Below are 56,248 nucleotides of genomic sequence, written 5' to 3'. Positions count from 1 at the left end.
GCAGTCACCGCAGTGCCGCTGATCGGCTTCGCCTACGGTGTGAAACGCATTCCGCTGTCGCTGGTCGGCATCCTGCAGTACATCGCGCCGAGCCTGCAGCTGCTGCTGGGTGTGTTCTTCTTCCACGAAGCGTTCGACACCGCCAAGGCGATCGGCTTTGCCGCGATCTGGGCCGGCCTGGTGCTGTTCGTCGGCGACAACATCCGCACGATGCGCGCCAAGCGCTAGCGCCGCGCCCGCTCGGCTGACACGTGTGCACAAAAAAGAGCGGCGCCCCGAGGGGCGCCGCTCTGCTTCCATCCACAGCCAGGAGAGAGATGGCTGTGGCGGGAACGCGGTTGCAGGCTTAGAAGCGCTGCTGATACTTCATGTACATGAAGCGGCCGATGTCGAAGCCACCGTAGTAGGTGAAGCTGCTGTTCGGCTGGCTGTACATGATCGGACCCTGGTGGTTGAACACGTTGTTCACGCCCAGCGACACGGTGCCATCCCACGGCAGGCTGTAGCGCACCTGCAGGTCGTGGAAGGTGTTGGAGCCCACCTTGTTGGTCGGCGATGCACTGGTGTACGACGAACTGAAGCCCGGCAGGTTGCACTCGTCCATGTACGAGCACTTCTCCTTCATGCTGGAGTAGTAGCGCGCGGTCCAGCCGATGCCGAGGTCGCCGTACTGCCAATCCAGGTTGAAGGTCGAGCGGACGCGGAAGTCGCCGCCCCAGCTGGTGCGCTGCTCCACCGGCGTGGTCGCGGCGTTGTCGTTGCGCTGCTTCAGGTAGTCGGTGTAGGTGGTGTTCCAGTTGACGGCGAACTGGCCGAACGTGGTTTCCGGCAGACGGTAACGCACGTTGATGTCATAGCCGGCGGTTTCGCGGAAACCGGCATTGACCAGCGAGCGGTCCAGGCTGTTGACCTGGCCGTTGCTGCCACGGGTGAAGCGGCCACAGGCGGCGTCCGAACCCTGCACATAGCACTGCTCGAGAATGCTGTTGGCGGTCTCGGAGACGATGGCGTTGTTGATGCGGATCTTCCACCAGTCGAGGCTGACATCCAGGCCGGCCACGAAGTCCGGGCTGTACACCAGGCCCACGGTCCAGGTCTTGGCGGTTTCCGGCTTCAGCGCTGCGTTGGAACCCGAGTTGAAGTCGACGGTCGACTGCTGGCCCGGCTTGGTGGCAACGGTGCCATCGCTGTTGAGCTGGCGGAAGTTGGCCGGCACCTTCAGCGCCTGGCAACGGGCAGCAACGGTCGGGCTGGTGGCCGCGGTACCGAACGAGGTATCGCACGGATCGGTGAACGAATCGCGGGTACTGACGGTGCCACCGTACAGGTCATCCACGGTGGGCGCACGGAAGCCGGTGCCGTAGGTGGCGCGTACCAGCAGGCTGTCGATCGGCTTCCACTTCAGGCCGAACTTGCTGTTGGTGGTCGAGCCGAAGTTGTTGTAATCCGAGTAGCGACCGGCCACGTCCAGCGACAGTTCGCGCGCGAACGGCAGATCGGCCAGCAGTGGCACCTGCAGCTCCAGGTAGACCTCGTTGAGCGAGTAGTCGCCACGCGTCGGCTGGCCGGTGGTGCCGGTAATCTCGCCCTTCTGCACCCGCATGTCCGGGGTGTAGCTGGCCTCTTCGCTGCGGTGCTCGAAGCCCATCGCGCCCATGATGTCGCCGGCCGGCAGGGTGAACAGCGAACCGGAGATGTTGGCGCTGGCCACCTTGGTGGTGCTCTTCATCTTGTCGACGAAGCGGGCGAACAGGTAGTCCTGTACGTCCTGGTTGCTCAGCGAGCCAGGGCCGGTATAACCCATCGGCGCAGCCGGGTTCCACGGCACGCAGCCGGCGATCACCGCACCCGGTGCGCCGCAGCGGGCCACGTTGCCATCCATGAAGGACGGGCCGACGGCCTGGTTGACGTGCGGCTGGTACATGCTGCCGGTACCGATGCGCTCGCCTTCATTGCGGTTGTACATGTAGCTGACGTTCCAGTCCCAGTACCGCGAACCGGTTTCGAAGCTGCCTTCCAGGCCGATGCTGGCGCGCTTGGTCTCCAGATTGTTCTCGGTGCCGCGCGGCAGCTCCTCGGAGCGGTGCGCGAACAGCACATCCTGGCCCCACAGGTTGAACGTGCTGTCCTTGGACAGGGCGGCACGGCTGCCGTTGCGCGCCTGGGCGGCGCTGACCGAGTACGGGTAGCCGGCCAGCTGCTTGGTCGATTCGCGCTTGCTGTACAGCGCGTCGGCGACGATGCGCAGGTCGTCGGTGATCGAGAAGCCGCCGTTGGCGAACACCGAGGTGCGCTCCAGGCCGGTCAGCAGGCTCATGTTGGTCTTGCTGTTGGCACCATCGGCCGGATCCGGCGCGTGGAAGTTGCCCTTCTGGCTCGGATCGCCGCCCGGGCCCACGGTCAGGTTCTTGCCACCGACGGTGACGTAGCCCCACGGGGTGTTGCCGTTCAGGTTGTCGGTCGGGTGGCGCGGGCCGTTGGGATAGCGGCTGAACTCGCGATCCTTGCCCAGCACTTCGTCTTCCTTGGTGCGCTCAGCACCCACGGTGAACCAGCCGCGGTCGAAGGTCTTGCCGAAGGTGGCGCTGTAGGAGCGCTTCTGGCCGTCACCCTGGCCGTACTGGCCGACATAGACGCTGGCTTGGCCACCGTCGAAGTTCTTGCGGGTAATGATGTTGACCACGCCGGCGATGGCGTCCGAGCCGTACAGCGCGGACGCGCCATCGGTCAGCACTTCCACGCGCTCGACGATGGCCGACGGAATCGAGGCCAGGTCGGAGTAGCCGCCGGCGCTGACGCCCATGCGGCGGCCGTCGATCAGCACCAGGCTGCGTTCCGGGCCGAGGTTGCGCAGGCTGACGTACATGCCGCCGAAGTCGCGCGAGGAGGTCAGCGAAGACGCGCGGCCCATGCTCGGCGAACCTGCGGCGGGAATGTCCTGCAGGATGTCGGCGACGTTGACGTAGCCCTTCTTCTCGATCTCGGCGCGGTTGAGCGCGATCACCGGCTGTGCGGTCTCGACACTGGCCTGACGGATGCGCGAGCCTGTGATTTCGATGCGGTCGAGAGTGGTGGTGGCGTCGCCGGTGCTCTGTGCGAAGGCGGGGGTGGTGCAGCTGGCGGCCAGCGCGATGACGATCGCGTTGCGCAGCGGAGTGGTTTTCAGGGACATCCGTGAAATCTCGTGTTTCAGGAAAAACATGCGCCCGTTCTATGGGCGCGTGGGGTGCTGCAAACCAACGTGGGGGGCGCGATTCTAGAATGTTTCCATTCGTAACTGTTTATCGCTGTGCTGCAGATGTGCGCGAAAATGAATCGCAACCAACAATCCACAGATGTGATGTGCGCAACGTCACGTGCGTTGCGTTGGCGATGGGCAGAGGCATCGATAGCGGCGGATTTCCCGCAATCTGTAGCAGTGCGTGTGTGCAGGCATCCATCCACGCATGGCGTGGATCTACTGGACGTACTGGTTCATCACCCGGCCTGGATGCATCGCCCTCGGTAGATCCACGCCATTCGCGGATGACGCGCAAGAAAAAGGGACGGAGCGTTCGCTCCGTCCCCTGCGCAATGCGCGTTGTATCGCTGCGTGATGCTCAGGTTTCGCGCAACGCCGTGGTGATGGGCAACCGCGCCGCGCGCAGCGCCGGGAACAGGCCGCCGACCAGGCCGATGCCCAGCGCCCATTTCAGGCCGGTCCACAGCAGTTCCGGCGACACATGGAACTTGAACACCACTGCGCTGAAGTTGCTGCCGATGGTGGACACGCTGTAGCCATTGAACAGCAGCCATGCCACCGCACACCCCAGCAGGCCGCCGAGCAGTGCCAGCAGCATCGTCTCCAGCATCACCGCCGTCACCACCGGCAGGCCGCGGAAGCCGATCGCGCGCATGGTGGCGATCTCGCGCGCACGCGTGGCGACCGCCGCGTACATGGTGTTGAGCGCGCCGAACACCGCACCGACCGCCATGATGGTGCCGATCACCTTGCCGAGGATGTCGATCAGCTTGGTCAGCCCACCGCCCTGCTTGCTGTAGTAGACGCGGGTGGTTTCCACGTCCAGTTTCAGGCGCGGGTCGGCGGCGACGGCGGCCTTGAACTGCTCGAAGCCGGCCTTGCCATCGGTGCGCACGCTGATCGACTGCCACGCACTGCGCTGGTAGGTGGTGGCCAGCGTATCGGCGTCGGTCCACAGTTCCGAATCATGCGCGTCGCCGGTGGCGAACACACCCACCACGGTCCAGGTCTGGTTGCCCAGGGTCAGCGTCTTGCCAACGTCCAGATCGCGGAACTGGCCCTTGGCGCCCTGGCCGACCACGATCTCGCGCAGGCCGGTGGCGAACGTGCGGCCTTCGACGATCTTGACCTTGTCATGCACCGCCCACGCCTGCGGGCCGACGCCGCGGAACTGCGCGTTGACGTCGGTGCCGTCGGACTTCGATACCAGGTTGACCACCTGCGACAGCTCCGGCGACAGCAGCGGCCGGCCTTCGGCATCGCGAGTGATGCCGGGCAGAGTGGACAGCGTCGGCACCTGTTCGCGGGTGATGACCGAGTTGGTTTCGGCCTGCGAGCCGCCGCGCAGCACGATGGCAGTGGTGTCATCGCCGGTGTTGTTGAGCGTGGCCTGGAAGCCTTCGCCCATCGCCAGCATCGCCACCAGCACGCCGACCACGCCAGCGATGCCGACCACGATCACCGAGGACGCGCCCCAGCGCTGCGGCAGGCTGGCCACGCCGATGCGGGTGGCGGCCAATGCCAGTCGCCCACCGCGGGTCAGCAGCAGCCACAGTGCCACCAGCACGGCCACGGCCAGCACGCCGATCCACGGCAGGCTGATCCACAGCACCAGGCCGATCACCAGCAGCAGCACCGTCACGCCGTTGCCCAGCCACTTCTTGAGTTTGCTCTTGAACATGTCTGCGTTCTCCTCAGCGGCCGGCCAGTGCGTCGACGATCTTCAGGCGCTTGGCACGAAGCGCGGGCAGCAGGCCGACAATGGTGCCGATCAGCAGCACCAGGGCGACGCCCAGCAGCCAAGTATTCCACGGCACATGCGCGGGCAGCACGCCGCCGAAGTTCGCGGCCACCACCGGCAGCACCAGCGAGGCCAGCACCATGCCGAGCAGGCCGCCAAGGCCCACCAGCAGCACCGACTCGATCATCACCAGCGACAGCACGGTGCCATCCTTGAAGCCCAGCGTCTTCAGCGTGGCCAGTTCGGGCACGCGCTCGCGCACCGCCTGCGCCATGGTGTTGCCGGTCAACAGCAGCAGGGTGAAGAACACCGCACCCATGATCGACGTAACGATCATGCCGATGTCCGCGAACTGCTTGACGAAGGCCTGCTGGAACGCCGATTCGGTCTGTGTCTTGGTCTCGTGGTCGGAGTTGGCAGAGATCGCATCGATGGCCTGCGCCACCCGCGAGGACTGGTCAGGGTTGTCCAGCGTCACCGTGTACCAGCTCACCTGGTTCTTGATGTAGTCGTTGGATTCGTCGAAGTACTTCCAGTTCATCATCAACTGGCGTTCTTCGTTGCCCGCCTGTGTGCGGTCCTTCGAGCGGAAGATGCCCTTCAGTTCCAACGGCCAGTCATTGCTGCCGCCACGCGGGAAGATGGTTGCCTGCAGCGGGATGGTGTCGCCGATCTTCCAGCCGAACTGCTTGGCCAGCGTTTCGCCGACGATGGCGCCGGTGCGGGTCTGCTTCCAGTCTTCCAGCTGCGCCGGATCGATCTGCAGTTCACGGTAGACGTCGAAGTAGTTGGGTGACACCGAGAAGTTGGGGAAGAAGTTCTTCGGGTCCTGGTAGATGCCGCCGAACCACATGCCGTAGGCCACGTCGCGCACGCCGGCCACCTGCCGCACCTGCGCTTCCAGGCGGATCGGCAGCGATTGGGTGATCGACAGTCGTGAGGCCACCACCAGCCGATTGGCGCCCTCCACGCTGCCGCCGGAATTGAACGCCACGCGTACCGAATCGAGCATGCCGAACAGCAGAAAGGCGACCACCACCGAAAGCAGGGTCAACAACGTGCGGGTACGGCTGCGGAACAGCTGCGCCCATACCAACGAGAAATATTTCATCGCCGTGGCCTCCGTCAGTGGGCCAGCGGCGCGTCGGCCAGCTCGCCCTTGTCCAGGTGCACCGTGTGCGTGGCGTACTCGGCGGCCTTCGGGTCATGGGTGACCATGATGATGGTCTTGCCGTGCTCGCGGTTGAGCTGCTGCAGCAGGCCGAGGATTTCCTCGGCAGACTGGCGGTCGAGGTCGCCGGTCGGTTCGTCGCAGATCAGGAAGGTCGGGTCGGAGACGATCGCGCGCGCGATCGCCACGCGCTGCTGCTGGCCGCCGGACAGTTCATTCGGGCGGTGGCTGCGGCGGTCGGCCAGGCCGACCAGGGTCAGCGCGATCTCGGCGTTGCGCTTGCGCTGCGCCGCATTGAGATGGGTCAGCAGCAGTGGCAGTTCCACGTTCTTCTGCGCGGTCAGCATCGGCATCAGGTTGTAGAACTGGAACACGAAGCCGACGTGGTGGCTGCGCCAGGTCGACAGCTGGCCGCCGCTCATCTGGTCGATGCGCTCGCCTTCGATGCTGATCTCGCCGCCGCTGGGGTTGTCCAGGCCGCCGATCAGGTTGAGCAGGGTGGTCTTGCCCGAGCCGGACGGGCCCATCAGCGCGACGAAGTCGCCGCTGGCGATGTCCAGGTCGATGCCGTGCAGCACCTGCACCTTTTCGGGGCCGCGCTGGTAGGTCTTGGTGATGTTGCGCAATGAAACCAGGGTCGACATGGGTGGTTCTCCACGGAAGGCGGGAAACGGGGAAGCGCACCTGCGGTGGCCGCAGGCGTGCGTCGAGCGGTGTTGCCGGCGGCGCCCGCAGGCGCCAGGCCGCTACTGCGCTTGTTTCTGTTGCACCTTGGCGCCATCGCGCAGGGTGTCGGGCGGGTTGACCACCACCGATTCACCTGCGCTCACGCCCTTGAGGATCTGGCGGTCCTTGCCCATCGCCTGGCCAGCCTCGACCGTGCGCTGCTGCACGCGGCTCTCGTCACCCAGCACGAAGGCCACCGAGGCGCTCTCGCGCTGCACCACGGCGCCCGCCGGCACGCGCACGCCCTGCGGCTTGGCGGCCGCCTGCGGCTGCGCCTGCTCCAGGAAGCTGACGCGCACGCCCATCTCCGGCACGATGCGCGGGTCTTTCACCTTCAGCGCCACGCGCACCTTCACCGTGGCCTTGCCGCGGTCGGCGGTGGGGATGATGGCGATCACCTCGCCGGGAATCTTCCATTCCGGGTAGGCATTGAGCGTGGCTTCCACCGGCATCTTCGGTTGCACGCGGCCGATGAAGGCTTCGCCGACCTCGACTTCGATCTCCAGCGAGTCCATGTCGACGATGGTGCCGATGCCGGTGCGGGTGAAGCCGCCGCCGGCCGACAGCGGCGAAACGATTTCGCCGGGCTGCGCAGCCTTGGCGGTGACCACGCCGGAGAACGGCGCGCGCACGATGTTGTTGTCCACGCCCAGGTCGGCGATGGCCAACTGGTCGTTGGCGACCTTGACGTTGCGTTGCGCGGTGTCCAGCTGTGCACGCAGGCTGTCGCGCTGGGCCACGGCCTGGTCGTACTGCGAGCGCGACACCAGCTGCTGGCCGACCAGTGCCTGCAGGCGGCTGGCTTCAGCGGCGGCCTGCTTCCGCTGTGCTTCCAGCCCGGCCACCTGGCTGCGTGCGGCCTGCAGCTGCGAGGCATACAGGCTGCGCTGCGCGTCGGCATCGATCGGGTCCAGCGTGGCCATGATCTGGCCCTGTTCCACGCGCATGCCTTCCTCGATCATCACCTCGCGCACCTTGCCGGTGATCTTGGCCGAGACCGTGGCCATGCGCCGGGCGACCACGTAGCCGCTGGCGTCGAGCACCGAACTGCTGGCGCTGCCCTGCTGGATGGCCACGGCGGGGGCGGTTTCCACGTCCACCGCCGGCGCGCGGCCGAACAGGGCGAAGGCGACAGCAGCCAGCAGCAACACGACCACGATGATCGCGATCCACAGCCAACGGCGGCCACCGCCACTGCCACCGGAGGCGGGCGGCGGCGATTTGCGGTCGATACGGAGTTCCTTCAACAGCTCGGCAGAAGCGTTCATTCGTTCCATCACAGGCGTTCGGGCGGGTGTGGCCGGAAGAGCGGACGGCGGCGGTTCCGGCGGTGGAGCGTGCGGCACAGCATGAAGGCAGGCACAGCGATGACGGCAGTGACAGCTGTCACCCGATGACATTGACGGCGGCAACTGCGAAACGTGACCACGGCGGCACAGGATGGCAACGTCCCCGCTACCGGTACCGCCCATGGATCCGATCGCCCCGTCGCTGGCCCGCCTGCAGCAGGTGCAGGTGCGCTACCGCGACCATACCGCCCTGCATGGCATCGACCTGCAGGTCCGCGCTGGCCAGGTGCTGGCATTGCTGGGCCGCAACGGTGCCGGCAAGAGTACCGCGATCAGCGTGCTGTTGGGCCTGCGCCGGGCCGACGCCGGCCAGGTCGAACTGCTCGGCGGCGACCCGCAGCAGCGCGCCAGCCGTATCGGCCTGGGCGTGATGCTGCAGAGCACCAGCCTGCCGCCGATGCTGCAGGTGGACGAACTGGTGGCGCAGGCCAGCGCCTGCTATCCCGACCCGATGCCGCTGCAGGAGGTACTGCAGCGCGCCGGCCTGCAGGCGCTTGCAGGCCGCCGCTATGGCCAGCTGTCCGGCGGCCAGCAGCGTGCCGTGCAGTTCGCCATCGCCCTGTGTGGCCGCCCGCGCGTGCTGTTCCTGGACGAGCCCACCACTGGCCTGGACATCCAGGCGCGGCAGGCGATGTGGCAGGCGATCCGGCAGCTGGTGGCCGAAGGCTGCGGCGTGCTGCTGACCACCCACTACCTGGAGGAGGCCGAAGCGCTGGCGCAGCAGGTAGTGGTACTGGAGCAGGGCCGGGTATTGGCCGATGCACCGCTGAGCGAGCTGCGCCTGGCCGACCGGCCGCGTCGGATTCGTTGCCGCAGCGGGTTGCCCATTGCGGACGTGCAGCAGTGGCCGGGCGTGCAGGAGGTGCAGCGCGACGGCGAGCACCTGCAGCTGCTGGCGAGCCCGGCCGAGCCTGTGGTGGCGCGCCTGCTGGCCGCCGATGCGCAGCTGCGCGAACTGGAAGTACAGGGCGCGGCGCTGGCCGACGCCTTCCTCGACATGACCCGGGAGGCCGCATGAACACCCTGATCCGTACCGCCAGCGCGCCAGCAGCCTCATGGCGCCGCGTACTGCGCCCCTACCGCGCCGAACTGCTGGCCGAACTGCGCCGCGCCTGGCGCACGCCGGCGTTCGCGGTGCCCTCGCTGCTGTTCCCGGTGCTGTTCTACCTGCTGTTCGGCGTGCTGCTGGGGCGCGGTCATGCACCGCTGTACCTGCTGGCCACCTACTGCGTGTTCGGTGCGATGGCCCCGGCCCTGTTCGGCTTCGGCGTGCAGCTGGCGCTGGACCGGGAAGGCGGCCTGCTGACCCTCAAGCGCGCGCTGCCGATGCCGGCGGCGGCACCGCTGCTGGCACGGCTGGCGATGGCGGTGATGTTCGCGCTGCTGGTGGCGTTGCTGCTGATCGGCGTCGCGCGCGTGCTCGGTGGCGTGCAGCTGCACGCCCTGCAGGTGCTGCAGCTGCTGGCGGTGGCGGGCCTGGCGGCGCTGCCGCTGGGGGCGATCGGCCTGCTGATCGGCAGCCATGTCAGTGCCAGCGCGGCACCGGCGATGGTCAATCTGGTCTACCTGCCGCTGGCCCTGCTGTCGGGCCTGTGGCTGCCGCTGTCGGCGCTGCCCACGCTGTTCTCGACGATGGCCCCACTGTGGCCGACCTGGCATCTGGCGCAGCTGGCGCTGCCGGTGGTCGGGCTGCCGTCGGTGGGCAGCCTCGCCGGCCACCTGCTGGTGCTGCTGGCGGTCACGGTGGTGGCGCTGCTGCTGGCGCGCCGTCGCCTGCGCCGGATCGGCTGAACTGGCATGATCGGCAGCGATCGTCCCCGCCTGGATTCTCCCGTGTCGTCGAGCTGGCTTGCGTCCCTGCTGCGCCCTGCGCCGGATTCGGCCGTGGCCGAACTGCTGCGACGTGGCAAGTCGCCCTGGAGCGGAGCGATCCACCTGCTGTGGTCGGTATGGATCTTCCTCACCCCGGTGCTGGGCAATGGCTTCACGCTGCGCTGGCTGCTGCTGACCCTGCTCAGCTATCCGTTGTTCCTGCTGCTCTATGCCAGGGTGATGCTGTCGCCACGGCACCATGGGTGGCGCTATGCGCTGGGCATGATCGTGCTGGCGCTGGTACTGCTGCCCTGGTACCCCTCGGGACTGAGCTACTTCGTGTTCGGCTGCGTGATGATCCGCATGAGCGGGCGCAGCAGCTGGTGGGCGTACCTGCTGCAGCTGACCGCGCTGAACCTGCTGTTCTGCGGCACCGCGCTGTACTTCGGCTATCCGTGGCAGGCCATGGTGTGGATGCCGGCGGTGTCGTTCATCGTCGGGCTGGTGGTGAACGTGGAGGCCCTGAGCCAGCAGCGCGACGTTGCCCTGCAGCTGTCGCAGGACGAGGTGCGGCGACTGGCCACCACCGCCGAGCGCGAGCGTATCGGCCGCGACCTGCATGATCTGCTGGGGCACACGCTGTCGCTGATCACGCTGAAGCTGGAGCTGGCACGCAAGCTTTACGATCGCGATGACGCGCGTGCACGGCAGGAGATCGGCGAGGCCGAGGACATTGCACGCGAAGCGCTGGCACAGGTGCGCAGTGCAGTGACCGGCATCCGCGCCAGTGATCTGGCGGGGGAACTGGCGTCGGCGCGTCTGCTGCTGGAATGCCAGCAGGTGCACCTGCAGTACACGGCGCCGCCAGCGATGCCGGTGGAGGTGGAACGCGGGCTGGCGCTGGTGTTGCGCGAGGCCGCCACCAACATCGTGCGCCATGCGCAGGCGACCCGGGTGCAGGTGGATTTCATGCTTGAGGACCGACAGTTGGCGATGCAGATACGCGATGACGGCCGTGGCGGCGTGCAGGCCGAGGGCAATGGGTTGAGTGGCATGCGTGAGCGGGCCGCAGCACTGGGTGGCCAGTTGACGCTGCAGTCGCCGCGCGGGGCGGGCACCGTGCTGACGGTACGCGTGCCGTTGATGGCCGCGACCACGCCGCTGTCGCCCACGTCGTTGGCGCAGGACGGTGCCGCATGATCCGCATCCTGCTGGCCGAAGACCAGGCCATGGTGCGCGGCGCACTGTCGGCGCTGCTGGGCCTGGAGCCGGACATCGAAGTGCTGGGCAGTGCTGCCGATGGCGAGGCCGCCTGGCGGATGTTGCAGCAGCTGCAGCCGGACATCCTCGTGACCGACATCGAGATGCCGGGCCTGAGCGGGCTGGAGCTGGCGCAACGCATCGCCCGCCACGAACTGCCGATCAAGGTGGTGATCGTGACCACCTTCGCCCGTGCCGGTTTCCTGCGCCGCGCGCTGGAAGCTGGCGTGCTGGGCTACCTGCTGAAGGACGCACCGGCCGAGAACCTGGCCGATGCCCTGCGCAAGGTGAACCAGGGCATCCGCGCGATCGACCCGCAGCTGGCGCTGGATGCGTGGTCGCAGGCCGACCCGCTGACCGACCGCGAACGCCGCGTGCTGCGGCTCGCGGGCGAGGGCCGCACCGCCAGCGAGATCGCCGAGCAGTTGGGGTTGTCGCACGGTACGGTGCGCAACTACCTGTCCGAGTGCATCGGCAAGCTGGGTGTGGCCAATCGGATCGAGGCGTACCGGCTGGCGCGGCAGAAGGGGTGGTTGTAGGGGCGTGCGCCGCCGCGCTGGTAGCGCCGGGCGCTGCCCGGCGGATTGTTTCCGCGACCGCGGAGGGGGTGTCACTTTCTTTGCTCGTGCAAAGAAAGTAACCAAAGAAACACGCCGCCAGAGCGCGAGCCGGTGCTACGCACCGGTGCCCTGCGCTTCTCGGGGGATCAGGGGACGGCGCCGAACTCGCTTCGCTCAGACACCGGCGCCTCTACGCCCCTGATTCCCCTGCGATGCTCGGCTCGCTAGAAGGCGGACCCAACGTCAAAAGCCACAGCTGCACCCAGTAGATCCACGCCATGCGTGGATGCTGTTGCTCTTGATCTTGACCTTCCAGTCCGCCTTCAAGCGAGCCGAGCACCGGAGGTCCGGCGAGGGCGAAGAGGTGCGGGTGTCTGAGCGCAGCGAGTTCCCGCGCCGTCCCTCGACGGACCGAGGAGCGCAGGGCACCGGCGTGCGAAGCACGCCGGCTCGCGGCCGGCGGAGCGTTTCTTTGGTTACTTTCTTTGCGCGCAAAGAAAGTGACACCCCCCGCGGTCGCGGAAACAATCCGCCGGGAACGCCCGGCGAACCCTTTCAATCCTTCCCGCGCGCCATCGCCTGGAACACGCCATCCCGCCGCACCCACAAATGGAACAGCGCCGCCCCCACATGCATCAGCACCGTGGCGAACAACACATACGCCAACAAGCTGTGCGCATTGCGCAGCGCGGCATACAGCGCCGGGGTGTGCGGCACGATCGGCGGCAGGTGCAGGCCGCCCCACAGCACGATCGGATAACCGCCGGCCGACAGCATCGCCCAGCCGATCAGCGGCATCGCCAGCATCAGTGCATACAGCATCCAGTGCGAGGCCTTGGCCGCCATCGCCTGCCATACGGGAAGATCCGCCGGCAACGGCGGCGGGCGATGGCGCAGCCGGTTGTACAGGCGCAGCAGCACCAGTACGCCGATGGCGATGCCCAACGGGCGATGCAGATCGATCAGCATCGGCCGCAAGTGCAGCGAGGCGACCATGGTCACGCCGATGAACAGCATGGCGATGATCATCAGTGCCATGGACCAGTGCAGCACGCGCGCGAGCAGGTTGAAGTGGCCGTTGCCGGTGCTCATCGTGCGGCCTCCTTCGGTTGCTCGACGTTGCCGGTTGCGCGCTCGCGTTCGCGGCGGTTGAAGGACTGCGAATACACCGCCGAGCGGGCGGCCAGGATCGGATCGTCACTGCCACGCACGCCACTGGGCAGGATCAGCGGATCGAAGTTGATCTGGCCGCACGAGCCCTGTTCCTGCGACTGCATGCGGTCCAGGCTGAGCACGCCGGCCACCACCTGATCACGCGACTCGGGCCACGGCACCGACGGATCATCGATGGCATCGCCGGGCTCGGCGGTGGTCACAACCAGGTTCCAGCGCACCGGGCCGCCGGCCAGGCGCTGCTGCAGTTCCTGGCTGAGGAAATCGACGCTGGCGTTCTTGCGCGTTTCCGCATCCATCTCGACCACCGGCGCCTGCGGCTGCCAGCGCCAGCGCACCGCGCGTTTCTGGCCCTGCGCGTTGGTGAACCAGAAGCTGTTGACGCTGTTGAAGGTGGTGTCAGCCCAGCTGCTGGTCCACGGCGCGGTCTTGGCCCACTGCTGGAACGCTTGTGCACTGGGGTATTTCGCCAGCACTGCGGCCATTTTCTGCGGGTCGGGCTTGCCGGTGGCCGGGTCCGGGATGGAGGCGCGCGTCTGCGCGTAGAACGCCTCGGCGTTGGGTACGGCGAAGAACGGGAAGCTGTTCATCGCCATGCGCCATTCCTGGCCATCATCGCTGACCATCTGCACCGCGAGGCTGCGTACGCGCGCGGTGTTGTCGGCGCCGTACGGGTCGCCGCCGCCGATCGACAGGCGGCCCATCACCGGCACGCGGCGCTGCGAGAATACTCGTGCGCTGGACAGAGTGGGGGCCTGCGCACTGGGTTCGAACCAACCGCTTACACACACGCCCTTGCTGTGCGCGCGGCGGAAGCCCGGATGGGCCGGGCCGGTGGCCTCGATGGTATCGGTGAAGCGCTGCGCGGTCAGGCGGCCGCCAATCCAGCCGGCCAACCAGGCGAAGGCCAGCGCCACCGCACCCAGAATGAGTGCGATCAGTGCGATCCAGAGCAGGGGGGAATGCTTGCGCGGCGCGCCCGGTGTCTGGCCGGCGCGGGTGTAGCGGAAGAGCGACATGGTCGGAGTCCTGCCTTCACGGAGCGTGTGGGTGGTCGACCCACACATCCTCGCAGAACCCTTCCAGGCCCGGTATTCAATTTTTCGTCAAGTTTGCCGGGGACGGCGTGCCGACCAAGGTCGGCACCCACCCGATCAGCTGTAGCGCTGCTTCAGCATCGCCCACGCCGAACGCAGCGCCAGTGCTTCACCGCCAGCCGGCCGGCCCGGGCGTTCGCCGTCGTTCCAGGCATACACGTCCAGATGCGCCCAGCGCTGGCCGTCTTCCAGGAAGCGTTCCAGGTACAGCGCGGCGGTGACCGAGCCGGCCATGCGCGAACCGGCGTTGGCCAGGTCGGCGATGCCGCTGCTCAGGTAACGCAGGTAGGGGCGCCACAGCGGCATGCGCCAGACCGGGTCGCGGGTCGCGTCGCCGGCCTGCAGCCACTGCTGCGCCACGCTGTCGTCGTTGCTGAAGAGCGCCGGCAGGTCCGGGCCCAGCGCGATGCGTGCGGCGCCGGTGAGGGTGGCGAAGTCCAGCACCAGGTCCGGTTTCTGTTCGCTGGCGAAGGTCAGCGCATCGCACAGGATCACGCGGCCTTCGGCGTCGGTGTTGTCGATCTCCACGCTCAGGCCCTTGCGGGTGGCGATCACTTCGCCCGGGCGGAAGGCATCGGGGCCGATCGCGTTTTCCACCGCCGGCACCAGCAGGGTCAGGCGCACCGGCAGGCCGCGCGCCATCACCAGGCCTGCCAGGGCCAGTGCATGCGCGGCACCGCCCATGTCCTTCTTCATGTTGCGCATGCCGTCGGCCGGTTTGATGTCCAGGCCGCCGGTATCGAAGCACACGCCCTTGCCGACCAGCACCAGTGCCGGATCGGTGTCCTTGCCCCAGCGCAGCACGACCAGGCGCGGTGCGCGGTGCGAGGCGCGGCCGACGGCATGGACGGCCGGGAAGTTCTGCTTCAGCAGTTCATCGCCGGTGATCGCCTCGACCTGCGCACCGTGCGCATCGGCCAGCGCGCGCGCGGCGTCTTCCAGCTGCTGCGGACCCATGTCTTCGGTCGGGGTGTTGACCCAGTCGCGCACGCGCAGGCTGGCGGCGATCAGGTCGGCCACTTCGCCGGTCGGCTCAGCTACCAGGCGTGCCGGTGCACGGTGGCGCTTGCGGTAGCGATCGAAGCGGTAGCTGCCCAGGCCCCAGCCCAGCTGCAGCAGCGCCAGTTCGGCGGCCGGCAGTTCGCTGGCCAGCTGCCACACGCTGCCTTCCGGCAGCGCGTGCGGGGCATGCGAGTAGCTGTAGGCATCGGCGCGATCACCCACGCCGATCACCGCACCGGCCAGGCCATCGGCGCCCGGCAGCAACGCCGTGGTGAAGGCACCGGCGGTGAAGCCCTGCGACGCCAGCCATGCCTGGGTGGCGGCCGGCTGGCCGTCCTTCCAGGACGCGAACTGCTCGCGGTCCAGCACGTACAGCGGCAGTGCTGCGGCGGTGTCGGCAGTGAAACCAGTGATCTCGCTCATGCGTCAGGTACTCCGGGGTGCGGCAGCGTCGAGGTTGGCATCCAACCAGTCGGCCAGGCCGGTGAGGGTGTCGAACTGCAGGTCCGGCTGCAGCTGCGGATGGGTCCAGGTGGCTGCTTCGCGGTTGATCCAGCAGCCGCGCAGGCCGGCGGCGATCGCCCCGGCCACGTCCATTTCGGCGTGGTCGCCGACGTGCAGTACCTGTGCCGGCGCAACACCCAGGCGGGTGCAGGCGGCGTGGAAGATGCTCGCCTCCGGCTTGGCCGCGCCGTGTTCGCGCGCGCCCAGCTGGAAGGCGAAATGATGGGCCAGGCCGATCCGCTCCAGATCGGCATTGCCGTTGCTCAGCGCCGCCACCGGCACCCTCGCGGCAATCCGCGCCAGTGCGTCGATCGCATCGGGGTAGCACTCGACCTGGTTGCGCGCGGCGAAGAACACGTCATACGCCGGCTCCAGCAGATCCAGGCTGGCACCACTGGTGTGCAGCGCTTCGTGCAGGGTCAGCCGGCGCAGTGCGCTCAGGTCGTGATGGAGGTGCGGATGGGCGTGGTACAGGCGCTCGCGCAGTTCGCGCATCGCCGCCACCGGATACATCTCGGCCGTGGCGGGGCTGTGCTCACGCATCCACGCGTGCAGGACCAGGTCGATGCGGGCGCCGATCGGAGCGAACGGCCACAGCGTGTCGTCAAGGTCGAGGGTGATGGCTTGGACGGGGAAATTCACCCCGCCATTCTACCCCTGCCCGCGCGGGCTTTCATTCCAGCAGACGCGCCCAGCCCTGCATCCCGTCCAACCGCGCCAGCACCAGCTTGATGCAGACCAGCAGCGGCACCGCCAGCAGCAGCCCGATCATGCCCCAGGCCCAGCCGAACACCATCAGCGCAAGGATCAGCACCAGTGGAGACAGTTTCATGCGACGGCCCAGCACGATCGGGGTCACCATCTGCCCTTCCAGGGTGTGCAGGCCCAGGTAGGCGGCGGCCGGCAGCAGGGCCTGCAGCGGGTCGCGGAATTCCACGAAGCCCATCAGCAGCATCAGCGCCACGCCGATCAACGGACCCACATACGGAGCGAAATTCAGCAGTGCGGCCACCGTGCCCCACAGCAACGCTTCCTGCAGGCCGATGCCGAGCAGCATCAGTACGCCGGCGAACACCAGCCCGACCAGGGTGTTGATCACGCTGATGGTCAGCACGTAGCGCGATACCTCGCGCTCGATCGAACGCAGGATGTCACTGGTGAAGCGCTGCTGCTGACGGTTCGGGAACAGGGCGATCGCCGCGCGTTGCAGGCTCTGCCCGTAGATCATGAAGAACAGGGTCAGCAGCACCACCGCCAGCACCGAGGCGGCCAGCCGCGGCGCACGGGTCAACATGCGGTACGGGTCATCGAGCTGGGCGCGGATCACCTGCACCTTGCGGTTGCTGTCGCCACCGGCAACACGGGCGAAGTTCTCCGCGGCCTGGTTGGCCTGCTGCACCGGCTTGGTCAGGTCCTGCACCTGGCGGGCGATCTTGCGCAGCTGCTGCGGTGCTTCCTGTGCCCATTCCATTGCCGGGCCGATCAACTGCACCGCCAGCGAACCGGTCACGCCGAGGCCCGCGCCGAGGATCAGCAGCGCGCCCAGCGCACGCGGAATCCACAGCTTCTGCAGCAGGCGCAGGATCGGATTGCCGACCAGTGCGAAGAACATCGCCAGCAGCACTGGCAGGATGATGTCCTGTGCCGCCCACAGCGTGTAGCCCACCGCCAGGGTCGCCAGCACCACCAGCGACATCGGTCCGCGCGGACGCGACGGTGGCGGCAACGGGGCGTCGGGCTGTTCGGGGCCGGCCGGTGACGGGGACAGGAGGGACTCGCTCATCGACGCACCAACCGGGAAGGGGAGCGCATTATCCGCCGGCCGCGATCAGCGCGGCGGATTCCATGGATCAACGTTCGGACAGCTCGGTGGCCGCTTCGGCCGGACGCGGTCCGCGCGGGTCTGGTTCCGGTTCTGGCTCCGGCACGGAACGTGGAGCCGGTGCCGGCCGTGGCTCGGCAGCGGAGGCCGCCGCCTGTGCCTGTTCGCTGGCTTCGTCGGCTTCCTCAGCCGCGTCGTCGGCAGTGGCTGCGGCCTGCGCCGCCATCGCCGTGGCGAACGCCGCCTGTGCACTGGCGAACAGGTTCGAGACCGAACCCACCATCTGCAGCCAGCGGGCACCGTTGACCTTGCCCGGCACTTCCAGCTTGCCGGCGATGAAGCCACCGGCCAGGCCGACCACCACGATGCGCAGCGGCGACCAGCCCTTTCGCCAGACGTCGCTGAGCGTGGACCAGTGGTCCTGGGTTTCGCCCAGGCGCACGGTCACCACCTGTTCGCAGCGTTTCACCCGCCGTTGCAGCGCGCCGAACTTCATGGCTTGCCCTCGGGCAGCTGTACCTCGGCATCGGGATCGTCTTCGCTGGGTTCGTCGAACAGGCCCAGGCGTGACAGCTGGCGCCGGGTAGCGTGCATGCCGGTGTGGTGGAAGAAGTAGGACACCCGCCAGATCGCATAACCGGTGACGGCCAGGCTCAGCAGCGAGGTGATCAGCAGCGCCTGCAGCCAGCTCAGGCCCCAGCTCTGCAGCAGGGCGATGAGGGTGGCGGCCATCAGCAGCCAGGCCGAGGCACCGAACACGATCGCCACGCCGGCCCAGGCCAGCGCGCGACCGAATGCACTACGCGCCAGCGCGAAGTCGGCCGAGGCCAACCGGCGCAGCGAGCGCAGCGTATGCTTGGCAGAATCGGCAGCGGCACGACCGGCCGCGCCGACCTGGCGGATGCTCTCATCCAGCGGCGGGGTAGCCGCCGGATCAGGCGCTTGCGCGTTGTCTTCGCTCACGCCGCGGCTTACTTGTCGCTGCTGCCGCGGGCCAGCTTGGCGATGATCCAGCCGGCAGCGAAGGCGACACCGAACGAGGCCAGCGGACGTTCACGGATCAGCTCAGCGGCGCTGTCGATCAGGTCCTTGCCCTTGTCCATCAGCGCGTCGACCTGTTCCTTGGCGGCTGCACCACCAAACTCGGCGGCGGCCAGGCCGGACAGCGCGCTGTCGGACAGTTCAGCCTTGACGTTGGCCTTGCCGATGCGCAGTTCGTCGCCGGCTGCGCCGGTTGCACCCTTGATCGCACCGCCGGCGGCCGACGCGGCCTGCTTCAGGTGGGAACCGGCTTCACCCAGGTGTTCCTTCAGGTTCTCGGTATTGGTGGGGCTCATCGAATCACTCCTGTTGCGATGGGGGAACGGGAGTCGGCGGTGCCGACCTGGACTGACAGCAATAGCATTGCCGGGGTATAGGGGGTGTTACGGCAGGGCGATCAGCGCATCACGAGCTGGCCCTGCTGCTGGCCATTGTTGCGCAGCACGCGTATCACCAGGGTCGGCGGGCGCTGCTGGAAGTTGGCGCGCCAGCTGGCCAGGTCGGCGAATTCGCCCACGGTGGCATCGGTGATGATGTCGCCCTGCTGCAGGCCGTTGGTGGCCGCGCGGCTGCCGCGCTTGACCTCGCTGACCAGCACGCCACCGACACCGGACTGGCGCAGCGACTCGGGCAGGTCGACGAAGGTGGCCCCGGTCAGGCGCGGGTCCAGGCTCTCGCCGGTGACCGCGCGCGCCTGTTCCTTCAAGGTTGCCTTGATCTGCAGCGGCTTGCCCTCGCGGCGCACGTCCAGCGTCAGCGTGCTGCCGACCGCCGCCAGGCCTTCCACGTTGTGCAGGGCTTCGGCGCTGTCCACGCGCTGGCCGTTGGCCGAGACCACCACGTCGCCCGGCTTCAGGCCGGCGGTCGCAGCGGCCGAACCGGCCAGCACGCGGGTGATCAGCGCACCCCGCGTTTCGCCCAGGCCCAGCCCCTGCGCGATCTGCGCGGTCAGGTTCTGGCTCTCCACGCCCAGCGTGCCGCGCACCACTACGCCGTGCTTGACCAGCTGGTCGACCACGCTGCGCGCCAGGTTGGAGGGGATCGCCAGGCCCAGGCCGATGTTGCCGGCCATGCTGCCCTGCGGGTTGAAGCTGGCGGTATTGATGCCGACCAGCTGGCCCTGCAGGTCGACCAGTGCGCCACCGGAGTTGCCCGGGTTGATCGACGCATCGGTCTGGATGAAGTTCTGGTAGCCCAGCCCGCGGATGCCGCTGCGGCCCACCGCCGAGACGATGCCGGAGGTGACCGTCTGGCTGAAACCGAACGGGTTGCCGATGGCCACCACGAAGTCACCGACCCGAAGCTGGTCGCTGTTGCCGAGCTTGATGTCGGTCAGGTTCTGCGCCGGGATGCGGATCAGCGCGATGTCGGTATCGCGGTCCGAACCGAGGAACTCGGCCTTGACCGTGCGCCCGTCGGCCAGTGTCACCTGCACGTCATCGGCGTTGTCGATGACGTGGTGGTTGGTCAGCACCAGGCCCTCCTTGGCGTCGATGATCACGCCCGAGCCCAGCGATTCGTTGATGCGTTCCTGCGGGATGTCCGGGAACAGGCGGCGGAAGAACGGGTCGTTGAAGAAGGGGTTGCGCACGCGTACCACCTGCTTGGTGTTGACGCTGACCACGGCCGGCATCGCCTTCTCCAGCATCGGTGCCAGCGACGGCACCGCCTGTCCGGCCACCGAGGCCGGCAATGCCGCCGTGGTCGGCAGTACCGCAGGCAGCGGCGCGGCGTCGGCGCGGTTGTCCAGGTGGGCATTGATGCCGGTGGCAACGAAGCCACCGAAGGCGGCGGCGATTGCGAGCGTGAGCAGGGTGGGAAGCGGTCGCATGGGAGTCGGTTCGCTGGCGTGGGTGGGGGCGGTTCGGCCCTACGGTAAAACAAGCTGAATGAGTGTGTCGCGATCTGGATAAATGCGCCATGAAAACCGGGCGCCCGGAACGCGGGTCGGCGTCGCCATCTGTGGGGCGGTGGCGACAACGTCGGGCGTGCTTCGCAATGTGCCGACGTCTGCCGAAGCGCGTGTGGATACAGGCCGATACTTGCGCAGTTCTGCGCATCCTGGTGCCGCGATGCGCCATATCGCATGCCTTTCGCAGCACTCGGGCAGGTGCGCGCAGGCAGCACCTGCCGCTACCCGCACCGTGCGGCGCAGCACTGAAAAAAAGGGGTTTCCTGTCAACCCACTGTGCTCCAGAGGGTGCTGGGCTACACCATTGCCGTCGCAGCAGATGCGATTGCGGGCGCACGCCCCGTTCCACGATCGTCAATGTCGGTATAGCATCGCCCCGTTTTGATACTTAAGGCCCGCAGGAGGGCAACATGAGCAACGGTAATGGTGTGTCGGTCGTGACCGACGCCGTCGAGAACGTCAAAGAAACCGCCACCAACGTTGGCGAGACCATCGCCCACGCTGCCGAAGACGCAGTGAAGTCGGTCAAGAAGACCGTCAAGCGCGCCACCAAGGCTGCCGGCACCCGCGTTGCCAAGGCCAAGAAGGCCGTGGCCAAGGTCGAGAAGACCGTTGCCAAGAAGGCCGAGAAGGCTGCCAAGTCGGTCGGCAAGACTGTTGCCAACGCCAAGAAGAAGCTGGAAGCCGCCAAGAAGAACGCCAAGGCCGAAGCCGCTGCCCTGAAGAAGGAAGTGGCCAAGAAGAAGGCGGCTGCAGGCAAGGCTGTGACCAAGAAGGCCGCCGCTGCCAAGAAGACCACCAAGGCTGCCACCAAGGCTGCTGGCAAGAAGGTCGCTACCGTGAAGAAGGCTGCCACCAAGAAGGCCGCCGTCGCGAAGAAGACCGTTGCCAAGAAGACCGCGGCCGCCAAGAAGGTTGTCGGCAAGAAGGTCGCCACCGCCAAGAAGGCCGTGGCCAAGAAGACCGTCGCGGCCAAGAAGGTCGCTGGCAAGAAGGCCGTGGCTGCGAAGAAGGTTGTCGGCAAGAAGGTTGCCGCTACCAAGAAGGTCGCCACCAGGAAGACCGCGGCCGCCAAGAAGGTTGTCGGCAAGAAGGCTGCTGTCGCCAAGAAGGCCGTCGGCAAGAAGACCGCTGCTGCCAAGAAGGTTGTCGGCAAGAAGACCGCCGTTGCCAAGAAGGCGGTGGGCAAGAAGGTTGCCGCCACCCGCAAGACGGTCGCCAAGAAGGCTGCGCCGCTGAAGAAGGTCGCCGCCAAGAAGGCTCCGGCCAAGAAGGCCGTGCGCAAGGTCGCCAAGCGCAAGTAATCGCGCCGTGACCGAAGGCCCTGCCACCCAACGGGTGGTGGGGCCTTTCGCGTTTCTGGGGCACGGTCTGGGGCAAGATGCAGGTTCTTCCTGCAGGAGCCCCGGGCATGCGTGGTATCGACTTCAGTTCCTGGCAGGGCGTGCTGTCCACGTTGGCCGGCCTGGTCCTGATCACCCTGCTGGGCGTGGGCATCCGCCTGCTGGTGATGCAGACCCTGCAACAGCGCCGCGAGCGCGAGAACCGGCAGATCAACGAACGGCTGCGCACGCTGATGGCGGCCTACAAGACCCTGGGCGGGTCGTTCACTGGCGAACTGGGTGTGGATCCCAGCCATCGCCGCGACCTGCGCCAGCGCGAAAATGCCGAAGGCATCGCCGAACCCCGCTCGGATCGCGCGCGCCGCATCCGCGATGCGGTTGAAGCGGCACTGTCGGACATCCTGTTGCTGGGCACCGACGAGCAGGTGCGGCTGGCCGCGCGTGCGGCCAACGAACTGGCACAGGGGCGGCCGGTGCACCTCCACGAGCTGGTGGTCTCGCTGCGCGACTTCGTGCGCGAAGCGCTGGATCTGGCCCCCATCCCGACCGACCTGCAGATTCCACCGCAGGGCCCGACCCGGCCCGCTGCCAGTGGCGGTGGCAAGGGCCGCAACGATGGCGATGCCAAGGGCGGTCGTGCGGGTGGTGGCGGTGGCGGCGGCGGTGGCGGAATGGGGGCCGGAATGGGCGGCATGGGCCTCGGCGCCGGTGCCGCACTGGGCGCCGGCCATGCCTCCGCCAGCGATGAGACGGACGCGCGCTGAGCACGTCCGCCCGGTTCAGCGCGTCAGCTCGTAGATCGGCACGAACCCACCGTAGATCATCCGCGCGCCGTCGAACGGCATCGGATTCGTCGCCGGATCAAACCGCGGGTCTTCCATCATCTTCTTCATGCCGGCGTCGCGGGTCGGCTTGTCCGGCCATTCGATCCAGGAAAACACGACCGTCTCATCTGGCGTGGCTTTCACCGCGCCGAAGAAGTCGGTGGTTTTGCCGTGCGGTACGTCGTCACCCCAGCACTCGACCACGCGCAGCGCGCCGTACTCGATGAAAACGGGATCCCCTGTGCGTGCATGGGCGAGGAACTTCTCCTTGTTGGCGGTGGGCACCGCCAGGACGAAACCATCGATGTAGCTCATTGCCTGCCTCCGGATGGACCGTGCCGCATGCACGGCCTTCAAGTACCCGACGAACCAGGGCGCCGTGGATCGACATCCTGTGTGCGCCCGTTCAGCCCGGGCCACCGGGCAGCGGCGCCAGCACCGTCTCCGGTGGCTGCTGGCCGGCCAGGTGGCGCACGAAGTAGTCCCACATGCGGTGCGTGTAGGTGGCGTCGTTGCGGAACAGTTCGTGGTCCTGCCGGGCCAGGTACAGCAGGTCGTAGCTGCGCTGGGCCTTGTTCAGGGCGGCGGCCAGTTGCAGGGTCAGCGCCGGCGGCGCGTTCTCGTCCAGTTCGCCATAGACCAGCATCAGATGCCCACGCAGGTTGCCGGCCAACGCTGCATTGTCGAGCCCGGCAAACGGCGCCGGCACGCCATCGGCCAGGGGTGTTGGCGGCAGCACGCCACCGAACAGCCGGTCCATGCCGTGCAATGCACCGCCGTACATGCCCTGGAAATTGTGGCTGCCGGCCGAGGCCACGCCCACCTTGTAGAACGCCGGATAGCGCAGCAGGGCGCGCGCTGCACTGTAACCACCGAACGAATGCCCGTAGATGCCGACCCGCTGCAGGTCGATGCCCCGGTAGCGTTCGCCCAGCTGGCGCAGCGCAGCCACATGGTCATCCAGCTGCACATCTGCCCCGTGCAGGAAGCTGCTGTCATGGAACGCCTTGTCGCGGCCACCGGTGCCGCGCGCGTCGATGCTGACCACCACGAAGCCCAGTTCGGCCAGGCTGGCGCGTGACACCGGATTCAAGGCGGACACCGCCTCGGCGTAGGTCACCGGCGCATTGCTGACGAAGGAGCCACCGTACATCGCGTCGATCACCGGAAAGCGGCCGTCGTCGCGATAGTCGCGGGGCAGGTAGACGGTGGCGAAGATCGGCGTTCGCCCATCGGCGGCCAGCAGCCGTTCGCGCCGTGGTGGGCGCCAGCCGGCAGCAATGATCGCGCCGTCATCCGCTGTTTCCAGCACCATCACTTCACGGCCGTCATCGCTGGCCCGCAGCACGGTGCGTGGTGGCTGGTCGAGACGGGAAACGGTATCCACCAGATAGCCACCGCCAGGCGACAGCGCCTGGGGGGCGCGCCCGCCGAACAACGCGCCGGTGCCGGCATCGGCCAGATGGTCGTTGCCATCGGCGGCCAGGCGCTGGACCGGTCCCCCCTGCAGCGATACACGGTACAGGCCGCGTACGTAGGGGTCGCCACCGTCGACGCCGCCGGCGCTGAAGTACGCCCAGCCACCCGCAGCGTCCACGCCCAGCAGGTCGCGCACCGCCCATTGGCCGCGGGTGAGCTGGCGCAGCACCTTGCCGTCGGACAGGCGGACCCGGTACAGATGGCCCCAGCCATCGCGCTGCGAGAACCACACCGCCGTGTCCTGGCCGGGCAGGATGGCCACCGCTGGCCGGTTGTAGGAATACACGTTGAGCTGCAGGCGGGTGTCGCTGGCTTCTTCCAGAACCGTGCGCAACGCACCGCTGTTGGCATCGATCTCCACCAGGCGCAGCCTGCGCGGTGCGCCGAAGTGCGCGATCACGGCATACAACCGGTCGCCGTCCCAGCCGAGTACGCCGGCTTCGCTGAGGGTGTTCCAGCCTTCCGGCAAGGCGATGTCATGCTGCTGGCCATTGCGGGTGTCGACCACATACAGGCTGTCGCGCACCTGCCGGGTGTCACCCAGCAGCCCCAGCTTCACCGTATGCACGCGCGGCCGCGCGCTGTTGGCCGGGCTGCTTTCCAGATAGGGGTAGTCCTGCAGCGCGCGTTCGTCGTAGCGGATGCCGGCCACGTAGCGGCCATCCGGTGACCAGCCGACCGCGAACGGCCGCGTCGGCATCCGGCCCTGGCGGCGTGGAATGCCGCGCAGGGTGAAGTCCGGCAGCACGCCAAAGCCATGATTGGGTTCACCGCCGCTGGTCAGCGCTCGTGCTGCCATTCCGGGCGACTGCAGCCACAGGTTGTGATCGCGTACCTGCAGCCAGGCATCACCGCCGGGCGATGGCAGTGCATCGGTCGCTGGCGCTGCATCCTGCGAACGCACGCACTGCAGGCGTGGCCATTGACAGCTGATCGCCGCCTCGCCGTTGAACTGCAGGCGCAGGCCTTCATCCAGTACCTGCACGCTGCTCAAGCGCAGGCGTGGTCCGCTGGCACCGAGAGGTGCAACCGCAGCGTCCAGCGCATCGGGTTCGAACAGGATCTGGCGTGTGGCCTGGACTGGATCGACCAGTACCGCCTGGCGCCGGCCCTGCGTGGTTTCGCGTTCGTACCAGAAGCGCCCATCGGCCAGCCAGTGGGGCAGCACCGAAGCATTGCGCAGCGCACCGCGAAGGTGACTGTCATGCACGCGTTCGGCGCGCTGGTAGTCAGCGGCCTGCAGTGCGTGCGCAGCGTGGATCGGGAACAGGGCCGCGCATGCCAGGAGCGCGGCGCGAACAGGCATCAGCGGCGGATCGGAAACGTACAAGGCAACCTCCTGTTGCAATCGACGACGAATCACAAATGCACGCGCGCCGCGCGCGTATGCCAGAGACAGCCTGAATCAAGGCAAAAAATTCAGCAATGCGAAGACCGCTGTTTTCAGGGAGCGTTGTGGCGAATAACGGAGAATTTACATTCCCGATGCGATGGCGCCCTGGCGCTGCTGCACACCATAAGAAAGTAAAGGTGTACCCCCATGAAGAATTCGCTGATTGCTCTGGCCCTGGCCGCTGCCCTGCCGTTCACCGCCTCGGCTGCTGAGAACCTGTCGTACAACTACGCCGAAGCCGACTACGCCAAGACCGACATCGACGCGTTCAAGGCCGACGGCTGGGGCGTGAAGGGTTCGTACGGCTTCCTGCCGAACTTCCACGCTTTCGGTGAGTACAGCCGCCAGGAAATCGACCACACCAACATCAAGCTGGACCAGTGGAAGATCGGCGCCGGCTACAACGTTGAAATCGCCCCGACCACCGACTTCGTTGCCCGCGTTGCTTACCAGAAGCGCGACCAGAAGCACGGCCTGGACTTCAATGGCTACAGCGCTGAAGCCGGTATCCGCACCGCCTTCGGTGCCCACGCCGAAGTCTACGGCATGGTCGGCTACGAAGACTTCTCGAAGAAGCACGGCATCAATCCGGAAGGCCAGTGGTACGGCCGCCTGGGTGGTCAGGTCAAGCTGAACCAGAACTGGGGCCTGAACGGCGAGCTGAAGATGAACCGCGACGGCGACAAGGAATACACCGTCGGCCCGCGCTTCAGCTGGTAATTGCTTCCTCGGCGCGCCTGCGCGCCGAAGATGCCTCGACAGGCCCGGCCCATGCCGGGCCTGTTGCGTTTCCGGCTGGGCAAACGCTACCTGACCGTGTCGCGGCGGAAGGGCGGCATTGCAACGAATTGGATTCCGCAGGCGTCGGCTGCGCCCTAGGGTGAGTGGCCTGTTCTGCAGGAATGCAACGATGCCCACGTTTCCGTCGCCCCGCGATTCTCCCTGCCGCCTCTTGCTGCTGGATCCACACCCGCTGTTGCGGCATGGCGTGCAGGAAGTCCTGGCCCGGCAGGCGGGCCTGCAGGTGGATGGAAGCTACGGCCGCAGCGGTGATCTGCTGCAGCGCCTGCAGCAGCAGGCGGCCGCGATCGATCTGCTGCTGGTCGACGCCTTGCCGATCGGTGACAGCGGCGAAGGCCTGGAACTGCTGCGGCACCTATCACGCCACTGGCCGGCAGTGCCGATCCTGGTGCTGTCCGCACACTGCAACGCGGGTGTCGTGTCCTTGGCCCTGCAGGCCGGAGCGCGCGGATTCTTGTCCAAGGCCTGCGCGCCGCAGATGCTGCTGCGGGCAGTGAGCGTGGTTGCCCGTGGCGGGCGCTTCGTGCCGCCGGAGCTGCGTGCACAGTTGAACCAGTCCCGTCGGCAGCGCCAGCAGTCCATGCGTTCACCACGGTTGAGTACCCGCGAGCGCACCGTCCTGCAGTGGGTGCTGCGTGGTTGCAGCACCGGCGAGATGGCACGCCGCAGTGGGCGTGCAGCCAGCACCATCAGCACGCAGAAGCGAGCGGCGTACCGCAAGCTGGGCATCCGCAACGATGGCGAGCTGTTCCGCTTCCGCCATCTGATCGACGCTGATTGAGGTGGCGTTACTCGCCCTGGTACTGCTTTTCTTCCACCAGGGCCGAACCGGCCACGCGGTTGATCTCGTTCTTCACCTGCACGCGCTCGCCATTGGTGCCATAGACACCACGCGCCAACTGGATGAAGGCATCGTCGAACACCTGGGCCGCTTCCTTGTCGCGCAGCTGGTCCTGGATGTCCCACATGCGCTCGTTGATCGCCTTCAGCTGCTGCTTCAGCACGGCCAGCGCCGGCTGAGCCTGCAGCTGCAGCTGCAGCAACGGCAGCAGGCCGTCCAGCTCGGTGCGCACGTTGCTCAGCTTGGCGGCATCGTCGATGCGCTCGGCCTTGATCTCGAGAATGGTGATCTTGTCGATCAGCTCGCCGATCGATACCGGAGTCAGGATGGCGTCCACGCGGTTGGTTCCTGGAAACAGGGCGCCATGATACCGCGCTGCTGGCATGTGGCCCCGGTCCGCGGGATTTACGCCGAATTTGCGCCACGGGCCCGGCAGCACCCTCGATCCGTTACGGCCACCGCCTCGACACTGCGGTCCCGGCGGCGTGACCGCCTTCGACGAGGAACACAGTGCAGTGAACAGCAAGGGGATGATGGCGGCAGTGGTGGTCGCCCTGGCAGGGCTGCTCGGCATCGGCACCGCCCAGGCGCAGGTGCAGGTGAGTGGCAGTGCCGCATTGACCAGCGATTACGTGTGGCGCGGCAGCTCGCAGAGCGACGGCGACCCGGCGGTGCAGGCCGGCGCGAAGGTCTCGATCCCATCGGGCTGGTACGCCAGCGCGTGGGGGTCCAACGTATCGTTCAAGCCGGACAACGGCGCGCGCAGCGAGTTTGACCTGGTGGCCGGTTGGAGTGGTGCACTGGCACCGGACTGGGCACTGGATGCCAACCTGACCCGCTACGTGTACCCGGGCACCGGCCGCGCGCTGGACTGGACCGAGCTCAATACCACCGTGACCTGGAAGCAGCGCGCCTGGCTGCAGCTGGCGCATTCCAACGACGCGCTGGCGGGCGGCCGTCGCGGCACCTACGCCCAGCTGGGTGTGCGGGTGCCGTTGCACGAACGGTTCCGCCTCGAAGCGGCGGTGGGCCAGTACTGGCTGGCCACCGCACAGGGGCCTGATTACCTGAATGGCCAGCTCAGTGCCATCGCCTCGCTGACCCCGGCATGGGAACTGCGCGCCACCGTGCATGACACCGACAACGCAGCGAAGCGGCTGTTTCCGGGCAATGCCGGCGGACGCTGGGAGCTGGCGCTGCAGGGCAGCTTCTAGTCAGTCACCGAAGCCTGGCGCGCGCGCAGCGCGCCGGGCAGCCACAGCAGCAGGGCCAGCATGGCCACCGCAGCACCGGCCACGCAGACGCCGGTCCAGCCGAAGCGCTGGTAGACCTGCGCCGACAGCAGCGAACCCAGCGAACCGCCGATGAAGTAGCCGGTCATGTAGCCGGCATTGAGGCGGTTGCGCGCTGCCGGTTGCAGTGCATAGATCAGGTTCTGGTTACTCACGTGCAGCAGCTGCGCGGCCAGGTCCAGCACCACCACGCCGACCAGCAGCGCCAGCAGCGAGTGTGCCGACAGCCCCAACGGCAGCCACGAGAGCAGCAACAGCATCAGTGCGATGGCAGTGGCACGTCCGGTCTGGCCACGATCGGACATGCGCCCGGCCAGGCCGGCCGCCAGCGTACCGGCGGCGCCGACCAGCCCGAACAGGCCGATGGTGGCATCGCTGTAGGCGTAGGGCGGTTGTGCCAGCAGGAACGCCAGCGGCGTCCAGAAGATCGCGAACATGGCGAAGCTGCAGGCGCCCAGCAGGGTGCGCTGGCGCAGCACCGGCTCCTGCACGAACAGCACGCCGATCGAGCGCAGCAATGCGAAATAGCCGAGGCCGGCGCTGTGGTGGAATCGCGGCAGGCCGCGCTGCAGCGCCAGTGCGGTCAGCACCAGGGTGCCGGCGGCGATCGCATACACCAGGCGCCAGTCGCCCAGGCTGGAAAGCAGGCCGGCCACGGTGCGCGCCAGCAGGATGCCCAGCAGCAGCCCGCTCATCAGCGTGCCGACCACGCGGCCACGATGCTCGGGTGCGGCCAGCGTCGCCGCGAACGGCACCAGCACCTGCGCCACCACCGAGAACAGGCCGGTGATCGCGGTGCCGACCAGCAACCAGGCCAGCGATGGTGCACAGGCACTGATCACCAGCCCGCCTGCCGACAACAGGCTCATCACCACGATCAGGCGGCGGCGTTCGAACAGGTCTCCCAGCGGCACCAGCAGGATCAGTCCGGCGGCATAGCTCAGCTGTGCGGCAGTGACCACCATGCCGACCTGGCCGAACGGCACACCGAAGGCATCGGCAATGGTGTGCAGCAGTGGCTGCGCATAGTAGTTGCTGGCCACGGCCACGCCGGTAGCCACCGACATCAGCAGCACCTGCCAGCGGTGCAGAGGGGGGAGGGACGGACTCACGTGGTATTCCACAAAGCGGGATGCACAGTGTCCGCCTGCTGCGGCCATGATGGAAATGAATCATCATCATCCATGCCATCTGGAAACGAGATAGTTGGATGAATCTCAAACAGCTCGAGTTTGCCGTCGCCCTGGCCGAAGAGGGCAATTTCACCCGCGCCGCAGAACGCTGCCATGTGGTGCAGTCCGCGTTGAGCCACCAGATTGCCTACCTGGAGCAGGAACTGGGCACGCCCCTGTTCGAGCGCCTGCCGCGGCAGGTGCGGGCCACCGCCGCCGGCGAGGCGCTGCTGGTGCATGCACGCCAGGTGCTGGCCAGCCTGCGCCACCTGCGCGCCGACGTGGCCGCCGTCACTGGCGAGGTGCGTGGCCTGCTGGCGATCGGGCAGATCTCCTCGCTGACCGACATCGATGTGGTGGCGATGCTGGCGGCCTTCCAGCAGGCGCACCCGCAGGTGGAGTTCCAGCTGCGGGTCGACAAGAGCGAGGACCTGATCGCGCAGGTGCAGTCGCGAGAGCTGGACGTGGCGCTGGTCGGATTGGCGCCGTCGGCAGGGCTGGACGGGGTCTGCCACCAGATGCTGCAGGAAGAAGACCTGGTGGCGGTGCTGGCGCCGTCACACCGCTTGGCCCGCCGCAAGCGGCTGCCATTGACCGAACTGCAGGACGAGGCGCTGGTCGACTTTCCGCGCGGCACCGGTGCGCGGCGGCAGACCGACGATGCCTTCGCTGCCGCTGGCCTGCCGCACACGGTGCGCTTCGAGGTCAATCTGATGGAACTGATCGAGCGCTTCGTCCGCCATGGGCTGGCGGTTGGCATCGTGCCAGCGTTGATCGCCGACGGGTTCCAGGGGGTGGTACAGATTCCGCTGCAGCCGACCCCGACCCGCCGCGTGCACCTGGTCTGGCAGCGACTGCCGACACCGGCGGCGCGGGCGTTCGTCAAGGCCGTGCTCAGCCGCGCAGGCGCAGGCTCAGGCCCTTGAGGAAATTGCGCAGCATCTGGTCCAGGCAGCGCCGGTAGTTGGTGTGCCCGGGCTGGCGGAACAATGCGCCCACTTCCGACTTGGAGACGTTGAAACCGGCGCTGGCGAAGATCTCCATCAGATCGACGTCGCGCAGCTGGAAGGCCACGCGCAGCTTCTTCAGCACCAGGTTGTTGTCGATGCGGGTTTCCACCGCACGCTGCGGCTGGCTTTCGTCGCGACCGCGCAGGTGCACGATCAGGCCGTCGAGGAAGTGCGCCAGCGCGCTGTCGCTCATCGCCTCGAAACCGGCTTCGTCCTCGCGGCGCAGCCAGGCCTTCACCTGTTCGGGATCCACGGCGAAGGCCGGGTCGGCCATCTGGCACAGGGTCACCACGTGGTGGTCGCCCAGGTCCAGGGAGTAGCGCACGCTGCGCAGGACATCGTTGTTGATCATGGCCCCAATTGTACCGGTCACCCCGACAGGTGGGGCCGGATCTGGCCGATCAGGCAACGCAACCCCCGGCCGACGGTGCCAGAATGGGGGTCTGGTTTTTCCCCCTGGAGTTGCCTGATGACCCGCACTGTCCTGATTACCGGCGCCACGTCCGGCTTCGGCGCCGCCGCCGTCCACCGCTTCGCCCAGGCGGGCTGGAAGGTGATCGCCACCGGCCGCCGCGCTGAACGCCTGCAGCCGCTGGTCGAGCGCTACGGCAAGGACGTGGTGCATGCCGCCGCCTTCGACATCCGCGATCCGGTGGCGATGGAAGCGGCGCTGCTGGCACTGCCGCCGGCCTTCGGCGAGATCGATCTGCTGGTCAACAACGCCGGCCTGGCGCAGGGCACCGCGCCGGCACAGAGCGCCAAGCTGTCGGACTGGACCACGATGATCGACACCAACATCACCGCGCTGGTGACCCTGACCCACCGCCTGCTGCCGCAGCTGGTGGAGCGCAAGGGCGCAATCATCAACATTTCGTCGGTGGCCGGCGTCTACCCGTACCCGGGCGGCAATGCCTACGGTGGCACCAAGGCTTTCGTCAGCCAGTTCTCGCTCGGCCTGCGTTCGGACCTGCACGGCACCGGCGTGCGCGTGACCACGATCGAGCCGGGCATGGCCGAAACCGAGTTCACCGTGGTGCGTACCCATGGCGACCAGGCGGCGTCGGACAAGCTCTACACCGGCGCCAACCCGATGACCGCCGAAGACATCGCCGAACAGATCTTCTGGGTGGCCAGCCTGCCGCCGCACCTGAACATCAATCGCCTGGAACTGATGCCGGTCAGCCAGTCCTTCGCCGGTTTCCAGGTCGCCCGCGAAGTCTGACGTTCATTTGTAGAGTCGAGCCATGCTCGACTGCTTTCAACAGAAGCCGAGCATAGGCTCGACTCTACACAGACAAAAAAAAGCCGGGCTGTGCCCGGCTTTTTCATTCACTTCGGCAGACTCACTGTGCCTTGATCGCCATCGCCTGCAGGCCGGTGCCATCCAGCTTCTGCTTGGCTTCAGACAGTTCACCTGCACTGCCATACGGCCCCATGCGCACGCGGTACACGGTCTTGCCGTTGATCTGCGCCGATTCGACGCGTGCCGCCAGGCCCATCATCGCCAGCTTGGCCTTGGTCGCTTCGGCATCGCCGGAGGCACCGAACGCACCCGCCTGCAGGATGTAGCGGGCATTGTCGGCGGCAGCCGGTGCCGCAGCGGCGGGGGTAGTGGCCGCGGTCGGCGCGGTTTCCGCACGCGCTGCCGGAGTGGCGGCGGCGGTGCTGGTCGACGCCGTCGGCGTGCTGGCCGGAGGCGTTGCCGCAGCCGGTCGTTCGCTCAGCGGTGCCGGCAGCGGACGGCTGGTGGCGGTCACCGGTGCGGTGCTGGCCACGCTGGCGGTTGCCGTCGGTGCGGGCGCGGTAGCCGCTGGCGGCGGAACCGGCTTGCCTTCCAGTGCCGCCTGCGCGCGCTGCGCTTCAGCCTTGGCCCGGCGCTGGTCTTCAGCACGCGCGCTGGCAGCCAGCTCGGCGTCGGACATTTCAACTTCCTTGCCCGGCAGCAGGGTGTAGAAGTCGTACTGGGTGGCGGCCGGCTTTTCCGGTTCGGCCGGCTTCGGCGTGGCCGGCTGCGCGGCCGGCTGGGTGCCGACATCGCTGTCGGCATCAGCGACCGGGGCAGGCTGCGCGTTCGGGTTCGGCTGCGGACCGGCGCGCAGGAAGCCATCGCCTTCGCCCTTGAACAGGTTCGGCGCCGCCAGGAACACCACGGCCGCAATCGCCACGCCAGCGACCAGCCACACCCATCCGGGTGTGCCCTGGCTGCTGCTGTTGCGTCGTGCCTGGTTTTTGCCGCGTCGTGCTGCCATGTGTACTGCGTCTCCTGATGCTTACATTTTTTCCGGGGCGCTGACGCCCAGGAGTTCGAGGCCGTTGGCCAGCACCTGGCGCGCGGCGCAGGCCAGGGTCAGCTTGGCGTTGCGATCCGCAGCGTCTTCCACCAGCACCGGCGTCCCGTGATACCACGTGTGGAACGCGTGCGCCAATTCACGCAGGTACTGCGCCACCAGATGCGGTTCCAGCGCCACGCCGGCCGCCTCCACCACTTCCGGGTACCGCGAGATCTCGTTCATCAGCAGCAGCGAGGCGTCGTCGGCCAGGCGGCCGAGGTTGGCCAGGCCATTGCCCTGTTCGTACACCAGGCCCTTCTCCTGTGCCTGGCGCAGCAGGCTGCAGACGCGGGCGTGCGCGTACTGCACGTAGAACACCGGGTTGTCGTTGCTCTGCTGGCGGGCCAGGTCGATGTCGAAGGTCAGCTGCGAATCGGGCTTGCGCGCGATCAGGAACCAGCGGGTGGCATCGCGGCCGGCCTCCTCGATCAGGTCGCGCAGGGTGAAGTAGCTGCCGGCACGCTTGGACAGCTTCACTTCCTCGCCGCCACGCATGACGGTGACCATCTGGTGCAGCACGTACTCCGGCCAGCCCTGCGGGATGCCCACTTCCATCGCCTGCAGGCCGGCGCGCACGCGTGCCAGCGAACCATGGTGATCGGCGCCGAGCTCGGTGATCGCGCGCTCGTAGCCGCGCTGCCACTTGGACAGGTGGTAGGCCACGTCCGGCACGAAGTAGGTGAAGGTGCCGTCGGACTTGCGCATCACGCGGTCCTTGTCGTCACCGAAGTCGGTGCTGCGCAGCCACAGCGCGCCACCTTCTTCATAGGTATGACCCGAGGCCTGCAGCTTGGCGACCGCTTCGGCGACTTTGCCGTCGGCGTACAGCGAGCTTTCCAGGAAATAGATGTCGAAGTCGACGCCGAACGCGGCCAGGTCCAGATTCTGCTCGTTGCGCAGGTAGGCCACAGCGAAGCGGCGGATCGCCTGCATGTCGTCCGGGTCCTTGGCACCGACCACGGTGCTGCCTTCCAGATCGACGCTGGCGCCGGCCATGTAGGCGCGGGCGACGTCGGCGATGTATTCACCGCGGTAGCCACCTTCCGGCCAGCCATCCTGGTCCGGCGCGATGCCCTTGATCCGCGCCTGGGTGGACAGCGCCAGGTTCTCGATCTGCACGCCGGCGTCGTTGTAGTAGAACTCACGCTTGGCGTTCCAGCCGTTGGCGTCGAGCACGCGCGCCACGCAGTCGCCGATCGCCGCCGCGCGGCCATGGCCGACATGCAGCGGGCCGGTCGGGTTGGCCGACACGTACTCCACGCCCACCGTGCGGCCATTGCCGGACAGGTTGCGGCCGTAGTCGTGGGCTTCCTTGATGACCGACGCGGCTTCACGCTGGTACGCGGCCGGCGCCAGGTGGAAATTGATGAAGCCGGGGCCGGCGATCTCGACCTTGCTGACGTCCTCGCTGCGCGGCAGTGCCTCGACCAGCGCCTGTGCCAGTGCACGCGGATTGCTGCGCGCGGCCTTGGCCAGCAGCATCGCGGCGTTGGTGGCGAAGTCGCCGTGGTCGCGGGTCTTCGGGCGCTCGACCACGAAGTCCGGCGGCAGGGAGTCGGCGGGCAGGGTGCCATTGGCGCGCAAGGCTTCGATGCCTTGGCTGATCAGGGCGCGGAGGAGATTTTTCACGAGGCCTGCTGTGAGAATGAGCGGCGGAATCGCCCATTTTAGCGCAGATACCAGCGGCCACGCTGACCGAAACCTGCCTGTGGGGGCGACCGATGGCGCCTGGAGGGCGGGCGCTCAGCCGAACAGGCGGGGCTGGGGCGGCGACAGCAGGCCTCGTTCAGCAAACGAAACGGGGCGGCCCTCACCGACCACGAAGTGGTCCAGCAGGCGCACGTCCACCATCGCCAGTGCCTGCTGCAGTTCGTCGGTGATGCGGGTATCGGCGCTGGAGGGTTCCGGGTCGCCGGAAGGGTGGTTGTGGCTGAGGATCACCGCTGCCGCGTTGTGCAGCAGGGCGCGCCGCACCACTTCGCGGGGGTAGACCGGTGCGGCGTTGATGGTGCCGTGGAACAGCTCCTCGCAGGCGATCAGGCGGTGCCGGTTGTCCAGGAACAGGGCCATGAAGATCTCCCGGGCCTGCCCGCGCAGGCGGTGCTGCAGATAGCGGCCGACCGCGGCCGGGTTGTTGCCGACCGCTTCGCCGTGTTCCAGCTCGGCAGCCAGGTAGCGGTGGGCCAGTTCCAGCCCGGCAGCCAGCGTACAGCTGCGCGCCGGGCCGAGCCCGGGCAGGCGGGCCAGGTCACGCGCGGGGCGGTCCAGCAGCACCCGCAACGGGCCGTGCGCCTGCAGCAGGTCGCGCGCGGTCTGCACGGCATCGCGGCCACCGAACCCGGAGCCGAGAAACAGGGCCAGCAGTTCGGCGTCGGAAAGTGCCGTGGGCCCGCGCGCGATCAGCTTCTCGCGGGGGCGTTCCTGTTCGGGCCAGTCATGGATGGGCATGCCTGCATCATCGCCAGCCTGCGTGACGGCTCCCATCGGTGCATACCGCAGCACCGGGTCGGACGATGCCTCACCCGCGTCGGGTCTGCAGATAGTCGAACAGTTCCTGGTTGTTCTGCAGGCCCAGCTTGCGCTTTGCTTCGGCCTTCTGCCGGCTGATGGTCTTCGGGCTGCGCCCGCAGCGTTCGGCGACGGCATTCACGCTGAGCCCGGTCGCCAGCAGATCCAGCACTTCCTGTTCCCGCGCCGACAGCGGCGACGGTTCGCGTGGAAACAGCAGGTCGCGCGCCTGCAGGTGGTGGCGCAGCTGCTGGGAGACGAAGACCTGCCCGGCCAGTGCGGCGTTCAGTGCCTGCGGCAGTTCGGCGAAATCGGCGCATTTGTCGACCAGCCCACTGATGCCCTCGCGCAGCAGTCCGTCCAGCAGCCCGGGATGGCGGGCGCCGGTCAGCACCACCACCGGCAGCCCGGGGTGACGCACGCGCAGCGCGTCGATCAGCTCTGGACCGTCCGGGCCGTCACCCGGCATCGACAGGTCGGTCAGCACCGCATCGCAGTCGTGGTGGTCCACCAGCTCCAGCAGCTGGGCGCCGTCACGTGCACTGCCGACGATGTCCATCAGGTGGGTCTGCAGCACGATACGGATGCCATGCAGGACCACGGGATGGTCGTCGGCAATGATGATGCGTGGATGCACGAGGCTCCTCGAAGGTCGAACAGGCCACGGCAGACGGCAGCCAATGCCTGATTCTGCAAAAGCGCAGACCCGTAGAGGTATAGGAAAGGTCCGAAACCGATGCCCGGCTGACCCAGGGTCAGGCGCAGCGCGCTCCATCTACTGATAGCTGTCCGCTATGTGCACCCTGCACCGGGACATTACCGACCATCGGGTAAGCTAGCGCCCTCGTTTGCACAGGAATTCCAGGTGGCTGACTCCCCCAACGCTTCCCCCGCGCAGGCCCGCGCGCTGGAAGGTCAGAAACTGCTGTTGTGCGTCGGAGGCGGGATCGCGGCCTACAAGGCCCTGGAACTGGTGCGGCGCCTGCGCGACGCCGGTGCCCAGGTGCAGGTGGCGATGACCGCCGGTGCCCAGCAGTTCGTCACTCCGCTCAGTTTCCAGGCCCTGTCCGGGCAGCCCACCCGCACCACGCTGTGGGACAGCGCCGCCGAACAGGCCATGGGCCACATCGAGCTGGCGCGCTGGGCCGACCGCATCGTGGTTGCCCCGGGAACCGCCGATCTGCTGGCCCGGCTGGCCCAGGGCCATGCCGATGACCTGGTCAGCACGCTGTGCCTGGCCAGTACCGCGCCGTTGACGATCTGCCCGGCGATGAACCATCGCATGTGGCTGCACCCGGCCACCCAGGCCAACATCGCCCTGCTGCGCCAGCGCGGCGCGCAGGTGATCGGCCCGGTCGATGGCCCGCTGGCCGAAGGCGAGTCCGGTCCGGGGCGTCTGGCCGAACCGGGCGACATCGTGGCCGCGCTGGCCGCCAATGGCAGCAGCGCCGCGTCCGTTGCCGCGCCGGAAACCCGCGCGCTGCAGGGCCTGCGCCTGCTGATCAGCGCCGGCCCGACCTATGAAGACATCGATCCGGTGCGCTATGTCGGCAACCGCAGCAGCGGCAAGATGGGCTTTGCCCTGGCCGCGGCCGCAGCGACGATGGGCGCACAGGTGGTGCTGGTCAGCGGCCCCGTACAGCTGCCGACGCCACCCGGCGTGCAGCGTGTGGACGTGCGCTCGGCCGCGCAGATGCGCGATGCCGTGCTGAAGTCGCTGCCGGCCGACATCTATATCGGTGCCGCTGCGGTGTCTGACTACACGCCGCGCCAGGTCGCGCCGCAGAAGCTGAAGAAGACCGCCGACAGCCAGTCGCTGGTGATCGAGCTGGTGCGCACGCCGGACATCCTTGCCGAGGTGGCTGCGCAGACGCAGTCGCTGAAGCTGGTGGTCGGCTTTGCCGCCGAAACCCACGACGTGGAGAAATACGCGCGTGGCAAGCTGGTCGACAAGCGCCTGGACCTGGTGATCGCCAACCAGGTCGGCATCAGCGGCGGCGGTTTCGAGAGCGACAACAATGCCGCCACGGCCTTCTGGCAGGACGGTGAACAGGTATTTCCGGCCACCTCCAAGCGTGAGCTGGCCGAACAACTGCTGGCGCTGATCGCGCGGAGACTCCAGGCATGACCCAGGCTTTCACTTCCCAACCGCTGCAGGTCAAGCTGCTCGATCCGCGCTTCGGCGACAGCTGGCCGCTGCCGGCCTACGCCACCGAAGCCAGCGCCGGCATGGACCTGCGCGCGGCGCTGGATACCGCGCTGACCCTGCAGCCGGGTGACACCGCGCTGGTGCCCAGCGGCCTGGCCATCCACATTGCCGACCCGAACCTGTGCGCGGTGATCCTGCCGCGCTCGGGGCTGGGCCATCGCCACGGCATCGTGCTCGGCAATGGCACCGGCCTGATCGACGCCGATTACCAGGGCCCGCTGCTGATCAGCGTCTGGAACCGTGGCCGCGAGGCCTTCACCATCGAGCCGGGCGATCGCATCGCGCAGCTGGTGATCGTGCCGATTGCCCGCGTCAGCCTGCAGGTGGTGGATACTTTCACCGACAGCGTGCGGGGAACGGGTGGATTCGGCCATACCGGGGTGCGTTGACAGGGGACATCGATGAGCGGCATCGGGGAAGGACAGCGGGGACGGTCGTTGGGACGCAGTGCGCCACTACTGGGGGTGCTGCTGATCCTGCTGGCCGGCTGGTTCGGATGGAGCGCAGTGCAGCAATGGCGCCAGGAGGCCAACGGCCAGGCGCTGGAAGCTGCACGTGACCAGGCCGTGCAGGGCCTGCAGGAGGCCGCTGCCGGCCAGCTGAAGCAGCTGCAGCAGCAGCTGAAGAACGAGCGCGTGCAACAGGCGCTGCAGGCCGGTGATGCCGCTGCGGCAGCACTCGCGGTCCGCGAGAGCTGGACCGGCGTCGAGCACGCCGAGGTACTGACCGCCGATCTGGCCAACGCCTACGCCGACCCGGCCGCCTTTGGCTATGCCCGCCTGGCGCTGCTGGAAGCGGCATTGGCCGAAGGCAAGCCCAGCCTGCGCGTGGTCCGCGATGGCGGTGGCAATCGCCTGGGCCTGGCAGCGCCGGTTCAACTGGGCAGTCTCGGCCCGGCGGTGCTCTACGTGCGCCAGCCATTGCTGCGGCTGACCTCGCCGCTGGACCAGGTGAGTGCGCCATCGGCCGGTTTCCTTGGCCTGCGCCAGGGCGCGCATGACCTCGTCGCCCAGGGCGATGCCGGCCTGGCCGAAAGTGCCGAAGCATTGGCGCGGCCGATTCCGGGGACGCCGTTGCGGCTGGTGGCCGCGGTACCCAATGTCGAACCTGGTCCGCTGGGCCTGGGTTCGCTGGCCAGCGCCATCGTTGCGCTGCTGCTGGCGTTCATCGCCGTGCTGCTGGTGGTGGGGCGCGGCCGCCTGCCGAAGTCGCTGCCGCTGCCGCGTCGGGCGACCGTGGCGGAAGCCGATCATGGCCCGACCCTGAGCGAGAGCCTGCAGATGGCGCCGCCGCCGGTGGCCGAGGCCAGCACAACTGAAAGTGCACCGCCGCCCCCGCCACCGGTTCCGGCCGAGGAACTGGCGGCCGGTATCTTCCGCGCCTACGACATCCGCGGCGTGGTTGGCAGTGAACTGACGCCGAAAACGGCGGCGCTGATCGGCCAGGCCATCGGCACCGTGGCCCTGGAGCAGGGCCTGCGCGAGGTGGTGATCGGCCGCGACGGCCGCCTGTCCGGCCCGGAACTGGCCGCAGGGTTGGCCGAGGGCCTGAGGCGCGCCGGTTGCGCGGTGATCGACATCGGCCTGGCACCGACCCCGGTCGTGTACTACGCCGCCTTCCATCTGCGTACCGGCACCTGCGTGGCGGTCACCGGCAGCCATAACCCGCCCGAGTACAACGGTTTCAAGGTGGTCATCGGCGGCGAGACGTTGTCCGGTGATGCCATCACCGATCTGTACCAGCGCATCGTCGAAGGCCGCCTGGTACAGGCCGCCGAGCCGGGCGATTACCAGCAGCGCGATGTCAGTGCCGACTACATCCAGCGCATCGCCGACGACGTGCAGCTGGACCGCCCGTTGAAGGTCGTGGCCGATGCCGGCAACGGCGTGGCCGGCGCGCTCGCGCCGCAGCTGCTGGAAGCGATCGGTGCGGAAGTCATCCCGCTGTACTGCGATGTCGACGGCAGCTTCCCCAACCATCACCCCGACCCCAGCGAGCCGGCGAACCTGGAAGACCTGGTGCAGACGGTGAAGCGCTTCGGTGCCGATCTCGGCGTCGCCTTCGATGGCGACGGTGACCGCCTGGGCGTGGTCACCGGCGAAGGAAAGATCATCTATGCCGACCGCCTGCTGATGCTGTTCGCCGCCGACGTGCTGATGCGCAATCCGGGCGCGATGGTGATCTACGACGTGAAGTGCACCGGCAAGCTGTCCGACCACGTGCTGCGCAATGGTGGCAGCCCGCTGATGTGGAAGACCGGGCATTCGCTGATGAAGGCGAAGATGCGCGAGACCGATGCCGAGCTGGCTGGCGAGATGAGCGGCCACTTCTTCTTCAAGGAGCGCTGGTTCGGTTTTGACGATGGCCTGTATGCGGCCGCGCGCCTGCTGGAGATCCTGGCCCAGCGCGAGGAGACTCCGGACGAGGTACTGGCAGAGCTGCCGGAGATGGTGGCCACGCCGGAGCTGAAGGTGCCGGTGGCCGAAGGCACGCCGCATGCGCTGGTGGCGATGCTGGTGGCGGCGGCGCAGTCGCCGGACAACCCATATGTGGGCGGTCGCCTGTCGACCATCGACGGCCTGCGCGTGGACTTCTCCGATGGCTGGGGCCTGGTGCGCGCCTCCAACACCACACCAGTGCTGGTGCTGCGCTTCGAGGGCAATGACGAGGCGGCGCTGGAACGCATCCAGGCGCTGTTCCGCAGCCAGCTGCAACCGGTGCTGGGCGACACCCCGCTGGGGTTCTGAGGTGGGGCCGGGCTGCGCCCGGCACCCGCCGAAGCAACGGCAGCAGCAACATCAACATCAAAAGCGGGCTATCCGCGAGATGGCGGGGCGGTGTCGGAGTGCGGGGACGCCGCAAGTCCCCCTCACCCATGTAAGCTCGGTCGCCGCTTGCTCGTGTGCGCTGTCCTGCGCACACGGCAAGACCGGGGTTGGGCGTCCTGCCCAACCCGCCCGAGGCATGCCTCGGGCCCCTGCGGCTGACACCCCGCACTCCGACACCGCCCCACCCCTGACAATTTCCGCGATCTGTCGGAATGGCATGGACCGCTGTTGGTAGGTGTCGACCTTGGTCGACACAGTAGATCCACGCCATGCGTGGATGCTCTTCCGGATTCGCTTTGGTGGTTGCCGACCGTTGGTCGGCACGCCTTCACCCCTTGAACCGCAGCCCGACGCCCGGTTCGGTGAACAGGTAGCGCGAATCCAGCGCTGAATCGCCCAGCTTGTGCCGCAGCTTGCCGACCAGGATGCGCAGGTAATGGGTGTCGTGCTGGTGGGTCGGGCCCCAGATCTCCTGCAGGATCTGTGGCTGGGTCACCACCCGCCCGGCGTTGCGCAGCAGCAGCGACAGCAGCGCGTACTCCTTGCGGGTCAACGCTACCGGCTCGCCATCCAGCGCCACTTCACGGCGGACCAGGTCCACATGCAGGTGGCCATCGTCGAATACCGGCGGCGTGCCATCACTGGGCACGCTGCGCGTGCGCAGCAGCGCCCGCACCCGCGCCATCAGCTCCTGCGTGCCGAACGGCTTGGTCACGTAGTCATTCGCGCCGGTATCCAGCGCACGCACCTTCTCCGCCTCGCCGGCGCGCACGGTCAGCATGATCACCGGCACCTGGCTCCACTGCCGCAGCTGTTCCAGCACTTCGTGGCCTTCCATGTCGGGCAGGCCAATATCCAGGATCACCAGATCCATGTCCTCGCTGGCGGCCAGCTGCAGGCCTTCCTGGCCGGTGGCCGCCTGCCGCACCTGGTAGCCCTGCGCGCGCAGGCTGATGTCCAGGAACCGGCGGATCTGGGTTTCATCATCGATCACCAGCACGCGCGCGGCCGGCACGCTGGCATCAATCGGGGTCGGGCTCATCGTGGGAGGCTGGCTTGAGCAGGGGCAGGGTGATGCGGATCAGGGTACCGCGACCGTCGCGTCCGGGCAGCGCCTGCACGCTGCCGCCATGCGCGCCGATCATGCCCTGGCAGATGGTCAGGCCCAGGCCGGTGCCATGGCGGCCACGGTCGCCACGTTCAACGCTGTAGAACATGTCGAAGATGCGCGCACGCTCGTCGTCGGGAATGCCGGGGCCGGCATCGATCACGTCGATGCGCAGCTGGCCGTCCAGTTCACGCGCCTGCACCTGCACGGCAGCATCCGGCGGTGAGAACTTGGCCGCGTTTTCCATCACGTTGAACACCGCCTGTTCGACCAGCGCCGGGTGTACCCAGATCGGCGCCAGCGTGGCCGGAATGTCCAGCTCCAGCCGCACCTTCGGCTGGTAGCGCTGCAGGCGCCGTGCGGCCGAGCCGATCAGTTCGTCCACGCCGATCCAGTCGCGGTTGATCTTCAATCCCTCGTGGCCGAGGCGGGTCATGTCCAGCAGGTTCTGGATGTAGCGGTCCAGCCGTTCGCCCTCGACCAGGATGGTGTCCAGCAGGGCACGGCGATCGGCCGTATCCATTGCCGCACCATAGCTGGCCAGGCTGTCGGCCGAGCCGATCATCGCCGCCAGTGGCGAGCGCAGGTCGTGCGACACCGAAGAGAGCAGCGCCGAGCGCAGTCGCTCGGTCTCGTTGCTGACGTGCGCCTGCTCCAGTTCCGCCACCAGCCGCGTGCGCAGCGCGGCCTGCGCGATGTCATCGACCATTGCTTCGGCCAGCTGCCGTTGCTCGGGCAGCAGGCGCGCCTGTGCACCGGGCAGATACAGGCCGGCCACGCCGATCGCGCGGTCCTCGCCATCCAGCAACGGCAGGAACCACCACTGCGCGCCGGCCAGGGTGTCAGTGAAGCGGCCACTGGGCTGGCCATGGCGCAGCGCCCAGTCGGCGGCGGCCAGGTCGGTGTCGCCGGGCTGGCTGCGGCCACCGGTTGCGGTATCGGCGCCGATCCGCAGCCACGCCGGCACGTCCATGGCCTGTTCCAGTGCATGCCGACCCGCCTGCGCCACCTCGCCGTTGCCGGCGGCACTGGCCAGTTGGCGGCCCAGCTGCTGGCGCGCACGCGCATGGCGATTGGCTGCACGCAGCGCGATCACCTGCATGCGCAGGCGCGAGGCCAGGCGTCCGGCCACCAGCGCCGCGGCCAGGAACAGGAACACGGTGATCACGCCCTGGCGTGCACCGATGGCGAAGGTGAAGCGCGGCGCGATGAACAGGAAGTTGTAGGCGAGGAAGCTCAGGATCGCCGCCATCACCGCCACGCTGGCGCGCGTGCGCGCAGCGACCAGCACCACCGCCACGATGAACACCATCGACAGATCGGCCATGCCCACCCAGCGTTCGGCCAGCCATGCCACCGCACAGGCCAACGCGGTGGCGATCAGTGCCTGCGCCGGTTCGTAGCTGATGCCGCGCACCGGCGGCAGCAGGCCCTCGCGGCGCGAGCGCGCACGTGCCTGCGGCGTGCTGATGATGGTGATCTCGTAATGCGCGCCGCGCTGGATCAGCTGCTGGGTCAGGGTGCGGTTGAACATCCGCGCCAGCGGTCGCTCGCGGGTGCGGCCCAGTACCAGGGTCGACACGCCGTTATGTGCGGCATGGTCGAGCAGGGCATCGGCGATGCTCGATCCGTGCAGCAGTTCGGCGTCGCCGCCCAGCCGACGTGCCAGTGCGAAGGCAGCATCGATTTCGCGTCGGGTCGCGTCATCCTGGCGCCGGCCCTGCACGGTCACCACCGTCCACGGCGCATCGCGGCGTTCGGCGATGCGACGCGCCACCCGCACCAGGTATTCGCTCTGACCGCCGCCATCAATGGCCACCAGCACGCCGCGACGCAGCGGCAGGTTGCTCTCGCCGCGTGCAGCGCGTGCTTCGCGCAGGCTGCTGTCGACGCGGTCGGCCGCTTCCTGCATCGCCAGTTCACGCAGCGCGGTCAGGTTGGCCGGCGAGAAGAATGCCTGCAGCGCCTGCGCGGCCTGTTCGGGCACATAGACCTTGCCCTGCTGCAGGCGCGCGATCAGTTCGCGTGGCGGCAGGTCAACCAGCACGATGTCGTGCAGGCGGTCGAGCACGCCGTCCGGCACGGTCTCGCTCACGCGCACGCCGGTGATGCGCATCACCACATCGTTGAGGCTTTCCAGATGCTGGATGTTCACCGTGGTCCAGACGTCGATGCCGGCATCCAGCAGCTCCATCACGTCCTGCCAGCGCCGCTCATGACGGCTGCCCGGCGCATTGCGATGGGCCAGTTCGTCCACCAGCACCAGCGCCGGATGCCGTGTGAGCACGGCATCCAGATCCATCTCCTGCAGGATGTGGCCGTGATAGGCCACTGCCTTCAGCGGAAGCTGTGGCAGGCCCTCCAGCAGCGCCTGGGTATCGGCGCGGCCGTGGGTTTCCACCAGGCCCACCACCAGGTCGACACCGCGGCGCAGCTGTTCCTGTGCGCGGGTCAGCATGGTGTAGGTCTTGCCCACGCCCGGCGCCGCACCGAGGAACACGGTCAGCTTGCCGCCGGCTTCGCGTTGCAGGCCTTCAACCAGGGCATCGGCCTGGCGGGTACGCGCATCAGTCATGGGTGCCGCTGTCATGGCCGCCATTGTGCGCGCAGCCGGTGCAGGCCGGTATCACGGTGCCTTGGCCGCGTGGTCCAGCGCGAAGTTCAGCGTCACCACGTTCACCCGCGGCTGGCCGAACAGGCCCCACTGGCGCCCTTCGGTATGCGCCTGCACCAGTGCCTGCACGCGTTCCACCGGCAGGCCACGGGCGCGCGCCACGCGTGCCACCTGCAGCTGCGCCGCGGCCGGCGACAGCTGCGGATCCAGGCCACCCGCGGACTGCGTGACCAGGTCTGCCGGTACCTGCGCGGGGGTGACACCTTCGCGCGCGGCCACTGCAGCCGTGCTGGCGGCAACACGCTCGGCCAGCGCCGGGTTGCTGCGCGCCATGTTGGAACCGGCGGCGGCCATCGGGTCATAGTTGGCCGCCGACGGACGCGCCTGGAAATAGCCGTCACCGGTGAACGGCTGCGACAGCCACGCCGAGCCGCGTACCTGGCCGTTGCCATCGCGCAGCTGGCTGCCTTCGGCCTGGGTCGGGTAGGCCAGGCCGGCAAAGCCGGTGGCGATGCCGGCATAGACCGCGCCGGCCAGCAGCAGGGTGGCCAGGCTCAGGCCGATCGCCGGGCGCCAGCTGGCGCCGTCCTGCAGGCTGGCCACGCGGGCCTCGGCTTTTGCTTCGCGCGAAAGGGAGGTGGAGGTGGAAGCGGAACGGTTCATGCGCCGAATACCAGGACAAGAAGGAGGTCGATTGCCTTGATCGCTGCGAACGGCAGCAGCACGCCGCCGAGGCCGTACACCAGCATGTTCCGGCGCAGCAGCGCGGTTGCAGTGGCCGGGCGGAAGCGCACGCCACGCAGGGCGAGCGGGATCAGGGCGGGAATCACCAGGGCGTTGAAGATCAGCGCTGCCAGCACCGCATTGCGCGGGCTCGACAGCTGCATCACGTTCAATGCGGCCATGGTCGGAACGGCCGCGGCGAACAGCGCCGGCAGGATCGCGAAGTACTTGGAGACGTCGTTGGCCAGCGAGAAGGTGGTCAGCGCGCCGCGGGTGATCAGCTGCTGCTTGCCTACTTCCACCACCGCCAGCAGCTTGGCCGGATCCGAATCGAGGTCGACCATGTTGCCGGCCTCCTTCGCCGCCTGCGTACCGGAGTTCATCGCCAGACCGATGTCGGCCTGGGCCAGCGCCGGCGCGTCATTGGTGCCATCGCCGACCATCGCCACCAGGCGGCCACCGGCCTGCTCCTGGCGGATGCGTGCCAGCTTGTCTTCCGGGCGGGCCTCGGCGATGTAGTCGTCGACACCGGCTTCGGCAGCGATCGCGGCGGCGGTCAGCGGGTTGTCGCCGGTGATCATCACCGTGCGGATACCCATCGCCCGCAGCTGCGCGAACTTCTCGCGCATGCCGTGCTTGACCACGTCCGACAGCTCGATCACGCCCAGCACATGGCGGCCCTCGGCCACCACCAGCGGGGTGGCTCCATTGCGCGCGACCTGCTCGACGCGCCCGGCCAGTTCCGCCGGCACGTTGCCGCCCAGCGCCTGCACGTGGGCACGGATCGCATCGGCGGCACCCTTGCGGATCTGCCGCCCATGTTCCAGATCGACGCCAGACATGCGGGTCTGCGCACTGAACGCCAGGTACTCGGCGTGGTCCGGTTCGGCGGTAGCGCAGCCCTGTTCGCGCGCCAGGCGCACGATCGACTTGCCTTCCGGGGTCGGGTCGGCCAGCGAAGACAGCAGTGCGGCCTCGCGCAGCTGGCTGGCATCGATGCCGGCCAGCGGATGGAAGTGGCTGGCCTGGCGGTCGCCGTAGGTGATGGTGCCGGTCTTGTCCAGCAGCAGCACGTCGACGTCGCCGGCCACTTCCACCGCCTTGCCCGACTTGGCCAGCACGTTGGCGGCCAGCGCACGGTTCATGCCAGCGATGCCGATGGCCGGCAGCAGGCCGCCGATGGTGGTCGGGATCAGGCACACCAGCAGCGCGATCAGCAGCAGCGGGTCGACCTTGACGCCCACGGAGGCACCAATGGCCGGCAGCGTTGCCACCACCACCAGGAAGGTCAGCGTCATCGCCGCCAGCAGCAGGGTCAGCGCGATCTCGTTCGGGGTCTTCTGGCGGTTGGCGCCTTCCACCAGCGCGATCATCCGGTCCAGGAAGCTGTGGCCCGGTTCGGCGGTCACCCGCACGATGATCTGGTCGGACAGCACCTTGGTGCCGCCGATCACGCCGGAGCGGTCGGTACCGGCCTCGCGCAGCACCGGCGCCGATTCGCCGGTCACCGCCGCTTCGTTGATGGTGGCCAGGCCCTGCACGATCTCGCCATCGGCCGGCACCAGCTCACCGGCGCTGACGATCACGTGGTCGCCGGGGCGCAGTTCGGCGGCCGGTACCTGGGTTTCGGCGGCACCCGGCTGCGGTGCCGCCAGCCGGCGCGCCACCAGGTCCTGGCGGGCACGCCGCAGCGACGCGGCCTGGCCACGGCCACGCGCTTCCGCTACGGCTTCGGCGAAGTTGCCGAACAGCACGGTCACCAGCAGGATCGCGGTCACCGCCAGGCCGAAGCCCAGCGGCGCGTTGCCGGTCAGGGTGACGATCGCGGCGACGATCGTGCCGGCCATCACCACCGCCATCACCGGGCTGCGCACCAGATGCATCGGCGACAGCTTGAGAACCGCTTCGACCAGCGCACGGCGCAGGCCGGCGCCATCCAGCAGGGCAGGGCGCGCTGCATGGGTACTACGGGTTGAACTTGCTTGGGTACTCATCAGGGTGTCCTTAGTGCAGTCCCAGGCTCAGGTGGTCGGCGATCGGGCCGAGTACCAGCGCCGGCATGAACTGCAGCACGGTCAGGATGACGATCACCGAGACCAGGGTCAGGGCGAAGGTCGGGGTTTCGATCTGCAGGCTGCCGGCAGACTCCGGGGCCTGGCGCTTGGCAGCCAGCTGTGCGGCCACCACCAGCGGAATGATCAGCAGCGGGAAGCGGCCCAGCAGCAGCACCAGCGAGCAGCTCAGGTTCCACCACAGCGTGGCGTCGCCCAGTCCTTCGAAGCCCGAACCGTTGTTGGCATAGGCCGAGACGTACTCATAGAACACCTGGCTGATGCCATGGAAACCGGGGTTGGAGGTGCCGGCCAGGCCGGGCACGGCCAGGGTGATTGCGGTGAACACCAGCAGGGTGATCGGCTGCAGCAGCACCAGCAGGGCCAGCAGGCGTACCTGTGGCGTCTCCAGCTTGCGGCCGAACAGTTCCGGCGTACGCCCGGTCATCAACCCGGCCAGGAACACACCCAGCAGCAGGTACACGATGAACTGCTGCAGGCCACAGCCGATGCCGCCCCAGATCGCGCTGACCAGCATGTTGACCATCGCGATGCCACCGCTCAGCGGCGCTAGCGAATCGTGCATGCCGTTGACCGAACCGTTGGAGACCTGGGTGGTCACCGCCGCCCACAGCGCGGTGCCATCGGCGCCGAAGCGCACTTCCTTGCCTTCCATCAGCAGCGGCGTGGCGGCGCTGGCGCTATGTCCTTCGCTCCACATCATCGCGCCTGTGGAAAGCAGCGACATGCCCAGCATGCAGCTGAACACCAGGGCGCCGAAGCGACGTCGGCCGGTGAACGCACCGATCATGAAGATCACCGCCATCGGCACCAGCAGGATGCCGACGATTTCCAGCGCATTCGACAGCGGGGTCGGGTTCTCCAGCGGGAAGCTGCTGTTCGGCCCGTACCAGCCGCCACCGTTGGCGCCCAGCTGCTTGGCTGCGACCATCGCCGCGACCGGGCCCAGCGGCAGCTTCTGTTCGGCCATGCCGGCGCTGGCGTCGATCGGCGTGGCCTGCGGCCCACCGGTCATCGTCGACGGCACGCCCTGGCTGGTCAGCAGCAGGGTCCACACCAGGCACAGCGGCAGCAGGAAGCGCACGCACAGGCGCACCACGTCCACGTAGTAGTTTCCCACCGCCACCTGGCGGTCATCGCCGGTACCCGTCGCCACCGCAGCCTGCGGCGCACGCGAGAACAACGCGCGCAGCGTCGCCACCGCCAGCGCCAGGCCCATCATCGGCGTCACCACCTGCAGGCCGGTGATGCCGGTCATCTGCGAGAGATAGGACAGCTGCGCCTGACCCGAATAGTGCTGCTGGTTGGTGTTGGTCAGGAACGAGATCATCGTGTGCAGCGCGGTGTCCCAGCGCATGTTCGGGATCTGGTCCGGATTCAGCGGCAACCAGGCCTGGGTCATGAACACCGCCTGGGTCAACACAGCAACCACCACGTTGCTCAGCACGAAGGCCAGCACGTAGCCGCGCCAGGACATCGAGCGCGACGGATCGACCCCGAACAGCCTGTACAGCGGCTTCTCGATCCAGTGGAACAGCACGTCGACCTTCATCGGCGTGCCACGCATCACGCGGGCCAGGTACAGGCCCAGCGGCCACGCCAGCAGCAGGCTGGCGGCAATAATCACAAGCATCTCAGTCATGGCCGGCTCCGCTCAGAACGACTCGGGCCGCAGCACGACATAAAGGAGATAGGCGGCGGCGACCAGCACCAGCACGCCACACAACAACGACAGCCAGGGGGACATTGCAATAGCGTCCTGGTGGAACCCCTCCACCTCAGGCCGTCATCGTCGTCCTGCCCCCCATAAACGCACTACGCGCCGGACCGGGCCGACGCGTAAAGAGTGCATAAATTCCGTGGGCCAATCCGTAACCAGGCCCTGGGTAGCGCCGGGCCATGCCCGGCGACGGGAGCGTGGTCAGCCCGCCGGAGCCTGGCTCGCCGGCACCAGCCCCTTCAGCTCGCGATAGCGCTGCAGGGTGCTGTCGATCTCGGCCTTCAACGCCTGCTGCTGCTGCAGGAACCCGGCCTGCAGGCGTTGCTGCGACTGCAGCTGCACGTGCCGCTGGCGGATCGCCTCGGCCTGCTTGTCGGCCACCTTGCCACCGGCCAGTTCGCGGTCACCTGCGGCCGCCAGCAGCGCCACCAGCGACTCACGCAGGCTGGTGACGTTGTACTCGGCGGTCTTCAGGTTGTTGTCCAGCACTTCCTGGCGCTCGGCGAACACCCGGCGCAGGTCGTCCTCGCTGCCATAGGTGGTCAGCATCGCCTGCTCGGTGCGCTGGCGGGTCTGCGCGGCCATCAGGTCCAGCTGCTGCTGCGCCGCCTCCGTGCTGGCGGCGGCGCGCTCTTCGTCGGTCAACGCGCGCTGGACCTGCGCATTGCGCAGGCCGCTCTTCGCGTTGAACTCCTCGCGGGCATGGTTGACCGCGTCGGCCGGCAGCGAATCACTGCAGATCCGCTCCTTGCCCTCGTTCCAGCAGTACAGCTTCTTTTCCGTCTTGCCGCTGTCGCGCGACTGCGCCGGTACGGTGAACGGCACGGCCAGCAGCAGGCCGGCAAAGAGCACAGCAGGAACTCGGGACATGACCTTTCCCCTGGGTCGGTCAGCGGATCGAACGGACGCCGTACTGGGCCCGGTAGGCTTCCAGCGGCTGCCGGTAACCCACAAGTTCCGGGTTGCCGGAGGCGAAATCAAGCAGGTCGGCCAGCGACGCCACGGCGATCACCGGAATGCCGGCCTCTTCGGCCACCGACTGTGCCGCCGAACGGCGATCGGTTTCCGAAGCGATCTCCTGGCGGTCCAGTGCCACCACGATGCCGGCCGGGGTGCCACCGGCGGCGCGGATGATGCCCAGCGCTTCCCGGATCGCGGTACCTGCAGTGATCACGTCGTCGACGATCAGCACGCGCTTGCCATTCATGTCGGCGCCGATCAGCTGGCCGCCTTCACCGTGGTCCTTGGCTTCCTTGCGGTTGAACGACAGCGGCAGGTCACGGCCACGCTGGGCCAGCTCGCAGGCCATCGCGGTGGCCAGCGGAATGCCCTTGTAGGCGGGGCCGAACACCACGTCGTACTTGATCCCGGTGGCATCGATGGCATCGGCGTAGCAGGCGCCGAGCTGCGACAGCAGCGAACCGGAGTCGAAACGACCGGCGTTGAAGAAATAGGGGCTCAGCCGGCCGGACTTGAGGGTGAACTGGCCGAAGCGCAGGGCGTCGGCGGTCAGGGCCAGCTGCAGGAAACGGTGGCGGTGGTCGCTCATCAAAACTCGATTCATCTTCATTTGGAGCACAAATCCTAATCCAGCTGGGCGTTTCGCGCTCGTCCGGGGCCCTGTGAAGGGTGTCGCGGCCCGGCCTGGCGGACTGCGCAGCCCCGCAGGCAACCGGTATGCTTGCCCGGTTTCCCGCCGCAGGTCCCCCGCATGCGCATCATCAGTTTCAACGCCAATGGCATCCGCTCCGCCGCAACCAAGGGCTTCCTCGACTGGTTCCGGTCCCAGGACGCCGACGTCCTGTGCATCCAGGAGACCAAGGCCCAGGAAGACCAGCTGACCGACCCGATGTTCCGCCCGGACGGCCACCACTGCTTCTACCGCGACGCCATCACCAAGAAGGGCTACAGCGGCGTGGCGATCTACAGCAAGCGCGAGCCGGACCAGGTGATCACCTCACTGGGCTGGGCCCCGTTCGACGACGAAGGCCGCTACATCGAGGCGCGCTACGGCAACCTCAGTGTGGTCTCCTTCTATATCCCGTCCGGCAGCTCGGGCGACCTGCGCCAGGGCTTCAAGTTCGAAGTGATGGAATGGCTGCGGCCGATCCTCGAGGAATGGGCGCGCAGCGGCCGCGACTACGTGCTGTGCGGCGACTGGAACATCGTGCGTTCGGCGCTGGACATCAAGAACTGGAAGTCCAACCAGAAGAACTCCGGCTGCCTGCCGGAAGAGCGCGACTGGCTCAATGCCCTGTGCGCCGACCATGGCCAGGCCACCGATGTCGCCGCCGGCCGTGGCTGGGCTGACGCCTACCGCCTGCTCAACCCCACTGGCGAGGACTACACCTGGTGGAGCAACCGTGGCGCCGCCCGTGCCAACAATGTCGGTTGGCGCATCGACTACCAGTTCATCACCCCGGGCCTGCGTGACCGCCTGCGCAGCTGCTCGATCTACCGCGACGAGCGCTTCTCCGACCACGCGCCGTTCATCGTGGACTACGACCTGTGACCGAGGCGGCCACGCCGGTCAGCTACAAGGGCTGGGCAGGAATCAAGCGTGCCTTCGGTACCCCGTCGGCGCTGACCATGGCCATGCTTGGCTTCGGTAGCGGCCTGCCGTTCCTGCTGATCGCTTCGCAGACCCTGTCCACGCGCCTGCGCGACGTCGGCCTGGACCTGGGCAGCATCGGCCTGATCAGCCTGGCCAGCTTCTTCTACCTGCTCAAGTTCCTGTGGGCACCGTTGCTGGACCGCTATGCGTTCCCGTTGCTGGGCGGGCTTGGACGCCGCCGCTCATGGTTGCTGGTATCGCAGGTCGTTGTGCTGGTGGCCCTGGTTGCGTTGGCCTTCGTGCGGCCCGAGCAAGGGGTCTGGCCGTTGGTGATGTGGGTACTGGTGGCCTCCTTCGCCGGTGCCACCCAGGATTCCGCGGTCGATGCCTATCGCATCGAGATCGCGCCGCAGTCTGCGCAGGCCGCGCTGGCCGCAACCTATACGCTGGGTTACCGGATCGGCCTGATTCTGGCCGGCGCTGGTGCGCTGTACCTGGCTCAGTTCGAAGGTTGGATCGTCGCCTACCTGGCGATGGCCGCGCTGATGCTGCTGCCGATCGTCACCACCCTGCTGTGTGCCGAACCAGAGCGCCCGGCCACCGCGGTGCAGCGCCGCATCGACATTGCCGAAGCCTTCGTCCAACCCATTTCCAGCTTCTTTACCCGCAATGGTGTGGCACTGGCGCTGGCGCTGCTCGCATTTGTCGGGTTCTTCAAGTTCCCCGATCAGGTCATTGGTGTGATGGCCGGTCCGTTCTATCTTGATTCGGGGTTTGACAAGGCCGACATCGCCACCGTCTCCAAGCTGTTCGGCGTGTGGATGGGAATCGGCGGTGCGTTCCTGGGCGGTATCGCAGTGGCCGCGTTCGGCTTCCGCCGCATGCTGCTGGTGGCCGCACTGGGCGTGGCGCTGTCCAACCTGGCCTTCCTGCTGATGGCGCACAACCCAGGCAAGCTGTGGGCATTCTATGCCGCGCTCAGTGCCGACAACCTGTTCCAGGGCTTTGCCGGCACCGTGCTGGTGGCCTTCATGTCGTCGCTGACCGACCGCAACTTCACCGCAACCCAGTACGCGCTGCTGGTCTCGCTGGCCAACCTGCCCGGCAAGTTCGTCGGCGGTGTCTCCGGCTACATCGTCGAAGCCACGTCCTACAGCACGTTCTTCATTCTCAGCTCGGTCACCGTGGTGCCGACCCTGCTGCTGCTGGCCTGGCTGTGGCCGCGCATCGCCGACCGTGGGCCACCGCCGGTCGCCTGATTGCCTGCCCGCCCGGTCTGCGGGATCATCGCCCCCGACGCGCCGAGGGGGCGGTGCCTTGCGAACGGGGAAGTGAGCATGGCCGACGTTGTGCTGCGGGACCTGGACCCGCTGCTGCTGGAACGTATCCGACGTGTCGCGGTTGCCCGCGGCTGGACCCACGAACAGACCTGCACCGCCTTGCTGGAGCAGGGCCTGTTCAGCAGTGAACTGGAGGTCCGCTCCGGCTTCGGCGATCCCGAAGTGAACGCGCTCTCCGATGCCATCGCCGCCCTGCAGGCCCTGCCCGCAGGGCAGGGCTTCGATTAGTGCCCATGTAGCGTCGAGCCACGCTCGACCGCCGTTCCCGGTAGATCCACGCCATGCGTGGATGACCACCTCACGCCAGATGTATCGCCCCCAGGATCCGCGGCCCCGTCGCCCCGGTCACGCTCGGCAGGTTGCCGGCCAGCCCGTCCATCGTCCGCTGAGCCAGCCAGGCGAAGCCCATCGCTTCCACGTACTCCGGGTCCAGCCCATGCACCGCGCTGGACTCCACCTGCACCCCCGGCAGCCGTGCAGCCAGCCGCTTCATCAGCTGCCGGTTGCGCACCCCGCCGCCGCAGACCAGCAGGCGCCGGGTCTGCGGCTGCTGCGCCAGCAGCGCATCGGCCACCGTTGCCACGGTAAGCTCCAGCAGGGTGGCCTGCACATCGGCGGCAGCGTACTGGCCTTCGCCCATGTGGGCCTCGGCCCAGGCCAGGTGGAACTGTTCGCGGCCGGTGCTCTTCGGCGGCGGCAGCGCGAACCACGGCTCCGAACGCCAACCCGCCAGCAGGCTCTCGTCCACCGCGCCACTGGCGGCATACGCGCCGTCGGCATCAAAGGTGCGGCCGGTGTGGCGCTGGCACCAGGCATCCATCAGCGCGTTGGCCGGGCCGGTATCGAAGCCACGCACCGCGCCTTCGCGCGGGATCAGGGTCAGGTTGGCGATCCCGCCCAGGTTGAGCACGGCGCGGTCTTCATCAGCCGTGCCCAGCATGCCGAGGTGGAAGGCCGGCATCAGCGGCGCACCATGGCCTCCGGCTGCCACGTCGCGGCGGCGGAAATCACACACCGTGGTGATCCCGGTCAGCTCGGCGATGCGGTTGCCGTCGCCCAGCTGTACGGTGAAGGCCGGATTGGCCAGCGGACGATGGCGCACGGTCTGGCCGTGCGAGCCGATCGCGCGGACCTGGCTGCGGTCCACACCGGCCTCGGCCAGCAGTTGATTGGCGGCTTCAGCGAAGCTGATCGCGATCCGCGCGTCCAGTTCGCCCAGCTCCTCCAGCGAGTCCAGCGGGCCCCCTTCGCCCAGTGCCACCAGCCGCGCCCGCAGCACCGGCTCCCAGCGGGCGGTCAGGCCATGCACGAAGCGGCAGCCAGCGCCGCTGGGGAACTGCACCAGCGCGGCATCGATGCCATCGGCGCTGGTGCCCGACATCAGGCCAAGGTACAGGGGGGCGTCAGCGTCGACAGTTGTGTTCATGGCAGGCATAAAAAAAGGACGCGGCAAGCTTGGGCTGCCGCGTCCTTCTTCGTCAACGCAGGGGCTCAGCCGCGCTTGCGGCCGGTTGCCTGTTTGTCCTTGGCGCTGGCAACCTCGGGGGCGGCCTCGTCGCGGCTGGTCGGTGCCGGGCTGGCGTCGGCGTAGATCAGCTTCTCCATGCCCTGGATGCGCGCCATCGCCGGTGCGGTCTGCGCGCGGAAGGCGACCAGCTCGGCGCCCTTCAGCGGCTCCGGCGGCGGCATGGTCACGGTCAGCGGGTTGCGGTGCTCGCCGTTGACGCGGAATTCGTAGTGCAGGTGCGGGCCGGTCGCCAGGCCGGTCGAGCCGACATAGCCGATCACCGTGCCCTGGGCCACGCGCTGGCCGGTCTTGATGTTCGCAAAGCGCGACATGTGGCCGTACAGGGTGGTGTGGCCGCGGCCGTGGTCGAGGATCACCACGTTGCCGTAGCCGCGCTGCACCCCGGCGAACTGCACGCGGGCGTCGCCGGCGGCCATGATCGGGGTGCCGGTGCGCGCGGCGTAGTCCACGCCCTTGTGCATGCGCATCTTGCCCAGCACCGGGTGCTTGCGCGCGCCAAAGGTCGAGCTCAGCCGTGCGAACGGGATCGGCATGCGGATGAAGCTCTTCTTCAGCGAACGGCCGTTGATGTCGTAGTACTCGGACTTGCCGTTGCGGTCGAAGCGGAAGCCGGAATAGGTCTTGCCACCGGTGGTGAAGGTCGCCGCCAGGATCTTGCTGGTGTCCACCTTCTCGCCTTCGCGCCAGGTTTCATCCATCACCACGCTGAAGCGGTCGCCCGGCTGCAGGTCCTTCGAGAAGTCGATGTCGTACTTGAAGATGTCGTCGGTCATCGTCGCGATCGCCGACGGCGACAGCCCGGCGCGCCTGGCCGCGGCATACAGCGAGCTGGTGATCTCGCCGCTGGTGACCACCGTGCGCGTGGAGGTCTCGCGTTTGGTCACCTTCTCCTTGATGTCATCGCCGGCCAGGCTCAGTTCCACCCGGTTGTCGGCATCACGGTCGAAGCGGATGCTGCGCAGGTCACCGGACAGCGGCATGTCGAAGGCGATCTCGGCACCCGGGCGCAGCTTGGTCAGCGCCTCACGCGCACCTGGGTGGTCCAGTACCCGGTGCAGGGTGGTGGCCGGAATGCCGGCCTTGTCGAACAGGTCGCTCAGGGTCTGGCCGCGCTGCACCCGCAGCACCTGCCAGCTGTCTCCGGGCACCTGCTGCTGGCGGGCCATGGTCAGCGGCGGCAACGGCAGCGCCAGGCTGGTGTGGCTGTCGGCGAAGGGCGCGTCGATGGTGTGCGAGAAGCCGGGGACGATGGTCGCCACCAGGGCGCCGATGGTCGCGAACAGGCTGGCATGCATCCAATGACGGCGGGTCCAGCGCTCATTGAAGGCGGCGGGAAGATGTTGCCTGAGCTTCCGATGCAGGGCGTTGTCGTGCAGGACGTGGAGGCGTTCCTGGAAGCGCTGCTTGCGTGCGCGCCCTTGTTCGGAATTGTGCATCGGCGGTTTTTTCCTGGCAGCCCGGGAGCGCGGGCCTGATCGCCGGTTACCATAGACACCTGAGAAAACGGCGTCAAACCCTTGTGCCCATTGGCTTTTGTGAAGCCAATCGGGTTAACTTTGCTTTAACACCCCACACAAGAATCGGCGTTGCCGGGAGTAGTCACGTGTCCTCGATTGAAGAAGCCCTTGCCCTGATCGGCCGCGGTGCCGACGAGATCCTCAAGCTCGAGGATCTGCGTGCGCGCCTGCAGGAAGGCCGCCCGCTGCGGATCAAGGCCGGCTTCGACCCCACCGCACCGGACCTGCACCTGGGCCATACGGTGCTGCTGAACAAGATGCGCCAGTTCCAGGACCTCGGCCACCAGGTCATTTTCCTGATCGGCGACTTCACCGGCATGATCGGCGATCCGTCAGGCAAGAGCCTGACCCGCAAGCCGCTCAGCAAGGACGACGTGCTGGCCAATGCCCGTACCTATGAAGAGCAGGTATTCAAGGTGCTGGACCGCAGCCGTACCGAAGTCCGCTTCAACTCGGAGTGGTTCGGCAAGATGGGCGCGGCCGACATGATCCGCCTGGCCGGCCAGCACACCGTGGCGCGCATGCTCGAGCGCGACGACTTCGCCAAGCGCTATGCCGCCCAGCAGTCCATCGCCATCCACGAGTTCCTGTACCCGCTGGTGCAGGGCTACGACTCGGTGGCCCTGGAGGC

52 protein-coding genes (2 of these 52 only partly in view) are annotated in these 56,248 nt (G+C 67.7%); 19 read left to right on the top strand and 33 right to left on the bottom strand.

Features of this window, described 5'->3' with window-relative positions:
• Positions 1–228, top strand: partial view of an EamA family transporter RarD gene (gene rarD / locus V3B64_RS14275; protein WP_279912842.1) — the end only. Its footprint begins 669 nt before the window's first position; only the last 228 of its 897 coding nucleotides appear in the window; the start codon falls outside the window, past its left edge; it ends in the stop codon at positions 226–228.
• A gap of 118 nt (positions 229–346) precedes the next feature.
• Here the strand turns inward: rarD and V3B64_RS14270 are convergent, their stop codons facing one another.
• The 5 genes from V3B64_RS14270 to V3B64_RS14250 all read right to left on the bottom strand — a co-directional run bounded on the left by V3B64_RS14270 (position 347) and on the right by V3B64_RS14250 (position 8,147).
• Positions 347–3,172 carry a TonB-dependent receptor gene (locus tag V3B64_RS14270; protein WP_329914313.1) on the bottom strand — a complete coding sequence of 942 codons (2,826 nt, stop codon included), beginning with the start codon at positions 3,170–3,172 and terminating at the stop codon, positions 347–349.
• A gap of 427 nt (positions 3,173–3,599) precedes the next feature.
• Positions 3,600–4,922: an ABC transporter permease gene (locus V3B64_RS14265; protein WP_032128171.1), complete on the bottom strand. Its 1,323-nt coding sequence runs from the start codon at positions 4,920–4,922 to the stop codon at positions 3,600–3,602.
• A gap of 13 nt (positions 4,923–4,935) precedes the next feature.
• Positions 4,936–6,093: an ABC transporter permease gene (locus tag V3B64_RS14260; RefSeq protein ID WP_121505141.1), complete on the bottom strand. Its 1,158-nt coding sequence runs from the start codon at positions 6,091–6,093 to the stop codon at positions 4,936–4,938.
• A 14-nt stretch (positions 6,094–6,107) separates the two neighbouring features.
• Entirely contained in the window at positions 6,108–6,797 is a 690-nt protein-coding gene (locus V3B64_RS14255; RefSeq protein ID WP_049399872.1) for an ABC transporter ATP-binding protein, read from the bottom strand.
• A gap of 102 nt (positions 6,798–6,899) precedes the next feature.
• Complete coding sequence (locus tag V3B64_RS14250; protein WP_329914312.1) at positions 6,900–8,147, bottom strand: efflux RND transporter periplasmic adaptor subunit; 1,248 nt, start codon at positions 8,145–8,147, stop codon at positions 6,900–6,902.
• Positions 8,148–8,349: 202 nt separating this feature from the next.
• Between V3B64_RS14250 and V3B64_RS14245 the strand changes: the two genes are divergently transcribed.
• From V3B64_RS14245 to V3B64_RS14230, 4 genes are read left to right on the top strand one after another with little or no spacing between them, the layout of a single operon-like run.
• Positions 8,350–9,246, top strand: a complete 897-nt coding sequence (locus V3B64_RS14245) for an ABC transporter ATP-binding protein (RefSeq protein ID WP_329914311.1) — start codon at positions 8,350–8,352, stop codon at positions 9,244–9,246.
• On the top strand, positions 9,243–10,019 hold the full coding sequence (locus V3B64_RS14240) for an ABC transporter permease (protein ID WP_329914310.1): 777 nt from the start codon (positions 9,243–9,245) through the stop codon (positions 10,017–10,019). Before V3B64_RS14245 ends, V3B64_RS14240 begins: the two co-directional genes overlap by 4 nt.
• 6 nt (positions 10,020–10,025) lie before the next feature.
• On the top strand, positions 10,026–11,240 hold the full coding sequence (locus V3B64_RS14235) for a sensor histidine kinase (protein WP_134951735.1): 1,215 nt from the start codon (positions 10,026–10,028) through the stop codon (positions 11,238–11,240).
• Positions 11,237–11,839 (top strand): response regulator transcription factor, encoded by a 603-nt coding sequence (locus V3B64_RS14230; RefSeq protein WP_329914309.1) that lies wholly within the window; start codon positions 11,237–11,239, stop codon positions 11,837–11,839. The genes V3B64_RS14235 and V3B64_RS14230 overlap by 4 nt, the downstream gene beginning before the upstream one ends.
• 576 nt (positions 11,840–12,415) lie before the next feature.
• On the opposite strand, the gene V3B64_RS14225 is transcribed toward V3B64_RS14230, so the two are convergent.
• From V3B64_RS14225 to V3B64_RS14185, 9 genes are all read right to left on the bottom strand, one after another.
• Positions 12,416–12,952, bottom strand: coding sequence for a cytochrome b (locus tag V3B64_RS14225; protein ID WP_032128165.1), 537 nt, complete (start codon positions 12,950–12,952; stop codon positions 12,416–12,418).
• The gene (locus V3B64_RS14220) at positions 12,949–14,052 is read right to left on the bottom strand and encodes a catalase family peroxidase (protein WP_121505146.1); all 1,104 of its coding nucleotides are present in this window, start codon (positions 14,050–14,052) and stop codon (positions 12,949–12,951) included. Before V3B64_RS14220 ends, V3B64_RS14225 begins: the two co-directional genes overlap by 4 nt.
• Before the next feature lie 135 nt (positions 14,053–14,187).
• On the bottom strand, positions 14,188–15,555 hold the full coding sequence (locus V3B64_RS14215; RefSeq protein ID WP_121505147.1) for a M17 family metallopeptidase: 1,368 nt from the start codon (positions 15,553–15,555) through the stop codon (positions 14,188–14,190).
• A gap of 3 nt (positions 15,556–15,558) precedes the next feature.
• The gene (locus V3B64_RS14210; RefSeq protein ID WP_121505148.1) at positions 15,559–16,278 is read right to left on the bottom strand and encodes an HAD-IA family hydrolase; all 720 of its coding nucleotides are present in this window, start codon (positions 16,276–16,278) and stop codon (positions 15,559–15,561) included.
• Positions 16,279–16,309: 31 nt separating this feature from the next.
• A complete protein-coding gene (locus V3B64_RS14205; protein WP_032128161.1) occupies positions 16,310–17,419 on the bottom strand; it encodes an AI-2E family transporter in 1,110 nt (369 codons plus the stop codon).
• A gap of 67 nt (positions 17,420–17,486) precedes the next feature.
• Positions 17,487–17,954 (bottom strand): hypothetical protein, encoded by a 468-nt coding sequence (locus V3B64_RS14200; RefSeq protein ID WP_032128160.1) that lies wholly within the window; start codon positions 17,952–17,954, stop codon positions 17,487–17,489.
• Entirely contained in the window at positions 17,951–18,421 is a 471-nt protein-coding gene (locus V3B64_RS14195) for a phage holin family protein (RefSeq protein ID WP_049398102.1), read from the bottom strand. Before V3B64_RS14195 ends, V3B64_RS14200 begins: the two co-directional genes overlap by 4 nt.
• An 8-nt stretch (positions 18,422–18,429) precedes the next feature.
• Entirely contained in the window at positions 18,430–18,795 is a 366-nt protein-coding gene (locus tag V3B64_RS14190) for a hypothetical protein (protein ID WP_032128158.1), read from the bottom strand.
• Positions 18,796–18,896: 101 nt separating this feature from the next.
• Positions 18,897–20,330, bottom strand: coding sequence for a Do family serine endopeptidase (locus tag V3B64_RS14185; RefSeq protein WP_049421476.1), 1,434 nt, complete (start codon positions 20,328–20,330; stop codon positions 18,897–18,899).
• Between the two features lie 491 nt (positions 20,331–20,821).
• Here V3B64_RS14185 and V3B64_RS14180 point away from each other — a divergent pair, with 491 nt between their 5' ends.
• Positions 20,822–21,715: a hypothetical protein gene (locus tag V3B64_RS14180; RefSeq protein WP_049435203.1), complete on the top strand. Its 894-nt coding sequence runs from the start codon at positions 20,822–20,824 to the stop codon at positions 21,713–21,715.
• Between the two features lie 107 nt (positions 21,716–21,822).
• Positions 21,823–22,518 carry a hypothetical protein gene (locus V3B64_RS14175; protein WP_071229376.1) on the top strand — a complete coding sequence of 232 codons (696 nt, stop codon included), beginning with the start codon at positions 21,823–21,825 and terminating at the stop codon, positions 22,516–22,518.
• Positions 22,519–22,533: 15 nt separating this feature from the next.
• On the opposite strand, the gene V3B64_RS14170 is transcribed toward V3B64_RS14175, so the two are convergent.
• Positions 22,534–22,893 carry a DUF1428 domain-containing protein gene (locus V3B64_RS14170; protein WP_005407745.1) on the bottom strand — a complete coding sequence of 120 codons (360 nt, stop codon included), beginning with the start codon at positions 22,891–22,893 and terminating at the stop codon, positions 22,534–22,536.
• Positions 22,894–22,984: 91 nt separating this feature from the next.
• On the bottom strand, positions 22,985–25,387 hold the full coding sequence (locus V3B64_RS14165) for a DPP IV N-terminal domain-containing protein (RefSeq protein WP_329914308.1): 2,403 nt from the start codon (positions 25,385–25,387) through the stop codon (positions 22,985–22,987).
• Between the two features lie 210 nt (positions 25,388–25,597).
• Between V3B64_RS14165 and V3B64_RS14160 the strand changes: the two genes are divergently transcribed.
• Positions 25,598–26,170: an Ax21 family protein gene (locus V3B64_RS14160; protein ID WP_032130335.1), complete on the top strand. Its 573-nt coding sequence runs from the start codon at positions 25,598–25,600 to the stop codon at positions 26,168–26,170.
• 190 nt (positions 26,171–26,360) lie between these two features.
• A complete protein-coding gene (locus V3B64_RS14155) occupies positions 26,361–27,032 on the top strand; it encodes a response regulator transcription factor (protein WP_049398097.1) in 672 nt (223 codons plus the stop codon).
• A gap of 7 nt (positions 27,033–27,039) precedes the next feature.
• Here V3B64_RS14155 and V3B64_RS14150 read toward each other — a convergent pair whose 3' ends face one another.
• Positions 27,040–27,429: a DUF6165 family protein gene (locus tag V3B64_RS14150; RefSeq protein ID WP_032130333.1), complete on the bottom strand. Its 390-nt coding sequence runs from the start codon at positions 27,427–27,429 to the stop codon at positions 27,040–27,042.
• Positions 27,430–27,607: 178 nt separating this feature from the next.
• Between V3B64_RS14150 and V3B64_RS14145 the strand changes: the two genes are divergently transcribed.
• A complete protein-coding gene (locus tag V3B64_RS14145) occupies positions 27,608–28,306 on the top strand; it encodes a TorF family putative porin (protein WP_121505159.1) in 699 nt (232 codons plus the stop codon).
• On the opposite strand, the gene V3B64_RS14140 is transcribed toward V3B64_RS14145, so the two are convergent.
• Entirely contained in the window at positions 28,303–29,544 is a 1,242-nt protein-coding gene (locus tag V3B64_RS14140; protein WP_121505151.1) for an MFS transporter, read from the bottom strand. The two genes, V3B64_RS14145 and V3B64_RS14140, sit on opposite strands and share 4 nt — an antisense overlap.
• 50 nt (positions 29,545–29,594) lie before the next feature.
• On the opposite strand from V3B64_RS14140, the gene V3B64_RS14135 reads away from it, so the two are divergent.
• Positions 29,595–30,482, top strand: coding sequence for a LysR family transcriptional regulator (locus tag V3B64_RS14135; RefSeq protein ID WP_121505152.1), 888 nt, complete (start codon positions 29,595–29,597; stop codon positions 30,480–30,482).
• Here V3B64_RS14135 and V3B64_RS14130 read toward each other — a convergent pair.
• The gene (locus V3B64_RS14130) at positions 30,451–30,918 is read right to left on the bottom strand and encodes a DUF1456 family protein (RefSeq protein WP_005411992.1); all 468 of its coding nucleotides are present in this window, start codon (positions 30,916–30,918) and stop codon (positions 30,451–30,453) included. The genes V3B64_RS14135 and V3B64_RS14130 overlap by 32 nt on opposite strands.
• 117 nt (positions 30,919–31,035) lie before the next feature.
• Here V3B64_RS14130 and V3B64_RS14125 point away from each other — a divergent pair, with 117 nt between their 5' ends.
• Entirely contained in the window at positions 31,036–31,788 is a 753-nt protein-coding gene (locus V3B64_RS14125; protein ID WP_329893714.1) for an SDR family NAD(P)-dependent oxidoreductase, read from the top strand.
• Positions 31,789–31,909: 121 nt separating this feature from the next.
• Here V3B64_RS14125 and V3B64_RS14120 read toward each other — a convergent pair whose 3' ends face one another.
• From V3B64_RS14120 to V3B64_RS14105, 4 genes are all read right to left on the bottom strand, one after another.
• Positions 31,910–32,815, bottom strand: a complete 906-nt coding sequence (locus V3B64_RS14120) for an SPOR domain-containing protein (protein WP_049399052.1) — start codon at positions 32,813–32,815, stop codon at positions 31,910–31,912.
• Between the two features lie 21 nt (positions 32,816–32,836).
• Positions 32,837–34,525, bottom strand: coding sequence for an arginine--tRNA ligase (gene argS / locus V3B64_RS14115; protein WP_012478915.1), 1,689 nt, complete (start codon positions 34,523–34,525; stop codon positions 32,837–32,839).
• Between the two features lie 114 nt (positions 34,526–34,639).
• Positions 34,640–35,344, bottom strand: coding sequence for a DNA repair protein RadC (gene radC / locus V3B64_RS14110; protein ID WP_032130338.1), 705 nt, complete (start codon positions 35,342–35,344; stop codon positions 34,640–34,642).
• A gap of 70 nt (positions 35,345–35,414) precedes the next feature.
• A complete protein-coding gene (locus tag V3B64_RS14105) occupies positions 35,415–36,041 on the bottom strand; it encodes a response regulator transcription factor (RefSeq protein ID WP_032130328.1) in 627 nt (208 codons plus the stop codon).
• 228 nt (positions 36,042–36,269) lie between these two features.
• On the opposite strand from V3B64_RS14105, the gene coaBC reads away from it, so the two are divergent.
• The 3 genes from coaBC to V3B64_RS14090 are packed head-to-tail and all read left to right on the top strand — an operon-like array spanning position 36,270 to position 40,360.
• Positions 36,270–37,532, top strand: a complete 1,263-nt coding sequence (gene coaBC, locus V3B64_RS14100; protein WP_121505153.1) for a bifunctional phosphopantothenoylcysteine decarboxylase/phosphopantothenate--cysteine ligase CoaBC — start codon at positions 36,270–36,272, stop codon at positions 37,530–37,532.
• Positions 37,529–38,002 carry a dUTP diphosphatase gene (dut, locus tag V3B64_RS14095; RefSeq protein WP_032130326.1) on the top strand — a complete coding sequence of 158 codons (474 nt, stop codon included), beginning with the start codon at positions 37,529–37,531 and terminating at the stop codon, positions 38,000–38,002. The genes coaBC and dut overlap by 4 nt, the downstream gene beginning before the upstream one ends.
• A 12-nt stretch (positions 38,003–38,014) precedes the next feature.
• Positions 38,015–40,360 (top strand): phosphomannomutase/phosphoglucomutase, encoded by a 2,346-nt coding sequence (locus V3B64_RS14090; protein WP_329914307.1) that lies wholly within the window; start codon positions 38,015–38,017, stop codon positions 40,358–40,360.
• Between the two features lie 409 nt (positions 40,361–40,769).
• On the opposite strand, the gene V3B64_RS14085 is transcribed toward V3B64_RS14090, so the two are convergent.
• The 8 genes from V3B64_RS14085 to pyrE form a co-directional block, all read right to left on the bottom strand.
• On the bottom strand, positions 40,770–41,483 hold the full coding sequence (locus V3B64_RS14085; protein WP_004153862.1) for a response regulator transcription factor: 714 nt from the start codon (positions 41,481–41,483) through the stop codon (positions 40,770–40,772).
• Positions 41,464–44,124 carry a sensor histidine kinase KdpD gene (locus V3B64_RS14080; RefSeq protein ID WP_329914306.1) on the bottom strand — a complete coding sequence of 887 codons (2,661 nt, stop codon included), beginning with the start codon at positions 44,122–44,124 and terminating at the stop codon, positions 41,464–41,466. The genes V3B64_RS14085 and V3B64_RS14080 overlap by 20 nt, the downstream gene beginning before the upstream one ends.
• A 51-nt stretch (positions 44,125–44,175) precedes the next feature.
• Positions 44,176–44,826 carry a potassium-transporting ATPase subunit KdpC gene (gene kdpC, locus V3B64_RS14075; RefSeq protein WP_329914305.1) on the bottom strand — a complete coding sequence of 217 codons (651 nt, stop codon included), beginning with the start codon at positions 44,824–44,826 and terminating at the stop codon, positions 44,176–44,178.
• Positions 44,823–46,880, bottom strand: coding sequence for a potassium-transporting ATPase subunit KdpB (gene kdpB / locus V3B64_RS14070; protein ID WP_329914304.1), 2,058 nt, complete (start codon positions 46,878–46,880; stop codon positions 44,823–44,825). Before kdpB ends, kdpC begins: the two co-directional genes overlap by 4 nt.
• Before the next feature lie 10 nt (positions 46,881–46,890).
• Entirely contained in the window at positions 46,891–48,600 is a 1,710-nt protein-coding gene (gene kdpA, locus V3B64_RS14065; RefSeq protein WP_329914303.1) for a potassium-transporting ATPase subunit KdpA, read from the bottom strand.
• A 12-nt stretch (positions 48,601–48,612) separates the two neighbouring features.
• Positions 48,613–48,705 (bottom strand): potassium-transporting ATPase subunit F, encoded by a 93-nt coding sequence (locus V3B64_RS14060; RefSeq protein ID WP_005407770.1) that lies wholly within the window; start codon positions 48,703–48,705, stop codon positions 48,613–48,615.
• Positions 48,706–48,879: 174 nt separating this feature from the next.
• Positions 48,880–49,548 carry a hypothetical protein gene (locus V3B64_RS14055; RefSeq protein ID WP_049421490.1) on the bottom strand — a complete coding sequence of 223 codons (669 nt, stop codon included), beginning with the start codon at positions 49,546–49,548 and terminating at the stop codon, positions 48,880–48,882.
• A 19-nt stretch (positions 49,549–49,567) separates the two neighbouring features.
• Positions 49,568–50,227, bottom strand: a complete 660-nt coding sequence (pyrE, locus tag V3B64_RS14050; protein WP_010486876.1) for an orotate phosphoribosyltransferase — start codon at positions 50,225–50,227, stop codon at positions 49,568–49,570.
• A gap of 162 nt (positions 50,228–50,389) precedes the next feature.
• Between pyrE and V3B64_RS14045 the strand changes: the two genes are divergently transcribed.
• The 3 genes from V3B64_RS14045 to V3B64_RS14035 all read left to right on the top strand — a co-directional run bounded on the left by V3B64_RS14045 (position 50,390) and on the right by V3B64_RS14035 (position 52,800).
• Positions 50,390–51,190 carry an exodeoxyribonuclease III gene (locus V3B64_RS14045; protein WP_032128444.1) on the top strand — a complete coding sequence of 267 codons (801 nt, stop codon included), beginning with the start codon at positions 50,390–50,392 and terminating at the stop codon, positions 51,188–51,190.
• Complete coding sequence (locus tag V3B64_RS14040) at positions 51,187–52,491, top strand: MFS transporter (protein WP_049421491.1); 1,305 nt, start codon at positions 51,187–51,189, stop codon at positions 52,489–52,491. The genes V3B64_RS14045 and V3B64_RS14040 overlap by 4 nt, the downstream gene beginning before the upstream one ends.
• A 78-nt stretch (positions 52,492–52,569) precedes the next feature.
• A complete protein-coding gene (locus V3B64_RS14035; RefSeq protein ID WP_329914302.1) occupies positions 52,570–52,800 on the top strand; it encodes a hypothetical protein in 231 nt (76 codons plus the stop codon).
• Between the two features lie 70 nt (positions 52,801–52,870).
• Here V3B64_RS14035 and V3B64_RS14030 read toward each other — a convergent pair whose 3' ends face one another.
• Both V3B64_RS14030 and V3B64_RS14025 read right to left on the bottom strand, forming a co-directional pair.
• The gene (locus V3B64_RS14030) at positions 52,871–53,998 is read right to left on the bottom strand and encodes an anhydro-N-acetylmuramic acid kinase (protein WP_293797980.1); all 1,128 of its coding nucleotides are present in this window, start codon (positions 53,996–53,998) and stop codon (positions 52,871–52,873) included.
• 65 nt (positions 53,999–54,063) lie between these two features.
• The gene (locus V3B64_RS14025) at positions 54,064–55,536 is read right to left on the bottom strand and encodes a peptidoglycan DD-metalloendopeptidase family protein (protein ID WP_032128447.1); all 1,473 of its coding nucleotides are present in this window, start codon (positions 55,534–55,536) and stop codon (positions 54,064–54,066) included.
• A 167-nt stretch (positions 55,537–55,703) separates the two neighbouring features.
• On the opposite strand from V3B64_RS14025, the gene tyrS reads away from it, so the two are divergent.
• Positions 55,704–56,248, top strand: partial view of a tyrosine--tRNA ligase gene (tyrS, locus tag V3B64_RS14020; protein WP_032128448.1) — the start only. 667 nt of this gene lie beyond the right edge of the window; only the first 545 of its 1,212 coding nucleotides appear in the window; it begins with the start codon at positions 55,704–55,706; the stop codon falls past the right edge of the window.

Source organism: Stenotrophomonas sp. SMYL86, assembly GCF_036320025.1.
Taxonomy (GTDB): Bacteria; Pseudomonadota; Gammaproteobacteria; order Xanthomonadales; family Xanthomonadaceae; genus Stenotrophomonas; species Stenotrophomonas maltophilia_A.
The sequence above is the reverse complement of the archived record's forward strand: the minus strand, read 5'-3'. Positions and strand labels throughout refer to the sequence as shown.

Coding starts and splice junctions, on each gene's coding strand:
- V3B64_RS14035 (WP_329914302.1), top strand. CDS start 52,570: ATGGCCGACGTTGTGCTGCGGGACCTGGACCCGCTGCTGCTGGAACGT.
- V3B64_RS14265 (WP_032128171.1), bottom strand. CDS start 4,922: ATGTTCAAGAGCAAACTCAAGAAGTGGCTGGGCAACGGCGTGACGGTG.
- radC (WP_032130338.1), bottom strand. CDS start 35,344: ATGCCCATCCATGACTGGCCCGAACAGGAACGCCCCCGCGAGAAGCTG.
- V3B64_RS14125 (WP_329893714.1), top strand. CDS start 31,036: ATGACCCGCACTGTCCTGATTACCGGCGCCACGTCCGGCTTCGGCGCC.
- V3B64_RS14245 (WP_329914311.1), top strand. CDS start 8,350: ATGGATCCGATCGCCCCGTCGCTGGCCCGCCTGCAGCAGGTGCAGGTG.
- V3B64_RS14025 (WP_032128447.1), bottom strand. CDS start 55,536: ATGCACAATTCCGAACAAGGGCGCGCACGCAAGCAGCGCTTCCAGGAA.
- V3B64_RS14030 (WP_293797980.1), bottom strand. CDS start 53,998: ATGAACACAACTGTCGACGCTGACGCCCCCCTGTACCTTGGCCTGATG.
- V3B64_RS14255 (WP_049399872.1), bottom strand. CDS start 6,797: ATGTCGACCCTGGTTTCATTGCGCAACATCACCAAGACCTACCAGCGC.
- pyrE (WP_010486876.1), bottom strand. CDS start 50,227: ATGAGCGACCACCGCCACCGTTTCCTGCAGCTGGCCCTGACCGCCGAC.
- kdpB (WP_329914304.1), bottom strand. CDS start 46,880: ATGAGTACCCAAGCAAGTTCAACCCGTAGTACCCATGCAGCGCGCCCT.
- V3B64_RS14185 (WP_049421476.1), bottom strand. CDS start 20,330: ATGCGACCGCTTCCCACCCTGCTCACGCTCGCAATCGCCGCCGCCTTC.
- V3B64_RS14220 (WP_121505146.1), bottom strand. CDS start 14,052: ATGTCGCTCTTCCGCTACACCCGCGCCGGCCAGACACCGGGCGCGCCG.
- V3B64_RS14250 (WP_329914312.1), bottom strand. CDS start 8,147: ATGAACGCTTCTGCCGAGCTGTTGAAGGAACTCCGTATCGACCGCAAA.
- V3B64_RS14175 (WP_071229376.1), top strand. CDS start 21,823: ATGCGTGGTATCGACTTCAGTTCCTGGCAGGGCGTGCTGTCCACGTTG.
- V3B64_RS14135 (WP_121505152.1), top strand. CDS start 29,595: ATGAATCTCAAACAGCTCGAGTTTGCCGTCGCCCTGGCCGAAGAGGGC.
- V3B64_RS14085 (WP_004153862.1), bottom strand. CDS start 41,483: ATGAGCCCGACCCCGATTGATGCCAGCGTGCCGGCCGCGCGCGTGCTG.
- V3B64_RS14205 (WP_032128161.1), bottom strand. CDS start 17,419: ATGAGCGAGTCCCTCCTGTCCCCGTCACCGGCCGGCCCCGAACAGCCC.
- V3B64_RS14090 (WP_329914307.1), top strand. CDS start 38,015: ATGAGCGGCATCGGGGAAGGACAGCGGGGACGGTCGTTGGGACGCAGT.
- V3B64_RS14235 (WP_134951735.1), top strand. CDS start 10,026: ATGATCGGCAGCGATCGTCCCCGCCTGGATTCTCCCGTGTCGTCGAGC.
- V3B64_RS14045 (WP_032128444.1), top strand. CDS start 50,390: ATGCGCATCATCAGTTTCAACGCCAATGGCATCCGCTCCGCCGCAACC.
- V3B64_RS14130 (WP_005411992.1), bottom strand. CDS start 30,918: ATGATCAACAACGATGTCCTGCGCAGCGTGCGCTACTCCCTGGACCTG.
- V3B64_RS14155 (WP_049398097.1), top strand. CDS start 26,361: ATGCCCACGTTTCCGTCGCCCCGCGATTCTCCCTGCCGCCTCTTGCTG.
- V3B64_RS14160 (WP_032130335.1), top strand. CDS start 25,598: ATGAAGAATTCGCTGATTGCTCTGGCCCTGGCCGCTGCCCTGCCGTTC.
- V3B64_RS14190 (WP_032128158.1), bottom strand. CDS start 18,795: ATGAGCCCCACCAATACCGAGAACCTGAAGGAACACCTGGGTGAAGCC.
- V3B64_RS14215 (WP_121505147.1), bottom strand. CDS start 15,555: ATGAGCGAGATCACTGGTTTCACTGCCGACACCGCCGCAGCACTGCCG.
- kdpC (WP_329914305.1), bottom strand. CDS start 44,826: ATGAACCGTTCCGCTTCCACCTCCACCTCCCTTTCGCGCGAAGCAAAA.
- kdpA (WP_329914303.1), bottom strand. CDS start 48,600: ATGACTGAGATGCTTGTGATTATTGCCGCCAGCCTGCTGCTGGCGTGG.
- V3B64_RS14060 (WP_005407770.1), bottom strand. CDS start 48,705: ATGTCCCCCTGGCTGTCGTTGTTGTGTGGCGTGCTGGTGCTGGTCGCC.
- dut (WP_032130326.1), top strand. CDS start 37,529: ATGACCCAGGCTTTCACTTCCCAACCGCTGCAGGTCAAGCTGCTCGAT.
- V3B64_RS14080 (WP_329914306.1), bottom strand. CDS start 44,124: ATGACTGATGCGCGTACCCGCCAGGCCGATGCCCTGGTTGAAGGCCTG.
- V3B64_RS14225 (WP_032128165.1), bottom strand. CDS start 12,952: ATGAGCACCGGCAACGGCCACTTCAACCTGCTCGCGCGCGTGCTGCAC.
- V3B64_RS14140 (WP_121505151.1), bottom strand. CDS start 29,544: ATGGCCGCAGCAGGCGGACACTGTGCATCCCGCTTTGTGGAATACCAC.
- V3B64_RS14240 (WP_329914310.1), top strand. CDS start 9,243: ATGAACACCCTGATCCGTACCGCCAGCGCGCCAGCAGCCTCATGGCGC.
- V3B64_RS14260 (WP_121505141.1), bottom strand. CDS start 6,093: ATGAAATATTTCTCGTTGGTATGGGCGCAGCTGTTCCGCAGCCGTACC.
- V3B64_RS14270 (WP_329914313.1), bottom strand. CDS start 3,172: ATGTCCCTGAAAACCACTCCGCTGCGCAACGCGATCGTCATCGCGCTG.
- V3B64_RS14200 (WP_032128160.1), bottom strand. CDS start 17,954: ATGAAGTTCGGCGCGCTGCAACGGCGGGTGAAACGCTGCGAACAGGTG.
- V3B64_RS14230 (WP_329914309.1), top strand. CDS start 11,237: ATGATCCGCATCCTGCTGGCCGAAGACCAGGCCATGGTGCGCGGCGCA.
- V3B64_RS14170 (WP_005407745.1), bottom strand. CDS start 22,893: ATGAGCTACATCGATGGTTTCGTCCTGGCGGTGCCCACCGCCAACAAG.
- V3B64_RS14120 (WP_049399052.1), bottom strand. CDS start 32,815: ATGGCAGCACGACGCGGCAAAAACCAGGCACGACGCAACAGCAGCAGC.
- V3B64_RS14180 (WP_049435203.1), top strand. CDS start 20,822: ATGAGCAACGGTAATGGTGTGTCGGTCGTGACCGACGCCGTCGAGAAC.
- V3B64_RS14055 (WP_049421490.1), bottom strand. CDS start 49,548: ATGTCCCGAGTTCCTGCTGTGCTCTTTGCCGGCCTGCTGCTGGCCGTG.